Source organism: Pseudomonas sp. WPR_5_2 (assembly GCF_003634475.1).
Lineage (GTDB): Bacteria > Pseudomonadota > Gammaproteobacteria > Pseudomonadales > Pseudomonadaceae > Aquipseudomonas > Aquipseudomonas izuensis.
The window spans coordinates 859,030-916,700 of sequence record NZ_RBLA01000001.1; the positions used below are offsets into that span (position 1 = coordinate 859,030).

Here is a 57,671-nt window from a genome sequence, read left to right on the forward strand (position 1 = left end):
AATCACTGTGGGAGCTGGCTTGCCAGCGATGGGGCCGGTACATCCAACATCGCCGATACCTGATACACCGCTTTCGCTGGCAAGCCAGCTCCCACAGGGCCTGGGTTGGTCAGAATCATAGGCAAACACCCCCCCAAATCACCGTGGGTGTGGGCGGTGTGTTGGGGGGCGGTTACGTATCAAAGTGTGTACAGCCCCGCCCCTGACACAACAAACCTTCAAAGCCCCGCGCAAGGGACACATCGCAGATACACCCGCCTGATGAAATTCACCTGTCGATTGGCCAAGCCGATCCTTGCGCTAAGCGGGCCCACCGTTGCCCGACATCCCTGACTTGAAGGAGATCCTGTCCATGAGCACTTTGATTTCATCGGCCGTCAAAGGCCTGCACCTGAACCTTGACCGTGCCGGTAGCTGGATCGCGCCGTTGACGCTGCGGGTATTCCTGGCCTGGGAATTCTTCGAGTCGGGCCTGGAAAAATTCAATGGCGAGAACTGGTTTGCCGACATCCAGAACCGCTTTCCGTTTCCGTTCGACCACCTTCCGGCCACGCTGAACTGGGAGCTGTCGATGTGGGTGGAATTGATCTGCGCCCTCGCCCTGCTGGTGGGGCTGGCCACGCGGTTTTCGGCGATCAGCCTGATCGTCGTCACCGTTGTCGCGACCGCCGCCGTTCACTGGCCCGCCGACTGGTCGAGCTTGAGCGAACTGGCCCAGGGGTACTCCATCACCAACAAGGGTTACGGCAACTTCAAGCTGCCGCTGATCTACCTGGCCGCCTTGGTGCCCCTGGTGCTCTCGGGTCCTGGCAAGTTCAGTCTCGATGCGCTGCTGGCGCGGTTCTTCTGGCGTCGCAGTCACGCCTGAATGCCGGCCTGAAAAAACAGAACAAGGGCGGTGCGAATCCGATTCGCACCGCCCTTTTGTTTACTTCGCTACATCAATCGATACGATCGTCGCCGCCGCGCCCTCCTGTTGAAACTTGAAGTTCACTTGATCCCCCACTTTTACCGTTGCCAATTGCGCCTCCGTCGCCTGAAACCCCATCGTCATCGGTGGCCATTGCAGTGCAGGCACCGCCCCATGGGCGATGGTGACCTTGTGCCGGGCACTGTCGATCGCCTTGATCGTTCCCGAGGCACTGGCCACGGGTGTCGAGGCTGCCGGCTGTTTCATGGGCGTGCCCTCCATGGCGTCAGCGCCCATGTTCATACCGGGCATTTCTTCTGCACGGGCAAAAAATGACAGTGCCAACAGCGTGCCTGTTACCGCGAATCGAGTCAGTTTCATTGGATGTTTCCTTGTGGACATGAGGTGGGTTGGGATAACGGGCGACGGCGCATCAGGCGATACGCCGCCGGAATGACAAACAGCGAGAGCAGCGGCGCGGTGATCATGCCGCCGACCATGGGCGCAGCGATGCGGCTCATGACTTCGCTGCCGGTGCCGCTGCCCAGCAGGATCGGCAACAGACCGGCAATGATCACGGCGACCGTCATGGCTTTGGGGCGGACACGTTGCACGGCACCTTCGCGAATCGCCGCCATCAAGCCGTACTCGGTGCTATCACCCATATCGATTCGCTCGGCCCAGGCGTTTTTCAGATACAGCAGCATGATCACGCCAAACTCGGCGGACACACCCGCCAACGCGATGAACCCGACGCCCGTGGCGACCGACAGGTTGTAGCCCAGCCAATAGAGGAACCACACGCCACCGACGAGGGCCAATGGCAGCGTCGCCATGATCAGCAAGGCTTCGTCAAACCGGGCGAATGTCAGATAGAGCAGGACAAAGATGATCAGCAACGTGGCAGGCACCACCTGCTTGAGGCGCGCATTGGCCCGTTCCAGAAACTCGAACTGGCCGGAGTAGCTCAGGCTCATGCCGGGCTGCAGCTTGACCTGTTCGCTGACCACTCGGCGCAAATCGGCCACCACCGAAGCGATGTCCCGCCCCCGAACATCGATGTACACCCACCCGGACGGCCGCGCATTTTCGCTTTTGAGCATCGGTGGCCCCTCGGTGACCTTGACCTTCGCCACCGTGCCGAGCGTGATCTGACTTCCCAGCGGTGTGTAGATCGGCAACTGCTCCAGAGCGCCGAGGGAATCGCGCCACTCCCGCGGATAACGCACATTGATCGGGAACCGTGCCCGACCCTCGATGGTTTCCCCGACGTTTTCACCGCCGATGGCACCGGCCACGATCGACTGCACATCTGCGATGTTGAGCCCGTAGCGGGCCGCCGCCTGGCGGTCGATGTCCACATCAATGTAGCGCCCTCCGGTCAAGCGCTCGGCCAGCGCCGAGCTGACACCGGCTACACCTTTGGCCGCGTGTTCAATGCCCTGGGTGACGGCATCGATCTGTGCCAGATCGTTCCCGGCCACCTTCACCCCGATCGGACTCTTGATGCCCGTGGCGAGCATGTCGATGCGGTTGCGGATCGGCGGGATCCAGATGTTGGTCAACCCCGGTATCCGGACCACCCGGTCCAGCTCTTCCACAAGTTTTTCCGGGGTCATGCCCTGGCGCCATTGCTCACGGGGCTTGAACTGGAGGGTGGTTTCGAACATCTCCAGCGGTGCCGGGTCGGTCGCGGTTTCGGCGCGGCCGGCCTTGCCGAAAACGTGTTCGACTTCCGGCACCGTTTTGATCAGGCGATCGGTCTGCTGCAGCAACTGCGCCGCTTTCTGCGCCGACAACCCCGGCAATGCCGAGGGCATGTAGAGCAAATCGCCTTCGTCCAGTGGTGGTAGAAACTCACCCCCCAACCGCGACATCGGCCACCACGCGCTGGCGAACACCAGCAGTGCTGCCAACAGGGTGATTTTCGGCCACCGCAACACGGCGTCCAGCACCGGTTGATAGAGCCGGATCAACCCGCGGCTCAACGGGTTCTGTCGTTCATCGGGAATCCTTCCGCGAATCCAGTAGCCCATCAGCACCGGCACCAGCGTCACCGACAATCCGGCCGCAGCGGCCATGGCATAGGTTTTGGTGAAGGCCAGGGGACCGAACAACCGGCCTTCCTGCGCCTCGAGGGTAAACACCGGAATGAACGACAGCGTGATGATCAACAGACAAAAGAACAGCGCCGGCCCCACCTCCACCGCCGCGTCGATCATGACTTGCCAGTGTTTTTCACCTTTGAGCACTTCCCCGGGATGCGCGGCGTGCCAGGCCTCGATTTTCTTGTGCGCGTTTTCGATCATCACCACGGCGGCATCGACCATCGCACCGATCGCAATCGCGATTCCGCCCAGGGACATGATATTGGCGTTGATCCCTTGATGACGCATGACGATAAAGGCGATCAGGACCCCGACCGGCAGCGAGATGATCGCCACCAGCGCCGAACGCAGGTGCCAGAGGAAAATCCCGCAGACCAGCGCGACGACAATGAACTCTTCAATCAATTTGTGGCTGAGGTTTTCCACCGCACGATCGATCAATTTGCCGCGGTCGTAGGTAGTCACAATCTCCACACCGGCCGGCAGGCTGCTTTTGAGTTCATCGAGTCGGGCTTTCACCGCGGCGATGGTTTGCCGGGCATTCTTGCCGCTGCGCAGGATCACCACACCGCCCACGGCCTCACCTTCGCCGTCGAGTTCAACGAGACCGCGGCGCATCTCCGGTCCCTGTTGAATCGTCGCCACGTCGCCGAGGGTGACGGGCACGCCGCCGACGCCCAGTTTGAGCGGAATGGCACGCAAGTCATCGAGGGTCTTCAAATAGCCGGAAGCCCGCACGATGAACTCGGTTTCGGCCATTTCCAACACCGCGCCACCGGTTTCCTGATTGGCCTTGCCGATCGCCTCAATGACCTGTGCCTGGGTGATACCCAGACTGGCCAGTTTCAGCGGATCCGGTTGAACCTGATACTGCTTGACCATGCCCCCGACGGTGGCCACTTCCGCCACGTTGGGCAGCGTCTTGAGCTCGAACTTGAGGAACCAGTCCTGCAAGGCACGCAGTTGCGCCAGGTCATGCTGGCCACTGCGATCCACCAGTGCGTACTGGAAGATCCAGCCGACGCCAGTGGCATCCGGCCCCAATGCCGGTTTGGCGCTGGCCGGCAAGCGACTTTGAACCTGACTCAGGTATTCCAGCACCCGCGAACGCGCCCAATACAGATCGGTGCCGTCCTCGAACAGGACGTACACAAAGCTGTCACCGAAGAACGAGTAGCCACGCACGGTTTTCGCGCCGGGCACCGACAACAGGGTGGTCGCCAAGGGGTAGGTCACCTGGTTTTCGACAATCTGCGGTGCCTGGCCGGCATAAGGCGTGCGGATGATCACCTGCACATCGGACAGATCCGGTAGCGCATCGACCGGCGTCCCCTGGACCGACCAGATCCCCCAGGCCGTGACGAACAGCGTCGCCGGCAGCACCAGAAAGCGATTGCCCACAGACCAGCGAATCAATGCGGCAATCATGGCTGGCCTCCGGCGGTTTCCGCGGGCTGGGCCACGATGCCTTTGAGACTGGCTTCGGAGTCGAGCAGAAACTGCCCCGACGTGACCACTTGCTGCCCCTCCTGCAACCCCTTGAGGACTACGGTCTGCCCGGCGTTTTCCACCCCGGCCTGCACCTCGACCGGACGGTAACGCCCGCCTCCTTCGGCCAGCATCACCAGCACGCGCTTGCCGGTGCGGATCAAGGCTTCACTCGGCACCTGCAGTACGTTTTGTCCCGCACCGCTGTTCAGCCGCACCTGTGCCGTGAGACCGGGACGCAGGCGTCCATCGGGATTGGGCAGTTCAACCCGCACACTGAGCGTTCGGCTGTCGGCATTGGTCTGTGGCAGGATCGCACTGATCGTGCCTTGCAGAACGGCGTCAGGCACCGTCGCCAGCCTGGCCTCGACGGTTTGCCCGAGCCGGATCGACCCGGCGACCGCTTCCGGCACCGCCACCACCAGCCAGACAGTGGCCAGCCCATTGATCCGGGCCAGGGTCTCACCGGCGGCCAGGGTCATGCCCGCCCGCACATTCAAGGTTTGCAAGGCGCCGGCAATCGGTGTGGTGAGGGTCTGTGTGAGCTGCACCTTGCCGCTGCGTTCAACCTGGGCGATCAAGTCCCGGGGCATCCCCGTCAATCGCAGGCGTTGGCGCGCCGCTGCCAGCAATCCGGCGTCGCCCATGCGTTTGAGGGCCAGAAACTCTTCCTGGGCCGCCGCCCATTCGGGCACCAGAATATCCGCCAGGGGTGCACCGGCCTTCAGCACATCATCCGGTGCGCGAGCATAGACCCGCTCGACGAAACCGGCCGTACGCGCCTGGATCTGCGCAACATCCCGTTCGTTGAAAGCCAGCACGCCCGCTGCGTCGAGGCTCGATACCCAGGGGCCGCGCGTGACCGTGGCCAGCCTCAGGCCGATGTTCTGCGTCATACCCGGATCGATCTGAACCGTAGCGGGTTCTGCCGCCCCGTCGGCATAGCGCGGCACCAGTTCCATCTCCATGAAAGGCGACTTGCCGGGTTTGTCGAACTTCTGCTGCGGGACCATCGGGTCGTACCAGTACAGGACCTTGGGCTCATCCTTTGGCTGACTGCCTTGATCGACGGGTTGCGGGCCGCGAGCCAGCCAATAGCCCCCCAGACCGCCCAGCCCGATCAGGCAAGCGACTGATAACACACGTTGAACAACGTTCATTGGCCAGCCTCCCCGTAAGCGAAATACAGCCGGGCGCTGGTCAACGCTTTCTGTTCGTCGATATCGATCTGTTTCAAGCGCACTTCGATCCATTCGCGCCTGGCGGCGACGACTGCCGACAAATCACTTTTGCCCGCGCGGTAACTCGCCAGGGTCAACTCGGTTTTTTCCCTGGCGAGCGGCAAGAGACTCTCCTGTGTGCGGCGCGCCGCACGGTCCAGGCGCTGGTAGTCGGCCAATTGCGCTTCCAGTTGCTCGGTGTGTTCACGCACCAGCGCGTCGCGTTCGGCCTCCAGTTGATTCAGCTCGGCACGCCTGGCGGCGATCTTCGGGTTTTGCCGGGTCTCGGGGAACAATGGCAGGTCGAAGGTGAACTGCACGCTGACCATGTCGCCAAATTCACGCCCGCGCTTCTGGTAATCGAGCTCCCAACTCCAGTCGGATTTTTTATCGGCCTCGGCTTCACGGACTCTGGCCTGGGCTTCACGGGTCATGGGTGCAATCGCCGCCAGCTGCGGATGATGCGCGAGCGAATGGAGGTAACCCGGCCTGTCGATGGGCCATTGCGGCCAGTTACCGTCGGGTTGCTCATTGGCGGCCGGGCCGATCCAGCGCTTGAGTGCCGCACGGGCCTGGGCGCGTTGCTGGATCAATTGATCCTGCTGCTCGTCCAGTTGCGCCGCTTCCTGCTTCGGCGTGACCGCATCGGCTGGCTGGGCGCGACCGCTGGCGATCTGTGCGCGAACGGTCTCGGCCAGCAATCTGTTCTCGCGGTAAAACTCCTGGAACAGCGCCTGCTTGAGTGCCACCGCATAGCTGGCAATCCAGGCCAGCGCCGTGGATTGCCGCACATTCAAGCGCTCGATACGACCTTGCGCGGCGGCCACCTCGACGGCGGCGTCGGCCACGGCGCTTCGCGCCTGGCGTTTGTCGCCGTTGGGCATTTCCTGCATGACGCCGACCATCTGCATGGTCATGAAATCGTGATCGAGGGTCCCGCGATCGGGACCGCCCACCGGAAAGTTCTGCACACCCAACAAGAGCTTGGGGTCGGGCAACTCACCCGCCGGGATCGCGGCGCTCCTGGCCGCCTGGAGTTTGTTCGCCTGGGCAATCAACGACGGTGCATTGTCATCCGCCAGGCGCAAGGCTTCATCAAGGGTCAATGGGGCAGCAACGCACGGCAAGGCCAGTACGCTTGCCACCAGGGCAGCCGTCAGCGGCCACCCCGTGCGAAAGCACGTGGAGTTCATGGAAAAAATTCCTGTAATGATCCACTGCACGCTTTTCAAAGCGCACAGCAACGCCATTGCGCGCAGGCGCAACGGAGCTCAACGTGGAACAGGAATCAGGCGCGGGGGGGTCGCCATACCCCGGACGGGGTCGGGACGGGCAGCACGTCGACGAACAATGCGCTGACGACAGGACTGAACAGGGTGACGGGAGGTTTGACGATGGAGACCTGCAACATGCCGCCGGTCTTGCATTCCTGACCGGGTTTGCAGGGCTTGCCGTGGTCTGGCGCCGTGCTCATGTCCTGGCAGCAGTCCATGCCCATATCGCCCATCATCGACATGCCCATGGTTTTCATCGGGCAAGGATCTGCGGGTGCCTGAACGCCCGCCATCGCGCTGAAGGGAAGCGCGAGGCTGATCAGGAAGACAAGGCAAAACCGCAGATAACGTTTCATGGAGCAGGAGTCTAGCTGCGGGTAATGTTTCCTACAATTGCAATTATGCAACGCGGATCGGCTCTTGCGTCTTACCGGTACCTGTGGCGAGCGATCTTGTGAGTGCTACGCACTCAAACGGGAGCGGGCTCCCTCGCCACAGGTTTACTGCTCGGCTGAAGACTTCATTAAGCGAACGGCATTACGCCCTGACTTCTTCCACAAACGCCACTTCACCCAGCTTCGAATGCGCGCTGCGCTCGTGCACCTGCGAATGTGGTGTACGGTCGATCAGCAGGCTCAGCAGTTCCGGGCGGCTGTAGTGGCCCCGCGAATCCATCATGCGTTTGCGCTTGTCGATCAGGCCCATGTCGAGGTCGACGATCACCTCGCCCTCGCCTTCGGTCAACACGCCCAGCACCACGCCGTCGGGGCCGATGATCGCGGTGTAGCAGCCGCCGGAAATCGGGCCGATCGGGCAACCGGTGTCGGCCATGATCTGCGCCTGTTGTTCAGGGTTGAGCCAGGCGGTGGAGTTGACCACGAAGCAGGCCGCTTCCAGCGCATGCTGGCGGATATTGACTTCCATTTGCGAGGCGAACAGCGGGCCGGCGAACGAACCGGGGTACATCGCGGCGTGGATCTGTTCGCCATCGGCCATCAAGGCGTAACGGGCCAGCGGGTTGTAATGCTCCCAGCACGCCAGCTGACCGATGCGCCCTACCGCACTGTCGACGGCGCGCAGGCCCGAGCCATCGCCCATGCCCCAGATCATGCGCTCGTGATAGGTCGGGGTGATCTTGCGGCGACGCTGAATCAGGGTGCCATCGGCGTCGAACAGCAACTGCGTGTTGTACAGCGTGCCGCCGTCGCGTTCATTGACGCCGATGGACACCACCATGCCGGCCTCCCGGGCGGCGGCACCGATGGCGTCCGTGGCGGCCGACGGCACGGTGACGGCCTGGTCCAGCAGCTTGAGATGCTCCGCCGCCATTTGGAACGGTGCCTGGACGAAGGAGAAATACGGGTAGTACGGGACGATAGTTTCCGGGAACACGGCGAACTGCACGCCCTGTTCCCCGAGTTCGAGGATCTTCCCCACGACTTTATTCACGGTGCCTTCACGGCTATAGAGCACGGGGCTGATCTGGACGGCGGCGGCTTTTACGAGGGTCATGATGGTGATCTCATTCAAGGAGTGGGCTTTGGCGAGATCAAGATTACGACAATAATATTTAGGCTCAAATGTCGTATATACCACCTTTTAGGACATTGCATGACTTACCGGCGATAGCGTCTTCAATGCCGCCATCGCGAGCAAGCTTTGCTCCTACAGATCGTGTTATCCGTCTCGATTGGCGCGCTGAATCACTTGCGGAGGTTGGCCAAACGCCCGGATAAACGCCCGGCGCATGCGTTCGCGATCACCAAAACCGCTGTCCGTCGCCACTACGTCTATGGAATGCCGGCCGATTTCCATCATCAGCCGGGCAGACTCCACCCGCAGGCGTTCGATGGCCTTGGCCGGCGATTGACCGGTTTCGGCATGAAACACCCGGCTGAATTGGCGAGGGCTGAGATTGGCGGCATTGGCCAACTCCTCCACCGACAGCGCGGACTTGAGATTTTGCCTGGCATAGGTCAACGCGGCCTGGACGCGGTCGGTCTTGGGTTGCAGCTCCAGCATCACCGAAAACTGCGACTGCCCGCCGGCCCGGCGGTGGTACACCACCAGTTGCCGGGCTACCCGCCGCGCGACGTCGGCGCCCAGATCCATTTCCACCAGGGCCAGCGCCAGATCGACGCAGGCACTCATGCCGGCGGCGGTCCAAATGTGGCCATCGTTGATGAAGATGCGGTCCTCTTCGACCTTGACCTTCGGGTAGGTCCGTTGCAGCGAAGCGGCATGGCACCAGTGAGTGGTCGCCCTTCGGCCATCGAGCAATCCCGCCTCGGCCAGGGCGATGGCGCCGGTGCAGATCGAGCCCAGGCGTCGTGTGCGCTGGCCGGCTCGACGCAAAAACGCCACCAGACCCGCGGATACCGGGCGGATGACGTTATCGCCCATCACCAACAGCGTGTCGAAGGGACGCTGATCGAATGCCGTGGTTTCTACGGCGAATCCGGCGGAGGTCGCCACCAGGCCTCCGGTTTCGGAGAGCAGCTGGAGACTGTACACCGGCTCGTCGGCGGCGCTATTGGCCAGCTCGAAGGTGGCGCACATGGCCAGGCCGAGGACCTGGAAACCGGGGTAAACGATGAGGCCGATGGGGTGCATGGAGACTGACCTGAAATGACCGTAAAAATGGCATAACCAAATATTAGGTCAGGTGTGGCGTCAGGTCATAGCGTTCAACGTTGACTGCCAAATCGTCATCGCTGGCATGCCAGCTCCCACAGTGGGCTGGTGTCGTTCACACATTCTGCGTTTGACACCGATGCGAAGTTCCAGCTACTTGGCATCCCCGCCCTGGGGTTTGTAAAACTTGAACAAACCGATTTCCGCGGTTTTGACGTACTCCTTGGCCCACTCCGGCTTCACCGTGCGGTCATGGAAATACAGCGCCCCCCCGGTGCGATCCGGCAGTTGCTTGTTCAGCGCCTTGCGCGCGATTTCCTTGGCCATTGCATAAGGCACCTCCTCCTGCACCGAGTCGGATTTGCCGTCACACCACCAGGAAAACTGGCAACTCTTGGTTTCCGAGCCCTGCTTGACCACACGGCACACGGTATCCGGGAATCCCTCGTGGCCGAGGCGGTTCATCACCACATTGGCCACCGCCTCCATGTCGGCAGAATCCTTGCCCTTGGCCTCCCAATAGATCGAACGGGCCAGGCAAGTGATGGCGTCGTCCATCGGCGCGGTGCCCGCGGGGTCGACGGCCTGGACTTCGGACTGGGTAATGGCTTCGGATTTGGGCGCCGGTGCGGGGCTGCTATCTTCCGCCGCCTTTTTCTCCAGCACCTGGGCCTTGTCTTCGGCCACTTTTTGTTTTTGCTCCTGATCCGCAGCGAAGGTCGGAGCGGCTAGCATTGTCAATGCAAGACAGACAGCTATCCAGTCGAGGCGCATGGTCGGAATGACTCAGGTGGAGTGATCGCTTTAGTGTAGTAGTGAAATGATTGCACACGCGTCCCGAAATTCTGGAAAATCCGCTGCCTTAACAGGAACAACTTCGAGCATCATGGGCGCAGTCAGCCAAAGGGGATCTCCATGCGCTTCACACCGTCCGCCATGCGCTTTGCCGGTTTATCACTCGGTTTGCTGTTCGCTGCCAACGCCGTGGCAAGCGACGAATCGCAACTGATCGAATCGATCAACCTCTACCGCAGCCAGTTGCAGCGGTGTGGCGGTCAGGTCTCATCGGAACTGCCACCACTGGCCGCCGATCCGCGACTGGCGCTGACGGCCCCCAGCATCGGCAATCTGCAACAGGCCATGGCCACCGCCGGTTACCCGATGAAAAACGTGCAGGCGATCAGCCTGTCCGGCCCCCGTGATGCGCCGTCGGCGATGAAGGCGATCCAGGAAAGCTTTTGCCAGATCGTACTGGACCCGCAATTCGTCGACATCGGCGTCAGCCGCCAAGACCGCGAATGGCGCATCGTCGTCGCCCGCCCCCTGTTGAGTGCACGCCTGGGCGATTGGCAGACTGAAGGGCAGAAGCTGCTGATCGAACTCAACGTCGCCCGCAGCCGACCACGCCAATGCGGCGCACAATCCTTCGCCGCCACCACGCCACTGACCTGGAATGCCACCCTGGCGACCGCGGCCGAAACCCAATCGCGCAGCATGGCCAACAACAACTACTTCGATCACAAGGACCGCGACGGCCGCACGCCGGGTGACCGGGCGGAACTGGCCGGCTACGACTTCCAGCAGATAGGCGAAATCATCGCCGCCGGGCAGGACAGCGTGCGCAAGGTGGTCGATGGCTGGCTGACCAGCCCCGGTCACTGTGCCAACCTGATGAACCCGCAGTTCCGCGATATGGGCGCGGCGTATGCGGTTGATCCGAAGAGCGATGCGGGGATTTACTGGACGGTGATGTTCGGGGCGCAATAACCACAAGATGACACTATCCCTGTGGCGAGGGAGCAAGCTCCCTCGCCACAGTTTTTCGCCAAGCCTGGTATTTCCGGGTGACTGTCAGTGACTGCTCATCCCCGCCGCATGCATCAACATTCGCAACGCCCCCGCCACCACACCCAACGCAACCACACTGCCCAACCAGATCACGACCAGCCAACCCAGCCGCTTATACCAACGCGTGGATGCCGGTTGCCGCGTATCAATGGTAGCCATCGCCAATCCTCACTTTGCCGCGGAATACGTAGTAGCTCCAGACCGTGTACATCAGGATGATCGGCAGGATGAACAGTGCGCCGATCAGGATGAACAACTGGCTGGTGGCCGGTGATGCCGCGGCCCACAGGCTGATGGACGGCGGCACGATGTTTGGCCAGAGGCTGAAGGCCAGGCCGATGTAGCCCAGAAACACCAGCATCAAGGTGAAGGCGAACGGCCAATGGGTGTGGCGTTGGCGCAGGGTCTTGAGCAACCCGAACAGCGCCAGCAAGGCCAGTAGCGCCAATGTGCCGAACACCGCCAGGTGCGCATGGCCGAACCAGCGCGTGGCGATGTCCGGGTGCAGGATGGGTGTCCAGACGCAGATCACGCCGATCACCGCCAGCAACAGCCAGGCCAGGGGCCGCGTGAACAGGCGCATCCGCGATTCCAGCATGCCTTCGGTCTTGACCAGCAACCAGGTACTGCCCAACAGCGCGTAAGCGACGATCAGCCCGACACCGCAGAACAATGGAAACGGCGCCAGCCAGTCCAGCGAACCACCGGCGAACTGCCGGTCGATCACCGGGATGCCGGCAATGTAGGTGCCGATCACCACCCCCTGGGAGAACGTCGCCAGCAGCGAGCCGCCGATGAACGCCATGTCCCAGATATGGCGTTTTTCCGGGCTGGCCTTGAAGCGAAACTCGAAGGCCACACCACGGAAAATCAGGCCGCACAACATCAGGATCAGTGGCAGGTACAACGCTTCGAGAATCACCGAATAAGCCAGCGGAAACGCGCCATACAGCGCCGCGCCACCCAGCACCAGCCAGGTCTCGTTGCCGTCCCAGACCGGTGCGACGGTGTTCATCATCACATCCCGCTCCCTGGCATCCGGAATCAATGGAAACAGGATGCCCAGCCCCAGATCGAAGCCGTCCATGATCACGTACATCATCACGCCGAAGGCGATGATCACGCCCCAGATCAGCGATAAATCGATACCTTGAATACCCATGTCTCAACTCCCCTTGTTCAATTGACGCTGGCGTCGGCTTTGAGGATTTCGGCGTCCGCCGACAGGGGCCGGCGCGGCGTAATCACCTGATCGGAATGAACCGCCGGCGAATGCTCGTGATGGGGTTTCGGGCCTTTAGCGACCAGTTTCATCATGTAGCCGATGCCCACCGTGAACACCGAGAAATAGATCACCACGAACAGTGCCAACGAGATGCTCAGTTGCGTGACGCTGTGGTTGGACGCGGCATTCACGGTGCGTTGCAGGCCATACACCACCCACGGCTGACGCCCCACTTCGGTCGTGATCCAGCCGGCCAGCATGGCGACCAGGCCGCTGGGCCCCATCCACAGCATCAGGCGCAAGAACCAGCGGTTACGGTAGATCGCGCCGCTGCGACGCAAGGCCAGGCCCAGCACGCCGGCCAGCACCATCAACATGCCCAGCCCCGCCATGACCCGGAAGCTCCAGAAGATGATGGTCGCGTTGGGCCGGTCCTCTTTCGGGAAGCTTTTGAGCGCCGGGATTTGTTTGTCGAGGCTGTGGGTCAGGATCAGACTGCCCAGGTACGGAATCTCGATGGCATATTTGGTTTTCTCGGCCTGCATGTCGGGAATGCCGAACAGCACCAGCGGCGTCGCTTCGTTGCCGTGGTTTTTCCAGTGCCCTTCGATGGCGGCGATTTTCGCCGGCTGATGCTCCAGGGTGTTCAAGCCATGGGCGTCACCGACCACCGCCTGGATCGGGCAGACGATCAAGGCCATCCACAACGCCATCGACAGCATCTTGCGCACTTGCCGGGTGTCGTTGCCGCGCAGCAGATGCCAGGCCGCTGAAGAGCCGACAAAAAACGCGGTGGCCACGAACGCGGCAATCGCCATGTGTGCCAGGCGGTACGGGAACGACGGGTTGAACACGATCGCCAGCCAATCCAGCGGCATGACGCGGCCATCGACGATCTCGAAGCCCTGGGGCGTTTGCATCCAGCTGTTGGAAGCCAGAATCCAGAAGGTCGAGATCAAGGTGCCGATGGCGACCATGACCGTCGAGAAAAAGTGCAAGCCGCGCCCTACCCGGTTCCAGCCAAACAGCATGACGCCGAGGAACCCGGCTTCGAGGAAGAACGCGGTCAGCACTTCATAGGTCAGCAGCGGTCCGGTGATGCTGCCGGCAAAGTCGGAAAAACGGCTCCAGTTGGTGCCGAATTCGTAGGCCATGACCAGCCCCGAAACCACGCCCATGCCAAAGTTGACGGCAAAGATTTTCGACCAGAAATGGTAGAGATCACGGTAGGTGTCGTTGCGGGTTTTCAGCCAGAGTCCTTCAAGCACCGCCAGGAAACTGGCCAGGCCGATGGTGATGGCGGGAAAGATAATGTGGAACGAAACCGTGAACGCGAATTGCATCCGCGCCAGGTCCAGTGCCTGCAGGTTAAACATGTCGAAATCCTCATTGAGGCTTTAAAACTGTGGGAGCGAGCCTGCTCGCGATGGCAGGGTGTCAGGCACCATGGATGTTGAAGGTGCCGGCCTCCTCGTCGGAACGCCGCCCGGAGCAGGCTCGCTCCCACAAAGATTGCTACGGCACTACGCCGCGGTAGTGGAAATCAGGCCGCTGACTTTCGCCTGCTCCAGCCGGATGGCGACGAACTTGGAGGTCGGTGTGTAGGTGCGATCACCGTAACTTTCCAGCGGCACCAGCGGGTTGGTCTCCGGGTAGTACGCGGCGGCCTGCCCGGCCGGAATGTCGTAGGCGATCAGGGTGAAACCGCTGACCCTGCGCTCGCGGTCATCGTCCCACAGCGCCACCAGATCAACTTTTTGCCCCGGTTCGAAACCGAGCCGGCGGATGTCCTGCTCGTTGGCGAACACCACATCGCGCATGCCGTAGACCCCGCGATAACGATCGTCCAGACCGTACAGCGTGGTGTTGTACTGATCGTGGGAACGCATGGTCTGCAAGATCAGATGGGGCTTGACCGCCAGGTTGCGCACGCCTTCGCTGATCAGGTGCTCGGGCAACACACTCGGGGTGAATTGCGCCTTGCCGCTCGCGGTTTTCCAGATGCGGTCCGCCGCATTGTTACCCATGTGGAAACCGCCCGGATGCAGCAACTTGCGGTTGAAGTCTTCGAAGCCGGGAATGGTGTCGGCAATCAGGTTTCGGATGCGACCGTAGTCGCCGATGGCCCAGTTCCAGTCGATCGGGTGATTACCCAGGGTCGCGGCAGCAATGCCGGCGATGATCGCCGGTTCGGAGCGCAAGTGCTTCGATTTGGGTTTGAGCTGACCGTGGGAGATATGGATCATGCTGAAGGTGTCTTCCACGGTGACGCCCTGCGGACCTTCGGCCTGCATGTCGATGTCGGTACGGCCCAGGCACGGCAGGATCAGCGCTTCACGGCCGGTCACCAGGTGGCTGCGATTGAGCTTGGTGGCGATGTGCACGGTCAGCTCGCAGTTGCGCAATGCAGCATGGGTGCGCGGGGTGTCAGGGGTGGCCTGGGCGAAGTTGCCACCCAGACCAATGAACACCTTCGCACGCCCCTGCTCCATCGCCGAAATCGCCATCACCGTGTTGTGGCCATGCTCCCGTGGCGGCTTGAAGGAAAAGCGTTTTTCCAGGGCATCGAGCAACTCGGTGGGCGCCAGTTCGTTGATGCCCATGGTCCGGTCGCCTTGCACGTTACTGTGACCACGCACCGGTGACAGGCCCGCACCGGGACGACCGACATTGCCGCGCAGCAGCATCAGGTTGATGACTTCCTGCAACGTCGGCACCGAGTGTGTGTGCTGGGTCAGGCCCATCGCCCAACACATGATGACGCGCTTGGCCCGGGCGTACATGCGCGCGGCCAGTTCGATGTCGGCCAGGGTCATGCCGGACTGCTGCTCGATATGCTCCCAGGCGGTGGCATCGACTTGCGCCAGGTAGGCATCCATTCCCGAGGTGTGTTCGGCGATGAATTCATGGTCGAACACCGGCTCGCCACCGGTGGCCTGGGCTTCGCGCTCCCACTGCAGAAGGAACTTGGCCATGCCGCGCATGATCGCCATGTCGCCACCCAGGGCCGGACGGAAGTAGGCGGTGTTGGTGGGCTCGGAGCCGTTGAGCAGCATCTCGATAGGGTGCTGCGGATGCTGGAAACGCTCCAGCCCGCGCTCCTTGAGCGGGTTGATGCAAATCACCTGCGCCCCGCGCTTGACCGCTTCGCGCAGCGGTTCGAGCATCCGTGGGTGGTTGGTGCCGGGGTTCTGCCCGATGACGAAAATCGCGTCGGCATGCTCCAGATCATCGAACACCACCGTGCCTTTGCCCACGCCCAGGCTTTCGATCATCGCGACGGCGCTGGCTTCGTGGCACATGTTGGAGCAGTCAGGAAAATTGTTGGTGCCATAGGCGCGGACGAACAATTGGTAGAGAAACGCGGCTTCATTGCTGGCCCGGCCCGAGGTGTAGAACTCGGCCTGATCAGGCGACTCCAGCGCATTGAGATGCCTGGCGATCAACGCGAAGGCTTCATCCCAGGTGGTTTCCACGTAACGGTCAGTGGTGGCGTCATAGCGCATGGGATGGGTCAGCCGGCCCTGATACTCCAGCCAGTAATCACTTTGTTCCGACAGCGTTGCGACGCTGTATTTGTTGAAGAAGGCCGGGTTGACCAGGCGGCCGGTGGCTTCCCAGTTGACGGCCTTGGCGCCGTTTTCACAGAACTTGACCATACCGTTTTCCGGCGACTCGCCCCAGGCGCAGCCCGGGCAGTCGAAGCCGCCGTTCTGGTTGGTCTTGAGCATTGCACGGATGTTCTTCAGGGCGTTTTCACTGCCCAACCAGTTCCTGGTAACGGCGATCAGCGCGCCCCAACCAGCGGCGGCACCTTTGTAGGGTTTATAACGGTCGACTTGAGACATGCTGCTTCTCCGTGACGATGCACACAGGCTTGGACCCGATTCAGGTCATTGATCGGTTGACGGAGAAAGCATATGAATGGCGGCTAAATTCTGTCTAATCGCTATTTATGACCATGTGATCGAGGATATTTATCATTGTTTTTTATCGTTATTATTCAAATAGTTATGAAACTTAAACAGCTTTTTACGCAGCAACTAAATCCATCATAGATGCACTCGATCAATCGGTTATTAATAGTGATTGGACGACCTCACAAGTTGCACTTAGCCTGCGTTCAACAAACCCATAATCAATGAAATTCCTCTAGGAGCGAGCCCTGCTCGCGATGGACTCAAGAACGCCGCGTGTACCCGGTAAGCACGCGTCATCGTTAACGACCATCGCGAGCAGAGCTCGCTCCTGCAAAGGACCACACAGGCTTAAGCGAGGTTGTCATGTCGGAACAAGTCTTGATCGATGGGTTCGCCAGGCGCGTGGACTACCTGCGGATGTCGGTCACCGATCGCTGCGATTTCCGTTGCGTGTATTGCATGGCCGAAGACATGCAGTTCCTGCCACGCCAACGGGTGCTGACCCTGGAAGAGATCTACCAAGTGGCGCAAAGCTTCGTCGCCCTGGGCACCCGCAAGATTCGCCTGACCGGGGGCGAACCACTGATCCGTCCGGGCGTGGTGCAACTGTGCGAGAAGATCGCCGCCCTGCCCGGCCTGCGCGAATTGTGCATGACCACCAACGGCTCGCAGCTGGCCAGGCTTGCGCAGCCCCTGTTCGATGCCGGAGTCAAGCGTCTGAACATCAGCCTCGACTGCCTGGACCCGCAACGCTTTCGCGAACTGACCCGCACCGGCGATCTGGCACAGGTGATCAAGGGCATCGACGCTGCCAACCAGGCCGGCTTTCGCAACACCAAGCTCAACTGCGTGGTGATGAAGGGCCGCAACGATCACGAGATCAACGACCTGGTGAGCTTCGCCATCGACCGTAACCTCGACATCTCCTTCATCGAAGAAATGCCCTTGGGCACCATCCATGAACACAGCCGCGCAGAGTCGTTTTATTCCAGCGCCCAGGTCCGTGAGCGAATTGCCGAACGCTACACTTTGATTGATTCCGCCGAGTCGACCCAGGGTCCTTCGCGCTACTGGCGGCTGGCCGAGTCGCCGCAGATACGCCTGGGGTTCATTTCACCCCACAGTCACAACTTTTGCGGCACCTGCAATCGGGTGCGGCTGACCGTGGAAGGTCGTCTGCTGCTGTGCCTGGGCAACGAACACTCCGTCGATCTGAAGGCGGTTTTGCGCAGCCATCCCGGTCAGCCCGAACGCCTGGAACAAGCCATTATCGAGGCGATGAAACTCAAGCCTTATCGACATAATTTTCAAGTGAACGACGATGTCCAGGTCGTTCGCTTCATGAACATGACAGGCGGCTGAAACCATGATCGTCAGACCCAAACCCAACCTGATCGGCGTGCTGACTTCGCTCAAGGGCTCGATTGCCAAACGTATTGCCAGGCGCAGCCTGATGGTGACCTTGCTCGCTTCGGCCATCGTGTTCATCGAAACCTTGCACCCAAGCTACTTTTCCAAGGTCAGCGCCACGCCGTTCACCTTGCTCGGTTTGTCGTTGTCGATCTTCATGAGCTTTCGCAACAACGCCTGCTATGACCGCTGGTATGAAGCACGCAAGGCGTGGGGCGATGTGATTGTCGGGATCCGTTCGATGATTCGCGAAACCCAGATCATCAAGGACGCGAGTGAACGACACGCCATCCTCAGCAACCTGTGCGGGTTCGCCCATGCGCTCAACGCCCGGTTGCGCAAGGAAAACGAACTGGCTGCCAGCGGTGACTGGTTGCAGCCATTACCCACAAGCAGCGCAATGGACATCAGCGGACAAGTGCTGCTGCAGGTCGGTCAACAGTGCTCGGCACTCAACGAGTCCGGGACGATCAGCGAATGGCGCTACACGCTCATGGCCAACCATCTGACCGGCCTGACCCATGCCCAGGCAGTCTGCGAACGGATCAAAAATACCCCGCTACCCTTCCCTTACACCCTGTTGCTGCACCGGACCATTTACCTGTTCTGCATCCTGTTGCCGTTCGCCATGGCCGAACCCCTGGGCTGGCTGACGCCGGTGTTCACCGCGATTGTCAGCTACACCTTCTTCGGTCTCGATGCGATCGCCGATGAACTCGAAGACCCCTTCGGCCGCGACGAAAACGACCTGCCCACCGACGCTATCGTGCGCAACATCGAGCGCGATGTCCTGGAGGCATTGGGGGTGACGGAACTGCCTCCGCAACTGGAACCGGTGGATTTCGTGCTGAACTGACACTCTCAAGAACAACACAATCCCTGTGGGAGCGGGTTTACCCGCGATGGCGTCAGGTCGGTCAACATTGATGTTGAATGGGCTGGCCTCATCGCGGGCAAGCCCGCTCCCACAGTTTTTTGTGTCGATGGCGATTGTTGTGGACGACACAAACCCTGTGGGAGCGTGGCTTGCCCGCGATGGCGTCAGGTCAGTCGACACGAGTGTTGAATGTGCCGGCCCCTTCGCGGGCAAGCCCGCTCCCACAGTTTTTTGTGCCGATGGCGATTGTTGTGGACGACACAAACCCTGTGGGAGCGTGGCTTGCCCGCGATGGCGTCAGGTCGGTCAACATCGATGTTGGATGTGCCGGCCCCTTCGCGGGCAAGCCTCGCTCCTACAACGATTGCGCGGTGTCAGAACAATTCGCTGAACGGGATAAACCGTGCCGTTTCGCCGGCCTGCAACGTGCGGCCTTCAAGCACTTCCACCAACCCATCCGCCCAGGATGCCCCCAGCAACACGCCTGAGCTCTGGTTCGGATAGAGCACGGCACGTCCTCCCTCCAGTCGGGCCCGCAGGTATTCCCGTCGGCTTCCCGGTTTAGGCCAGGCAAAGTCGACGGTGACCGCGAAGCTCAAGGGCTCGACGTCTTCGACACCCTGAATCCGCAACAGGTAAACCCGTGCTAACAGGCCGAAAGTGACCAACGCCGAGGTCGGATTACCCGGCAGGCCAATCACCGGCACCTTGCCGAACTGGCCGACGGTCAGGGGTTTGCCGGGTTTGATCGAGAGTTTCCAGAGCAGCGGTTTACCGCATTCACGCAACACCTGGCCAAGGCAATCGGCGTCACCGGCGGACACCCCACCGGTGGTCAGGATCAGGTCCGTCCCGTGCTGCAATTGGTCGAGCCTGAGCCGCGTCTGCCGTGCATCGTCAGGAAGAATACCCGCATCAATGACCTCGCACCCCAAGGCACTCAACCAGTGGTTCAACAAAGTGCGATTGCTGTTGTAGAGGCTGCCGGGCCTGAGCGGAATGCCCGGCTCGACCAGTTCATTGCCAGTGGACAGCAACGCCACCCGTGGCCGACGCACCACCTGCACATGGGGGCAGCCCTGCGCCGCCGCGACCGCCAACTCGAATGGCCCCAGGCGCTTGCCGGCGTGCAGCAACACATCACCGGCGCGGTTCTCCTGGCCTTGCGCGCGGATGTTGCAGCCAGGGATCAAAGGTTGCTTGAAACGGATGCGCCCGTCGTCCAGCACTTTGGTGTTTTCCTGCATCTCCACAGCATTGGCCCCCTTGGGTACGGGAGCGCCGGTGAAGATTCGTGCGCAAGTTCCTGGCGTCAGTGCTTCGGGAACTTGTCCGGCGAACGCTTGCTGCGACACGGGCAGCGGCTGACCATCCCACCCCTCAAGATTGAGCGCATAACCGTCCATGGCGCTGTTCGGCCACGGCGGCAGGTCCAGGGTCGCCACCAGGTCATTGGCCAACACCCGTTGCCGGGCGACACTGAGCGGCACCGTTTCGCTGTCTTGAAACCGCTGCGTTTCAGCCATCGCCAACAACCGACTGATGGCTTCTTCCAACGGCAACAGCGGCGAGCCGCTCATCCCCTAGGCCCGCAAGCCTGCACAGGTTTCAGGTGCGGGACGAAATTGCACGGACGATGGCGGGCGTCCAGTTGCTCGGCGAGGATGCCTTCCCACGCGGTGCGACAGGCACCGGTAGATCCGGGCAAGCAGCAGACCAGCGTGCCGTTGGCCAATCCGGCCAGGGCCCGGCTTTGCACAGTCGAGGTGCCGATGTCGAGGATGGAGATCGCCCGGAACAACTCGCCAAAACCATCGATCTGTTTATCCAGCAAACAGGCCACTGCTTCGGGAGTGCTGTCGCGTCCGGTGAAGCCGGTGCCGCCGGTGATCAGCACCACTTGAATGCCGTCATCGGCAATCCAGGTCGCCACCTGCGCGCGGATCTTGTACAGGTCATCCTTGAGCAGGTTGCGCTCGCGGAGGGTGTGGCCGGCCTCCAGCAGGCGACTGACCAGCAGTTGCCCGGAAGTGTCATTGGCATATTCACGGGTATCACTCACCGTCAGCACGGCAATATTCAACGGTATAAACAATGCATCCGGTTTAACGCTCATGGGACTCTCCGGCCGATATCAATTAAATAACTTCCAGAGACTAAAGCGCAGAAACGAGCACTGTCTAATCACTCTAACCAACTGCACTATCGAGCGCATCTATCGATAATTAACAAATCTAAAAATACCTATTGAACCCCTGTGGGAGCGAGCCTGCTCGCGAAGGCGATGTGTCAGGTACCGGCCATTTCGACTGACACTCACTCTTCGCGAGCAGGCTCGCTCCCACAGGGGAATCGACTCTGCAATAGAGCTGATCGATAACCTCGTAAACACCAGTGATTGGACGCTCGCCTACAACAATGAGATCGTCTACACACCTTGTGTCTTGCACACCCGCGTCAATACTTACCTCTCCATTTATCCATCAGCAGGTGCCGTCATGGACATCAAACAACTCAAGTTCCTGATCGCCCTGGAGCAGACCCGCCACTTCGGCCAGGCCGCCGCGCGCTGCCACATCACCCAGCCGACCCTGTCGATGCGCCTGCGCAATCTGGAGGATGAACTGGACCTGGAACTGGTTACCCGTGGCCAGCGCTTCGAAGGATTCACCCAGGCCGGTGAACGTGTGTTGGCGTGGGCCAAAACCCTGCTGGCCGCACACGACGGGCTGTTCGCCGAAGCCGCCGCGTGCCGTGGTCAACTGGTGGGTAACTTGCGCATGGGCCTGGTGCCCCTGAGCAGCTTCAACCCCGTCACCTACATCAAAGGGTTGTCCCAGCGCTTTCCGGAGCTCAAGTTCAGCCTGTCTTCCCTGAGTTCCGATCAGATCATCGAAAGCCTGGGCAATAACCAACTGGACTTGGGCGTGTGCTACCTCGATCACGTCAACCCGAACTACTTCGAGTTTTTCGAGATCGGCGAGACCCGCGTCGGGCTGCTGTATGACACCCGGCACTTCCATTTCGAGGGCACGCAAATGAGCTGGGAAGACGCTGCCGAACTGCCGTTGGGGATGATCAGCAACGGCATGCACTACCGCAAATCCATTGACCTCAGTTTCCGCAGCCGTGGGCTCAACCCGCAGCCGATCCTGGAAAGCGACTCGACTTACCAATTGCTCCAGGCGATCCACGAAGGTTTTTGTTGCGCGATCATGCCGCTGAACAGCGGGCTGGAAGAGCCCATCGAACATCTGGCGTTCATCGACCTGCCGGATGCCAGTGTGCTCGCCCCCTTGGGGCTGGTCATGCGCAAGACCGAACCACGCTCGGCGATTGCCGAAAAGTGTTTCGCCGAAGCGCGACTGTTATTTCCATCGAAGAACTGAACGCTAATTAACCGGAATATAAATACAACGTTGAACGGAGCGATAGACATCACCAATCGGCGCATCGGAACAAGCGATTGGACGCACTAAGAAGTTACCCGTAGCCTGAACTCAATTCAGCGCTTCGAGGTTCTTTACATGTTGTGCCAAGTTGAACAAAGCATTGATCGAAGTGACACCAACGCCCCCGCCCCAACACCGTTGAATGTGAACTTTCGCGAATACGATAGCGGCGCGGCAATGGGCCAGACGGCGCTGGCAGCGGAGATTGCCCTGGCGATCACTTACAACGGTTTAAACCAGGCGGTGATGATGGTGTCGCCCGGCAACCTCGAAGACTTCATTCGCGGTTTCAGCGTCAGCAACGCCATCGTCCAGGACCAGAGCGAAATCTACGACCTGCGCCTGAGCTATTTTGACCAGGCGGTGCAAGCCGACGTGCAGATTTCCAGCCGCGCCTTCTGGGCCTTGAAGCACCACCGCCGGCAAATGGCCGGCACCAGTGGTTGCGGACTCTGCGGCGTCGAAGCGCTGGAGCAGGCCTTGCCGAAACTGGACATTCTCGACCCGGTGGCCCTGCCCCCGGCACAACATTTCATCGGCATCCGCGAGCGAATTGAACACGCGCAGCAGATGGCCCGCAGCAGCGGTGCGCTGCATGCGGCGCTGTACTTCGATAACCAGGGTTCAGCACTGATCTGCCGCGAAGACATCGGTCGCCACAACGCGCTGGATAAATTGATCGGCGCCCTGCAACACGCGGGCATCGACAGCCGCTGCGGGTTCACGGTGGTGACCAGTCGCTGCAGCCTGGAACTGATTCACAAAGCGGTCAGGGCGAAACTCGGCACGCTGGTCAGCCTGTCCGCGCCCACCGCACTGACCGTGCAATGGGCGATCAAGCATCGCCTCAACCTGATCCACGTGCCCCATCGCAACGCGCCTCGCCTCTACAGCCCGGCTTGATACCGACCAATGATCATCGCGCTGACCGGCGCAGGAGTGACCCGTGACACCCCCTTCAGATTCCTTGCCCAATGGCTTGACCCACCTCGACAGCCAGGGCCGCGCCAACATGGTCGATGTCAGCGACAAGCGTTCGACCCAGCGCGAGGCCCAAGCCCAAGCCTGGGTGCGAATGCGCCCCGAAACCTTGAGGCTGATCCAGAGCGATGGCCATCCCAAAGGCGATGTGTTCGCCGTGGCGCGGATCGCCGGGATCATGGCGGCGAAGAAAACCAGTGAACTGATCCCGCTGTGCCACACCTTGCTGCTCAGCTCGATCAACATCGAACTCAAGGCTTGCGCGCCGGACAGTGTGAAAATTGTCGGCACCTGCCGCGTCGAGGGCCAGACCGGCGTCGAGCTGGAAGCGCTGACCGCCGTCAGCGTCGCCGCGCTGACCCTTTATGACATGTGCAAGGCAGTGGATCGTGGCATGGTCATCGACGATGTCCGCCTGCTCAGCAAACACGGTGGCCGCTCGGGTCACTTCAAATACGAGGATGCCCAATGATCCTGATCAACTACTTCGCCCGCTACCGCGAACAGCTCGATCTGGGCGGTGAAAAACTGCCCCTGACCGCCGATCTCAAAACCATCGAAGACGTGCGCCGACTACTGATGGCTCGCGGTGAGTCGTGGCGCGAAGTCCTCGGCGAAAGCAACCTGATGTGCGCGTTGAACCAAGAGCTGTGTCAGACCGATCAGGTGATCGAAGACTTCGACGAGATCGCCTTCTTCCCACCGGTCACCGGGGGCTGAAGATGAGCGTTAGCGTCCAATACAAAGCGTTCGACATCGCTCAGTTGATCGACAGCCTGCGCACGAACGACCCGGGTATCGGCGCCGTGGTCAATTTTGTCGGCTACGTGCGTGACATCAACGACGGCCAAGCGGTCGCCGGTTTGTTCCTGGAGCACTACCCGGGCATGACCGAGCGCTCGCTGCAGACGATCATCGACAGTGCCATGGCTCGATGGCCGCTGAAGAAGGTCGTGATCGTGCACCGGATCGGCCAATTGTCGGTGACTGATCCCATTGTGTTCGTCGGCGTGAGCAGTCAGCACCGTCAAGCGGCCTTCGAGGCCTGCGCGTTCATCATGGATTTTCTGAAAACCGACGCGCCGTTCTGGAAGCGTGAAGACGGGGTCTCTGGCTCGCATTGGGTTGATGCCCGTGACAGCGACCGATCAGCGGTCCAGCGCTGGAGGGTGGCGGAGCAATAACCCTTTTCCAGAATCGCGGCGTTGAAACAGAAGTTTACAGGCGTCCCGTTCACCCCTAGTATCCAGTCACCCCCGGATGGCCTGTCATCGGCCACCGACGTTTTCCCTTGCTGGAAAAGATGCATGAGCAAATTGCCGTCAGAGCAACATGTCTCGATTCACGCCACCTCGCTGCTGGCCGTGGACGGCATTGCCTCATGAAACGCATCGTCAACCTGCCCATGGCCCTGCGCCGCTCAAAACTGCGTCACTCCGCACGTCCGCCGGATAGCCCCCTGCTCGCCTGATCGCGCCCCCAACGCGTAGAGCCCTCCCTCTTTTCGCTATCGCTGCCAGCACACACCGGGCTTGTACCCGTCGTTGTGCCCTGGCCTGAATCCGTGCGCCTGCGTGGCGCCAACGTGAGTGACGAACAATGAAATTCGCAGCCCTTGAAGACGCCCGAACCTTTCTGGCGAACAATCCCGATATCGACATGATCGAGCTGTTCATTCTCGACGCCAACGGCGTGCCGCGCGGCAAGCTGTTGCACCGCGAAGAACTGTTGGCGGTGTATGAAAGCGGGCGTCCGCTGCCCAGCACCATCCTCGGCCTGACGTTGCAGGGCGACGACGTCGAAAACTCCGGGCTGGTGTGGGATGTCGGCGATATCGACTGCCGCGCCTACCCGCTGGAAGGCAGCCTGGTGCGCTTGCCCTGGCGGCAGATTCCAACGGCGGCAGTGCAAGTCAGCATGCACCCGCAAGAAGGCATGCCCGCCAGCATCGCCGACCCGCGTCACCTGCTGATCAAGGTGATCGAGCGCCTGAAAGCCGAGGGTTACCACCCGGTGATGGCGTGCGAGCTGGAGTTTTATTTGCTGGATGCCAAGCGCGATCACCACGGCCGCCCGCAACCGGCGCTGGATGCCGACGGCGGCCGACCGAGGCACACCCAGGTCTATGGCCTGCGCGAACTGGAGCAGATCGAGCCGTTCCTCGCCGACCTCTATGCGGCCTGCAAACTCCACGATATTCCGGCGCGCACGGCGATTTCCGAGTACGCCCCGGGTCAGGTGGAAATCACCCTGGAACACGGCGATGCCTTGCAGGCAATGGATCAGGCCGTGCGCTACAAGCGACTGGTGAAAGCCATCGCGCACAAGCACGGCATGCAAGCCACCTTCATGGCCAAACCCTTCGATCATCTGGCGGGCACCGGCATGCACATGCATGTCAGCATTGCCGATGCCGAGGGCCGCAACCTGTTCGCCTCCGAAGACCCGGCGGGCACACCGCTGCTGCGCACAGCCGTCGGCGGCATGCTCGCCTCGCTGCTCGATTCGTTGCTGCTGTTCTGCCCCAACGCCAACTCCTACCGGCGTTTCCAGGCCAACAGTTATGCGCCGCTGGCACCGACCTGGGGCGTCGATAACCGTACCGTCAGCCTGCGGGTTCCCGGTGGTCCGGCCAACAGTCGACACATCGAACACCGCATTTGTGGCGCGGACGCCAACCCCTATCTGGCGGCGGCAGCGATTCTGGCCGGCATCCATCGAGGCATCAGCGAAAACCTCGATCCGGGCGAGCCGGTTGAAGGCAACGGCTATGCACAAGCCACCCAACTGCTGCCGACCGACTGGCTGACGTCGCTGACGGCGCTGGAAAATTCGGGGTGGGCGCGGGATGCATTGGGGCAGGAATTTCTTGGGGTGTATCTGGCGGTCAAGCGTGCCGAGTACCGGCAGTTCATGGCGCAAGTGGGTGAGCAGGATTGGCGTTGGTATCTGACTGAGGCGTGACGCGCCCGGTCATCCACCCCAAAACCTGTGGGAGCAAAGCTTGCTCCCACAGGGTACGTCTCTGCCTTCTTTTTCCTGGACACAGTCATGACTCAACGAACTAACTCCTACTACACCGCCACCCTCAACCAGGACACCGATTACCCGACCCTGCAAGGCCAACACCGGGTTGATGTGGTAATCATCGGCGGCGGTTTCACCGGCGTCGCCACGGCCGTCGAGCTGGCGGAAAAAGGCCTGAAAGTCGCCATCGTCGAAAGCCACAAGATCGGTTGGGGCGCCACCGGGCGTAACGGTGGCCAGGTATTATCCGACCAAAGAGCGTTCTGTTGACTATTGATGTATTTCCCACCTCCAACAGCACCGATGGGATAGTGAGTCAACAAAACATGAAAAAATGCATAGTCAACATTACAATTATTAGGAATATACAACGTGTTGATTACTGCTTTAATTATCCGACTCACGAACTCACTGTTGCATCAGTCTAGGTTTTGTGCATAATTAGCCGAAGTAGCAGACCCAGCGAAGGTCTGCTTAGTCCATCAGCTAGTTCGGCTTGATACACTTCAGCCAATCAATAATTCGGCCGTGTACGGGTGATCAGCGTTGACTTTGATGTTTCTTAATCAAGGAAATCGTTGATATGCCTAATGCACCCGTTCCCCCTGTGAGTTATCGCTCGCTTATCCCGCTAAAAAAAACTGCAGCCAGACGATTAGTTTTTTGGGACAAACTTAACCAGCTCAAACCACAAAGATTTTTTTCAAAATCATGCTTTCCCTCAACATATATATTGAGGAAAGCAGTATGAAAGTCCGTGAGTTTAAAACTAATGACGGAATACCCACAGCACTAATCTTCGACGACAACAAACCTGTGTTTTGGGCCAACTATTGGCTTATAAATTTAAAAAGACAAGTCAGACCAAAATCATTAATCACATATAGCTACGACATATGCATAGTAATGTTGTTTTTTAGATATAAAAAAATTAACTACATAAAAAGATTTAGAGAAGGAAAATTTCTTACCAACGGAGAGTTGTCAAAATTACGTAACTGCTTGATGGAAACCAAGAACACTATCGAACGCCGAATTTCAGGATTAGGTTTCATCTATCAAAACAAGGTATGTAACTCAGCGTACGATAGAAGATGTAGACTCGCAAAACCCTTTTTACTATTTTTGGCCGAAGAATTATTGGTTGACACCAGGGCAGAGAAAGGAACGGCAATTGTTGAATTTTCAAATCGACTTGAGAAGCAATTGAGAAGCAGTAACTCTAGTGATGATAATTGTGTAGAGCCTTGGACACAAGATGATTACACGATGATGGATCGTGCCATTAAACACAACTTTAATCGAAAATCTAAATTTTTATTGCATAGGGACCTAGTATTATTTCATCTACTACGAGAACTGGGAGTCAGAAATAGTGAACTACTTGGTATAACCACTGATTGCTTTGATCGAAAAAAGCACGGATATGTAACAGTAAAGATAGAGTCAAATTCAGATCTGAGCACGGACCCTAGATCTTCGCCTGCCACCGTAAAAACATTAAACAGAGAATTAAAAATCTCTGACGCCTTATGGACCCTTATCGAAAGATATATTATCGAAAGAAACAAAATAAAATCATGCATAAAGCATATTTTTTGATAATTGGAATATCTGGCGCTCCATTATCGAATGATGCTGTTAGTAAAATATTCAATCTATTGAGCAACAAAACCAAAAGAAAAATAAATCCGCACAGTCTTCGGCATTCGTGGGCATGCAACTTTATACTTCGAGAATATGAAAAGGCCGATGGATACACGGGACGCGATAGAGAGAGAATTATTTCCAACGCTCTAAGTATTCTACGAGTTCAGATGGGGTGGAGCTTGCGTTCAAAGATGCCAGATCACTATGCCAGATACGCATTTCAAAAAATCGGGAACGACCGTCTATTTACAGAGGATAACATATTAAATACAAAACTAATGATGAATATTCCTCATGAAAACATCTAATAAACATGACTGCAAAAGCGAAACTTTCGAAGAAATAACCGTTTACCACCAGAAAACTCAACTCACTTTTAATGTTGGGCCTACATTCACTGTTATACACGAGTCTCTTCGTAGAAAAGTACATGTTGAATTCGAGCCGATGCGAAAGTACTTGGATTTCGAAATTATAGAATCATTTCGCAACGAACTGTGCTCAAGGATTGCAGAAAGCTATTCCCTTTCGTCGATTGAATCTTACTGCACCAAACTAAACGAACTTTGTAGAAAGCTTGAAGAATTCTGCTTACCGCAAAACAAAATCATACAAAAAATAAGTCAAACTAACGAACTATGGTCAATCTTCATAGAATGGTTAAATAAAAACCAGAACTTAAAAGGTTTTTTATCTTCATGCAATGGTGAGGATGGAGTGTTATGGAGCGAATAGTACAACTTAGCAATTGATATGATCAGCAGCGCAAATTACAAAAAATTAAGTCCTGTTAGAGCGGCAGACCCAACTAATGGCGCCCTGACTGAGCTTGAAGTTAGAGATGTCACATTTGCGATCTGCAGTGGATACGAAAGAGGCCTGCTCCAACTTGAGCATCTAGCGATATTCTTTCTTGCCTTAGTACTTGGATATAGGCAAAGTCAAATTCTCAAGATTAAGCTAGACGACCTGACTTACAGTCAAGCTCAAAAAAGCTGGATATTAAAAATCGAGATCATCAAACAAAAATTTAAAAGCAAATCTATTTATAGAAGTATAAGACTCCCACCCTTAGTAAACACTCTTATCAATTATATGATACCAATCTGCCGCAGCAGAAATAGAACTTACTTAATTCACAAATCCGTGGGTGCTGCTGGACTTGTGATTCCCGAAGAAAAAATCAAAGAACTACCTGATATCCCATGCAATGCTTCTGTAATAATGACAAGATTGAAAGATGTTGTTTACGATCTTGGCGTTAGGAGCGACAGAGTTACTGACGGAAAAATTAACTTAAACTTCATCAGATTCAAACATACACTACTCACGCGTGCAGCTGTCCACGGAGCAAGTATACATGAGTTGATGTTTTTAGGATTACACAGCGATGCTTCGTCAGCCAGTTCATACATTGACTCCATTCCAGAATCTCAGGCCCGAATCAAAGAGGAGTTAGGCTCCGCGCTCGCATCTATCGCGAATTTATTTCTTGGCGGACCCTATGAGGGTGGATATGAACGGGCAATTATGGAAATGCCCGACTCAATACAGCGCCATTACGGAATTGCTCAAGCTAAACCAATAGGCGTTTGTGGCAGTATGAAAAACTGTACGGATCATGCACCAATTGCATGCCTACTTTGTTCTAAATTTGAACCTTTCCGTGATGCGCCATTTGGGGAATACAAACAGTATCTAGTTCAAGAACACCAAAATCAACCTGACATTAAAGTAAAAAAAACTGTTATGGAATATATCGATGCTTGCGATATGTGGATTACCAAACTTAGCATTAAATAGGAGCATGTTTCATGAACAAAGAAAACCCCCAACTAAATTTTGCGTGGTTCAAAGACACCTTCACCCCCCAATTCAGAGAACAGATCATCAAAAACAACAATATTAATATGTCATTAAAATATAAACTACCCCACAAAATGCTGTTAAAAGCCGACCCATGTGATTTTACGCATGCGCTCCCTTCTACTTACGAAAAAAAGACTCCTATATTCGAACAAGTCTGCACTGATGAAGACTGGATTATCGCCCTCAAATTATTTCACCTAATACGGTCACTCGAGAACAAAAAAAAATGTCGTGACGTCGCTACTGGGTTTTATTTTCTCATTGACACGCTCCCAAAATTCAAAAAACCTTGGGAATTAGTTAATTCAGACTTTGCCAGAGCATCAAACAGAACTGATTTATCACCTGGACTTACCTATCGATTAGGAGCCGGCTTGGCGTGTATAGGCAGGACGTTAAAAAAATATAATCTCTCACCGGAGAAAATAAGATATCTTCAAAACCCTCACATTAGGCCTCAACGCTCAGCCAAAATTCCTCTACCAAACCTTGAGGCATGTAAAATTCTCGCCGAATCTTTTCAATCTCCAGTGAACGGTTTCGAAACATTAGTTTCATCGGCATTTGCGCTGTTGAACTATGCACCGTCCAGAGGATCAGAAATACTGACGTTAGATGTCGATTGTATAACTACACTTAATGGTTTTGGACTGTGTTTTCCTAGGCCGGCAAAGAACGGAAAATCGACGGTTAAAAGAGCGCCATGTATCGAATTTGAGAAAGTGGTAACGGAGGCATGTCGAAAACTTAACAAATTTGGTGAATCGGCAAGAAATGCTTCAGCGTGGTACAAAAAAAATAAAAGCATCTATATACCTGAAGACCTCGAATATTTGAAAGGCAAGGAGGAATACAGTATTCAGGAAGCGTTAGCAATAATAGGCTATATAAGGAATGACAATAATTACTCACAACCGTTGTATTTTAACAGGCCCAAATCTCCACCTGCTGCAATGATGCCGCCGGGACTAAATCGGTTATTTCAATCAAAAAGCGGGGTTTACTACCGAGATACTAAAATACGACTGGATGACGAATGCTTCATAAGCGCCTCTAATCTTTATAAATGGGCAACAAACAATCTATCACCCACATTTCCTTTTATTGACGGTGTCTCTCAGGTTGAGTACGAAGATTGTTTATTTGTACATCCATATGCTTCTCGAACTCCCTACACAAAAACATACTGGCAATGTGACAACGTACCATGTTTTTTTACGACTACGAAACTTCAGCAATGGTTTGGCAGACTTTTTTTCCGCGGTCGTAACAGAGAGGACCTTTCATTAGGCACTCACGCAATGCGACATTTACTCAATACCTTGGCGCAAAGCAAACATATAGATCAACGCTTAATTGCCATATGGTCTGGCAGGAGCTCCGTAGACCAAAACATCTCTTACGATCATCGTACGCCCACAGATAAAATCGACCTCATCGATGAGAATGCGAACGGATCAGGATTTGAGTTTGGAGGCTTTCTCGATGAGTTATATGAAGATGAGTACAAGCCGACGGGAGTGTCAACGGAGGATTTTTTCAAGAATGTCATTGGATCTCTTCATGTCACCGAGCTAGGTCTATGCCGGCACGATTACAATTCTGGACCCTGCCCCAATATATTTCAGTGCATAGATTGCTCAGAACACTGTTTTAAAAAAGGAGATGAGAGATCATTGGCAGTTGCGCACAGAATGATCGAAAAATTAACGCCTGTTATTGAAGCCGCTCAAATAGCAGTAAATATTGGAGAACCAGGTGCGGAAAAATTTCTTAACTCTCATAAAAGAAAGATTTCCAGATACGAAAAGCAAATAGATATTTGTTCTGATCCAACAATCTCCAGTGAAGCGCTAAACAACACAAAGCAACTGAGACAAAACTTGTATGAAAGGGGCAGAATTGGTCATTGCGACATTGACAGCGAAACTGTGAATTTGTTCAATTCATTAATGACGTCTTGGACGGTGGATAGAGGGCTTCCTACTTGGGATAATGTTTGTGAGATCTTCAGGGATGAACACGAAATACAGATAAAGCATAGCTTTATTAAGTGCAATAAGGAAATGGCACGATCCTACGAAATCATGAGCAAACAACTACTAGAGAGCAACTTAGCAAAGCGAGACTCTTCTTCAAGATGGTTTTGGAATATTGAATACATAGTTTCACAAATTTTGGACAACTGGCACTTTGAATCTCTTGGCTCGCCCTCTCTTTCTAAAGTTACACGGTGCATACAAGAGAAATATCCATTTGCAAAAACAGCCCCTACGGCTCTTCAAAAAAATCTCAAAACACGAAAGCTTCTTTCAGACAAGTTAATGGATTTACATGCCAAGGGAATAATATATCTTTCTACCAATGGTCGGGTAATTTGTGAGCGCAAACCGACTTCACAAAATAGTACAGACTTGAACATTTATGAATCTTTCGCTATTTTTGCGGAAGACTGGGGAGTCAAGGATGGACTCCCTTCCGTGGACATTATTTTAAAGAAATTTTCGGAGAAAACTGGATTTACGTTTAGAAAATCATATCTTTTTTCTGATAAAAAACTTCTTGAAACCCTCAACAAAATTAAAGAAAGCGCTCTAAATACGGGCTACGTAAACTACGGTAGATCAAATGTACCCTCTTGGAATGTAGACCATATAGTTTTCTTACTCTGTCAATACTAATGAATCCTTAGAAGCCAATCACATCAATAAAATGTATAACAACATTATATTTCTCTTCCCGGGTATTAAGCTCAGCGAACGCGATTTCCTGAAAAAATTGAAAACTCGCTTGCATGAGGGTTCTAAATGAAGCGCAGAAGAATCACCGACGCCGATGCCACGACATTTATTAGCATCCTCAAAAATTGGGATATCAATAAAGACGGCGAACTAAACTGGAATAGTTTTATCGCCAGCATTCAGGTAATAACGGGCTACTTATATGAAAGAACCTCACTATACAAAACAAAAGAAGGAGCGGTTTACAGAGAGTTTGAGACTGCTAAAACCCAAATAAGAACAGAAACAAAGCCGAAGGGAAATTCGATGTCTAGAAAGAATTTACTACTAGCACATTCCAAATTGAAGGGTGAGATTGACACATTACGCGCCGAAAACCTCAGCTTACTTCAATTACACGCTATGTATCTAAAATTATTGTATGAAAACGATATAGTACCGGAGCTCGATGAATCGTGAGGTTTATCACCTGCACTGGACACCATTCAAATGGCGAGATATTGCGAGACCAATTTATTCCTCGAACTCATCGCCGGACGAGGCTCCCTTGGTCATTTTCTCGCGAAACCAATTTGACATCATCGTTGGCTAGAAACATATCTATTGGAGGACATTGCATTCTGGCGACGGCAAAGACTACTTCTTGATTTGGAAAAACCCATTACAAAACTGCTAGCAGTTGCTGGCGATAGCTTTTCGAAAAATATATTCGATAGGTCGATTCGGAGGTCAGATCGGAAAACTCTAAGTTCTGCTTCACTGAGGCGGTGGGAGCTTGGCTGATTGGCTTATTTAGTTCTCCGTTCACCGAGCTATCCAAATGGCCGTCTGTTGAGCTGGCATCAGGTGCACGTACACTTACTTCGTACACGACAGCGAAATGCTCCGGCAGATCATCGGCGATACGCTGTGAGAACCGCTTCAGCGTCGGCTCCGCCAGGACAAACAACCATGCTTGATCGTCAATGTCGCCTACTCGGCGAAGGACCCTCCCTAGGACCTGACGATAATGCAGTTCAGTTCGAATTCGATTGAGATAGCAGCAAACCTGTAGCCTTGGTATATCTGTTCCCTCGCTGATCATTCCCACAGCAACTATCCAACGGCAATCGCTCATTTTAAAACTGTTGATTACCTGCTGTGAATCTGGTGTTCTCGTAGTTACGACTTGATAGCTTTCACCCTTGCTCTTTAGCGCCAACGATACTTGTTGGGCATGTTCGATATTAGTAGCTACAATCAAACCTGCAGCATTGGGCTTGAGCATCCGCAACTCATCCAGTTTCCTGCTTCCCAAATCGAGCAATTGGTTGAGCGCGTCTTCATGATAAACCAGATCCTGGTAAGAGACCGGAGATTCACGTAGCAGTTTAGCAATGCTGGGAAAAAGTTTGATGGTGCTATCATTGGCGGAACCCTCTTGGAATCTCACCATCTGGTTATCTAGCAAAACTATGCGAGGTGTCCGGCACACGCCATCGGAAATGGCTTCCTTGAGCCCGTAACGATAGTCGCAAATCAATCGGCCTTCCGGATTGGAGTAGCGAGCCAGAGCAATGCTATTGTCATCGGAACGCCATGGCGTGCCCGATAGCGCCAAGGTAAAAGCGGCACGGTCCTGCATTTTCAAAAGAATTTGTTGCCCCCAAGCATTGCTCAAAAGTGGATCGTTTCCTGAGCAGTGATGAATCTCGTCGAAGACTGCAAACACGCGGTAGTCATCGAAAAGCCTCCAGAAAGCTTCATCCTGATGCTCCATCGATTGATAGGTACTTGCGGCTCCTACGGCACCGATAAGCCCATCCAGACGCTTCCCAAGTACAGCAGAGAAAGTCGAGCGAAAGCCGTCGACGACTTGGCATGACGGAGCAAAACAAAGCACGAGATCAATCTTGCCTAGCTCCAACAGTTGTCTCGCAAGCTCTGCTGCCATTCGTGTCTTCCCGGCCCCTGGAGTTGCTTGACAGAAGAAGTGCGGCGTTGTGGTGTAGTGCTCCAGCGCTATTTCAATGCATTGGCTCTGCCATTTTCTCAGCGACGCATTCATCGTGCGGACATAACTGTCTTGAGTGTCTTTTCGACCGCCCGGAGATGCCCTAGAAGACGAGAGCTTCGGTCTCGAGCTTCAAGATAATCACCTTCGACCTGGTCTTTCAGATGCGGCATTTCGTCGAGCAGTTGCTTATAGCGCTCCGTCTCTCCCATGGAGGAAAGGAAGTCAAGCCGAATCTCTTTGAGTATAGATTCCAAGTGTTCGACCACATCCGGCCCAGGCTGCACTGAGTCGATACTTTGTGCGGACTGTTGCAGCGGTTTATTCACCGACTTGAGACTGTTCTCGTACCCATTATCGATGAGCTCCACCTGTAGATTCGCTGGGATACACTGCCAGTGATAGATCTGACCACGCTTTTGTCGTTTTTCATCCTGAATGACCCATCCGGTACGCAGCATCCGTCTTATTTGCTCATAGACATATCTGCGCAGGTCGCTGCTGTTGAACGAAATACCCCCCAGCTGACTGGCGTAAGCGTTACGTAAGTCGTTGGTCGTAAATTGGCGTAGGTGCTCCTGCTGAAACAGGTCGTACAACCGCCTGTCGAAGATGAATGAATCGGGTTTCATGCAGGCACCTGGAAGGGAAATTCGCGGAACGGTCAAAATGCGGATTATAGTCCGTGGCCGATTCATCCGCAAACGCAAGATAGTGCCGCCTCAGTGGAGACCGAGGCGGATATGCATCAGCTTGCAAAGGCATTGGGCGAAAGAATACGGGCACAACGGAAAGCCAAAGGGTTTTCCCAAGATGCCTTGGCGCACTCCTGCACTGTCGATCGTAGCTATATGGGGCGTATTGAGCGCGGCGAAGTGAATATCACCGTAGAAAAGCTATACCGCATAGCCAACGTTCTGGAATGCGAGCCTCAGTACCTCTTGCCTGAAACGCTTTCTCTCCATGAGTTGGCTTCTGATCTGGCAGCAAGCGACTGAACCAAAATTAGTCGGTACTCGATGACCAGAACGGACAAATTACTGATTCAATTGCGCAGCGTCCTTTGGCAAGGGCGGCATGGTCCCTACCGGGCATGCGAACCAGCCATGACTTTTCACTTCGATTGGAATTCTTTTCATTAAGAATGGAATTAGCCAGAGCCATAGCGAGTCGTGTCCCTTGAGCGACGTGGCATTTGTGGGGCACCTGCCGGTCGAAAAGCTGCAAGCGAAGGCCGTCAAATATCACTAACGGCCAACTCTTTGGATGAACGTTTCGGCTCCTGCTTCGACAACTAGAAGGAGCGAAAGCGGCAATGGCCCTGGCGGTGATCGCCTAGCTGTAACTCAATATTCGTTGGCCGAGCGCTTTAATCGATAGTCCCAACGCGCTGAACTACCGGTGTAGTCATTGCCGAGGCTTCCAAAGAAAACGCTCTGCTTCCCGATCCTCGTTAGTGCCCCCTCCTCCTCGCCAACTAAAAAGGGCCTCCGAAGGGCCCTTTTGTATTCAAACCAAAATCACTTGGTCAGCCAGGACTCAACGGTCGCGGCGCCGTGCTGTGCTTTCCACTCCTTCAGCGTCTTGTGATTGCCGCCTTTCGTTTCGACTACTTCGCCGGTGTGTGGGTTTTTATAAACCTTCACCTGGCGCGGCTTGCGGCTGCCAGCTTTGGACTCAACAGCTGGAGCGCGACGGCCCGCCTGCGGATCAAGCAGGTTGATCACGTTCGGCAGGCTGTAACCGTATTCGGCAAGCAATGCACGCAGCTTCGTTTCAAATTCGATTTCTTTCTTGAGGCCAGCATCGTCTTTGAGAGCTTCGAGAGCCTGAAGCTGCTCGGCCAGATGTTTTTCGAGCTGACGGAATTCTGCAAGCTTGGACATGATAGATCTCTATGTAGTTAGTCTCCTAACAATACACCAAAAACAGCAGTTTTAATTTAGGATAAGTGTCTTGAGTCATCTTTCGACCAATAATTTGAGTCACGGAGATGGCACGTTCTCACCTACTTAGGGGCAGTAAGACGAGAAGCAGAACCCAGTTCACTTAAACGCTGACATTAGTCAGAAGGCGAGCATCGCATGAAACTCCCAACACCCGGCGCTCATACTGAATCAGTTCGCTGTCAACACCTTTGCTCGTTGTGATGTGCACTCCAGCGGCGACATGTCTCATCGCCAGCTTCGGTCTTCCTTCAAAAGAAACTGCTGTTTGAGGCGTTAATCAATACAGTAAGAAACCACAACCTGAGTCTATTCTGTCTAGATTCTAAAACGCGCTACTCTCTCGTGCAGTGCTCCTGCCATCTGCGCCAGCTCCAGACCTGCTGCATGGGTATGCTGGGCCCCCACTAAGACCTGTTCGGAGACGTTACGAATCCCCACCAGGTTGCGATCCACCTCTCGCGCTACCAAGGCCTGCTCCTCCGTGGCGCTGGCGATCAGCAGGTTGCGCTCATTGATCTGCGAGATCGACCGGGCGATCTCTTCCAGTGCATCGCCGGAGCGTTGCGCGACTTCCAGGGTCGAGTGCACCAGGTGACTACTGCTTTGCATGGCGTTAACAGCGTGCACGGTATCGAGACGAATAGTGCCAATCATCTGTTCGATTTCCTGGGTCGACACCTGAGTGCGATGGGCCAACGCCCGCACCTCGTCGGCGACCACCGCAAAACCCCGTCCGGCATCGCCAGCACGCGCGGCTTCGATCGCCGCGTTGAGGGCCAACAAATTGGTTTGCTCCGCAATGTTGCGAATCACGTCCAGCACCGTGCTGATATCTTGCACCCCCCTGGCCAATTGCTGGATACGCTCCGAGGTATCCGTCATGCCGTCCGCCAGCGCGCCTATCGAGGACACCGTTTCCTGAACCTGCTCACGGCCGCGTTGCGCGGTTTGCTCGGACACTTGGGACGCCTCGCTGGTGCTGACCGCGTTGCGTGCGACCTCGTCGACGGCCGCCGTCATTTGATTGACCGCCGCAGCAGCCTGTTCGATCTCCAGCCCCTGCAACTGCAAACTGCTACTGGTTTGGCGCTTGAAGTCATCGGCTTTGGCACGTAGGCAGTGATGTCCCCGTCGTGACAGGCAAGGATTTCTTCACTCTTGAAGTAACCTCGGTCAGCTACCACCGCCAGCGTTTCGGACGCCATGGCATCGCGAGCCTGCTTCGCCATCGAGCTGAGTTGATCGCGGTCGGAACCGAAGTTGGTGACCTCATGAGCAACGATCAAATGGTTCTGGGTATCAACCGCTGTTTGCACGTTGTAGCCGACGATTCCCGTGCCGCGCGTCATCATGGAGCGGGCGTCTGGATCGGTTAGTGAGACCTGTTTATCCGGCGATTCGTTGAGCTGGATTTCGATCGCCTGAAGCTCTTTCATTTGCGTCTTCAGCTTGGCAATTTTCTCCTCCAGCCGCACAGCGCTGGGCTCGGAGGCTGTTGGTTCTTGCCGATCGGCAGCATCGAGTGCCGTCAGGTAACGGTTGATGCTCGATTCAATTTCTTCCATTCGCCGCTTCAGTTTGGCGCTGGTGAAATTGCGGTCGCGGTTGTTGACTGCTTTGAATTTACTGCCATCGATGGCGACCAGATTTTCTCCGAACAGTCCCAACTGCTGACAGAGCACAACGAACTGGCGACAGACGCCTCGGATGGCCTTGCTGTTGTCTTTTCGGAAGTTGGCGATGGTCTTGAAGTCCGGCATCAAACGCCCGGTTAGCCACATCAGTTCGACGTTGCGTTGGGCTTCTCGCTCCAAACGTCGGCTCGATTGGATGCGCTTGAGATAACCGTAGATGTAGATCTTCAGCAGGATCGCGGGGTGGTAAGCAGGCCGGCCAGTATCGGCTGGAATGGCACCTTCAAATCCTAGTGTGACCAGGTCGAGTTCGTCGACGAAGACGTCGACTACGCGCACTGGATTGGTATCGCTGACGTAGTCGTCGAGGCTCTCGGGAAGTAAGGTGCCTTGGCCTCGATGTTCACCTTGGATGAAGCGCTTCATGGGCGATCCCTGCGATGAAATCCTCAGAAATCATAGCAAGGGTTCGCGGAGGCGTTTTTACACACTCTGGGCCAGGAGCAGTCATTCGACACTCCCCGTGCCAACCGTTAAATTGACCCATTTAGTTACGACAAAGCGCACGCGCTCAACGGTCAACCCCAACCTGTGAGAATGCTGCCTCCTCGGGCTTCGCAACTTGTGTAGCGAACGTTCAGGCAGTTGAATAACAAATTCGCGAGGAGCCGCCACATTGGAATTGAGACAACTGCGCTATTTCGTAAAAATCATCGAGCTTGGCAGCCTGGGGAGGGCGGCACTTGAACTGGACGTGGGTGTGTCAGCCCTCAGTCAGCAAATCTCCAAGCTGGAAAGCGAGCTGTGCACCCGCCTCCTGAATCGAACCTCTACCGGCGTGACGCCCACTAGCGCCGGATTTGCGTTCTTACACCATGCCCAATTGACGCTACGCCAGGCGGAAAACGCAATCATGGCTGCCCATCGCGGGCGAATGAGCGGTTATGTCAGCGTCGGCTTACCGCCGACTACCGCAACGGTGCTCGCGTTGCCGTTGATCAACGCAATGCGTGCGCGTTATCCGGACATACAACTGCATTTGGTGGAAATGCTTTCCGGCCACTTGGCGGCGCAGCTCAACGCACGGCAAATTGATCTGGCCATCCTGTTCCAGCTCGAAGGGGGTAAACGCTGGAGCGTGACTCCGCTGCTGGATGAAAAGCTGTTTGTCATTGCCTCGCCCAGTCTGCCTCAAGCGCCTTCTGGTGATAGCGTGCAGTTAGCAGACCTCGGCGGCCTGCCGCTGGTGATGCCCAGCGCGCAACATGGATTGCGCTCGGCATTGATGAGTGCGTTCGAGCGGGTCGGGCTAACACCCAATGTCATTATGGAGGTCGACGGTCTCGCTGTTTTGATGAACGCCGTTCGGGCAGGTCATGCGGCAACGATACAACCGGGGGCGGCCGCTGCATTGAAAGACGGGTCCGGACTCTCACTGATCAGGATTGCTGATCCCCATGTAGGCCGGCGTAATCTTCTGGCGACGCTGGCCGACGACGAACTCTCTCCGGCGGCGCTGGCAACGCGGTTGGTCATCGTCGATGTGGCGCGCCAGCTGGTCGTCGACAAACAGTGGCCTGGAGCTACATGGATAGAAGGTGTAGACGCGTAATCCTCCTTCACCCGGACACATTAGACTCTCTTGACGACAAAGCCTTTAGAAAAACTAAACACCCCGCGTCAAACGCAGCCTTTCGGCCACTCCTTCCTCACCCTATCGTTCTCCCTACTCGCAAGGAGCACTTCGTTCCCGCTTCCTTGCAAATCGAGGAGCGATGATGATCGATGTTTTAATCATAGGGGGTGGCAACGCTGCCTTGTGCGCCGCTCTGATGGCGCGAGAAGCGGGCGCCAGCGTGATGCTGCTGGAAGCCTCTCCGAAAATCTGGCGCGGTGGCAACTCCCAACACACCCGTAACCTGCGGTGCATGCACGAAGAACCGCAGGACGTGCTGATCGATGCCTATCCGGAAGAAGAATACTGGCAAGATCTGCTGAAGGTCACCGGTGGCCTTACGAATGAAAAGCTTGCACGCATAGCCATTCGGGCATCGTCCTCATGCCGCGATTGGATGCGTTCACACGGCGTGCATTTTCAGCCACCGCTGTCCGGCGCACTACACGTGGCGCGGACCAATGCATTTTTTATGGGCGGCGGCAAAGCGCTGGTCAATGCGTATTTTCGCAGCGCCGAGCGACTGGGTGTAAAAGTTCGCTACAACACGCAAGTGACCAACATCGAGTTGGACGAGGGTAAATTTGTCGCCGCCCATGTGGGCGAACATGAGGTCGATGGTCAGCGTTTCGCCGCAGAACGCATTGAAGCCCGGGCCTGCGTGTTGGCGGCCGGCGGCTTCGAATCCAACCGTGAATGGCTGCGCGAAGCCTGGGGTCAGAACGAGCGCGGTGAATGGCCATCGGACAATTTCCTGATCCGGGGCACCCGATTCAACACCGGAATTTTGCTACGGCGCATGCTCGACCTTGGCGCAGATGTGATCGGCGATCCGACGCAAGCACACATGGTCGCGATTGATGCCCGCGCGCCACTTTACGACGGCGGAATCTGCACCCGAATCGACTGCGTATCTCTCGGTGTGGTGGTCAATCGTGATGGCGAACGCTTCTACGACGAAGGTGAGGATTTCTGGCCAAAACGTTATGCGATTTGGGGGCGTCTGGTGGCCGGACAACCCGGTCAGCAGGCGTATTCGATCATCGATCAACAAGCCATCGGCCGCTTCATGCCGCCGGTGTTTCCCGGAACTACCGCCAATACTCTGCAAGACCTTGCCCGTCAGTTGAAGCTGCCTGAAGAAAAATTCGTCAAGACTGTCGAGGACTACAACAGCGCTTGCCGCGTTGGCACGTTCAATCACACGGCGTTGGACGACTGCCACACCCAAGGACTGTTGCCCGCCAAAACCCATTGGGCGCGGCCATTGGTGAAACCACCTTTCTACGCCTACCCGCTGAAACCGGGTGTCACGTTCACCTACCTCGGCCTCGCCACCGACGAAACCGCTGCCGTGCATTTCAACGGCAAAGCGAGCCCCAACCTGTTCGTCGCGGGAGAAATGATGGCCGGCAATGTTCTGGGCAAGGGCTACACCGCCGGCATCGGCATGGCCATCGGTACCGCGTTTGGCCGCATCGCCGGTGTGCAGGCGGCCGCTGCGGTGGGCTTTGGCGTTTCATCTGCAAACACGGAGTCTCGATATGCAACTGTTTGATCCCCAAGCGTCGGGCGGGTTGATCCCGGTGCTGAATCTTGACGAAAGAGAAGTCCAGCGGCAGATGACCATCTGCAATGCCTGCCGTTATTGCGAAGGCTTTTGCGCGGTATTTCCGGCGATGACCCGGCGTTTGGAATTCACTCAGGCCGACATCCATTACCTGGCGAACTTGTGCCATAACTGCGGCGCGTGCCTGCACGCCTGTCAGTACGCCGCCCCACACGAATTCGATGTAAACATACCCAATGCCATGGCCAAAGTGCGCCTGGATACTTACGCCGAATACGCCTGGCCGCAAGCCATGGGCAAGTTGTATCAGCGCAACGGCCTGACCCTGGCACTGGCTTCCGGTGGGGGACTGGCGTTGTTTTTATGCCTGACCCTGATGCTCATGGGCAACCTGTTCACGGCCATTCCCGGGGGTAACTTCTACAAGATTTTCCCGCATAACACCCTGGCGCTGATGTTCGGCTCAGTGTTCGGCTTTGCGGTACTTGCCCTGACCATGGGTGTACGGCGCTTCTGGCGCAACGTTTCACCGGTCGCAGTGCCACTGCCGTTGAAAACGTCCGCTGCATTGGAGGCAACGGCCAACGTCGCGAAGCTCAAATACCTGGACGGCGGCCATGGCGAAGGCTGCAACAACGCCGACGATCAATTCACCTTGTGGCGACGCCGATTCCACCACCTCACCTTTTACGGTTTCATGCTGTGCTTCGCCGCCACCGGCGTCGCCACGCTCTTTCACTATCTGCTGAAGTGGTCGGCGCCTTATCCGATCTTCAGCTTGCCGGTGATGTTGGGTATTGCCGGCGGCATCGGCCTGCTGATCGGCCCGGCGGGTCTTCTTTGGCTGAACCTGCGTCGCAACCCTGCGCACGGCGATGAGAACCAAAAACCCATGGATCGCGGCTTCATCGCACTGCTGTTTCTGGTCAGCGCAAGCGGCCTGGCGCTACTGGCTTTCCGTGAAACCCGCGCCTTGGGTTTGATGTTGGCTATTCATCTCGGCCTGGTCATGGCGTTTTTCTTGACCATGCCCTACAGCAAATTCGCCCATGGAATATTCCGCAGCGCAGCGCTGCTCAAGCACGCCATCGAGAAGCGTCAACCCAACCCGATCAACGCCGGCAGCGACTGACGTTTAAAGCACTCATTCCAAAAACAATAGTGAGCATAACGGTAGCCATGATGAAAACGACAACGGCAACACCCCGAGCCAAGGGGTCCAAATTGGGCGCCATTTTGCGGGTCACCAGCGGTAACTTTCTCGAGCAGTTCGACTTCTTTCTGTTCGGGTTCTACGCGACCTACATCTCTCAGACCTTCTTTCCAGCCACTAGCGAGTTTGCCTCGCTGATGATGACCTTCGCGGTATTCGGCTCCGGATTCCTGATGCGTCCGTTAGGCGCCATTGTGTTGGGGGCGTACATCGACAAGGTGGGCCGTCGCAAGGGCCTGATCGTGACGCTGTCGATCATGGCCGCCGGTACCGTATTGATCGCCTTGGTGCCGGGTTATGCCGCCATCGGCGTGGCGGCACCGATTCTGGTGTTATTGGGCAGGCTGCTACAGGGCTTCTCCGCCGGCGCGGAAATGGGCGGTGTTTCGGTGTACCTGGCGGAAATTTCCACCCCCGGTCACACCGGTTTCTACACCAGTTGGCAATCGGCCAGCCAACAGGTGGCAATCGTCGTCGCGGCCGCGTTGGGCTACACGATCAATGCCACGATGCAAGCCGCAGAAATCGCCGATTGGGGATGGCGTATTCCGTTCTTCATTGGCTGCGTGATCATCCCGTTCATTTTCATTATTCGCCGCTCACTGGAAGAAACCGCTGCCTTCACTGCTCGCAGCCATCGCCCAACCACTAGCGAAGTTTTTCGCTCGATGCGTGACAACTGGCGCACCGTACTGGCGGGCGGCTTGCTGGCGTCCATGACCACCACCACGTTCTACCTGATTACGGTCTACACACCGACGTTTGGCAGGACAGTACTGAACTTAAGTACCACCGACAGCCTGGCGGTCACACTGCTGGTCGGCATCAGCAACTTTATCTGGCTGCCTATCGGCGGCGCCCTCTCCGACCGTATTGGCCGGCGGCCGTTGTTGCTGGCGATATCGTTGCTGTGCATCTTCACCGCCTATCCCGCAATGCACTGGCTAGCAGAGGCGGCGAGTTTCGAACGACTACTCGCTGTTCTGCTGTACTTCTCATTCTTCTTTGGTATTTACAACGGCGCCATGGTCGCGGCACTGACCGAAGTCATGCCACAGAACGTGCGGGTAGTCGGGTTTTCACTGGCCTTCAGTTTGGCCACCGCGGTGTTCGGCGGTTTTACCCCGGCAATCTCGACGCTGCTTGTACAGGCCACGGGCGACAAGGCATCACCGGCCTACTGGCTCATGTTCGCGGCGGTGTGCGGGTTCACGGCGACGACAATTCTGTATCGTCGGCAAAAAGCTTCGGCAGTCAGAACCGTTTAGTTCCCTAATCGCAGATCGCTTACAGCGCGTCGATCAACGGCGGGAACCGAATTAGAGTCGCATGAGGCCGATTACAGCCTTTCGTCAGGGCAGTAATCGGCCTAAAGACCCCATTCACTGGGCAGAGAAAGATATTTCGAATGATTTATCAATATGTGGCCCTTGATCCCACTCGATCAGGGGCTCCGAAGCAGGGGTGCGGCTTTTCCAAAAGCGCCCGAGACGGTCGTTTTATCATCATCGCAGTACGAGATCTGCCCGTCGCGACAGGCAGAAATCGGCCAAGAACTGCCGGTAGCGGTCTATTTCCCGGTGAGTTCATGAGGAGTCTCCCTCAAGCCGGACATTCCGGCACGCTGTAAGCAGCGCCAAATCGTAGATGATCTTGAGCACACCGCATGCGAGCAGCGGCGCCGTGAGCCAACCCAGCCCGATCAATACGCTGGCGATAGTCGGGGCAATAGCGGCGGCGAGACTTCGCGGCACCGCTGTCAGGCTCGCGGCAGCCGCTCGCTCCGCCGGCGTTACAACGGCCATGACGTAGGCGCTGCGCGTGGGCACGTCGAGCTGCGACAGCGCGCTGCGGAGCAACAGCATGAGCAATGCGAGCGGCAATGACGGCATGAAGGCCGCTGCGATCAGGCACAAGCTTGATGGGATGTGCGTGAAGACCATCGTGTTCAGCAGTCCAATCCTGCGCGCAAGTGGCGCCGCTGCCAGTTGAGACCCTGCGCTCAGCAAGCCCGTGCAGAAAAAGTACTGTCCGGCAGCGCCGATTGAGAGGTCAAACCGCGCCATGAGCCAAAGCGTCAGCAACGCGTTGACGACCAGTCCGCCAGCGAATGCATCAATGCTGAAGAGCAGCGCAAGGCGAACGACAATCCACCGCGACGGCCCGAGCGACGCGCGCGCCATGGTCGACGCGGGCTGATGCGTAGGCATTCTCCGGTATAGCGCCAGGATCGCCAGCCCCGACAGTGCATAGAGGGCGAACATGGCACGCATGGCCGAGAGCGAGGCGACGCCTAGATGAGCAGCGATCCAATCAGGTGCTCCAGCCAGCAGAGCCCCAAGAGCACCTGAGAGTGCTCCGACGAGGCTGTAGCGCGCAAAAAGTGACGTACGTGCCTGCGCTTCAGACGCTTGGGCCAGGCACGCGTGCTCGATAGGGAGGAACATGCTGACATCGCCCGCACTGGGGTTCATCGTGCCGAGGAACGCCACTACGAGCAGGGGCCATAGCGTCGAGAAGCTGGAAAAACCAATGCCCGTTGCCGTCATCATCAAGGCAGCGATCAGCAGCAGTGACCGGTGTGAAAAGCGATTGCCCAGCATTCCGATCAGCATCGTGGCGATCGCGGAACCGAGAAGCGTTGATGTGCTGATCAGCCCGACGGATAGGGTCGACATGCCAAGTGCGAGAAGATAGGCCGGAAGCAGCACCGCAATGTAACCATCACAAAAGCCTCGCAGACTCCTCGCCACAAGCAGCCGCCACACGCCAGCCTCGACGCCCACTAGAGCGAGTGTTGATGAGAGGCGTTTGGGGAGGAGAGTCATTGCGAAACCTCCAACGTGCATTAGTAACTTGAATACTGGTTACAGTATGTAACTGCTTCTGGTGCTCGGCCTCCCAACCGCCAACGCGACCGAGCGTATGCGCGCCTGGAGAGCGCTCAAGTCTTGCGGCGGGGGCAGTGCTACGCGACGGTATTTATCTGTTGCCCGAGCAAGTCGCTGGCCGGGAAGCCTAACGCAAAGGCGCGGATCTTTGAGCTAACTGCGATCGCGCTAAACGAGGCAAACGCCGATCTGAGTCCATCGGATCAGACTGTCCGGTTCGACTCTGAGGAGGAGTGCCAACGTATTCATGGTGGCGATTGGCAAAAACGCTTGGCGCAATCACGCTGAACCAAGGTGATTGACGATGGCTACCTATCGAGTGATCGATGTTCCAGATAGCGCCCACCCATACTTACGATCAGGTACAGAAGCAACATACCTCCTGCGATACCAAGAGTCGCAGGCGCTCCAGATCGCGAAGCGACCAACCCCGCCAGCATCCCGCCTATCGCCTCAAATCCGAATCGCATGGCGATATAGAATGCGACTACACGACCACGTAGCGCGCTTGGTGCGCCGCTTTGCAACTGCATATTTGTGCTCACGTTGCTCATCGTGATGCCGAAGCCAAGCAGCACCAATCCAAATAATGCCATCGGCAAGCTTCCGGCGAGGAACACTCCCAGCAGCGCGAAGCCGCAGACGAGCGCTCCGCCATCGGTGAAATATCGCAAACGAGACAGCGATCCACTGAAGGCTAAAATCAGGGTTGCCATGAAGGCACCAGCACCGGCAGCGCCCCACAACCAGCCGAGAATCCTCGCATCACCCGCATACACAGTCTTTGCGAGAATTGGCAAAAGCGCTGCATAGCAAGACGCCAGCAGGTTCACCATGATCACGCTGATCATTAACTGCCGAACACTCACTGTCCGCCAGAGATAAGCCACCCCTTCCCGAAAAACTTGAGAAGTCGAACCGGTTGCTTTTGGTGATGCTGTCGCCTTGACCTTAACCAATCCCAACATAAGACCCATGTAGGCAAATGCAGTCAGAAGGAAACAACCCGCCTCGCTCGTCACCGCTATCAAGGTGCCCGCCAGGGGTGGCCCGACAAACCTCGCAGCGTTGATCAACATTGCGTTTAGCACTAACGCATTCGGCAGATCCTCAGGGTCGTCGACGAAACTACCGATAAGCGCCTGGCGTAACGGTGTCTCCACGGCATTCAGCAGCCCTAGCAGGAGCGCCATGCCGGCAATCGACGCACCATCAATCCAGCCGAGCTGAGTGATGACGGCAAGCGTAAGTGATTGGAAAACCAGCACCACTTGCACACCGATCAACAACCGTCGTTTGTCATGACGATCTATCCAGGCACCCGCGAGCGGCCCGATGAGAAGTTGCGGTGCAAGTGAAAGAAACGTGATGAGACCAAGCAGAACGGCTGAGCCAGTCAAATGATAGGCCAGCCAAGCCAAGGCGACCTGTTGAACCCATTTGCCTAGAGTAGAGATGCCCTGGCCGACGAAATAGATTTGGAAGTTTCGATTGGCAAGTGCCCGAACTGGAGCAGGCCAATGTGTGGGACGAGAGGAGTATGGATTGGGCAAGAATGAGATTCCTTAAAAGGCCACGCCATTCCTGATCGATCCATTATCTACCGCGCACCGTAAAGTTTGATGCGCGGTAGTGTCCTGGATCAGAGTGGCAGCAGGCAGCCTTTCGTCTTCAAAGATTCCAACACCCAAGAACGATCGTTTTTGCCCTGGGCGATGAGCTCCATCTGTTTTTGCTCGGCGGTATATTTGGCCGTCGCACGATCATAGACTTCAGCGACATGGTCAAACGGCACGCACAGCAAGCCATCATCATCGCCAATGACCAGATCACCTGGTTCGATAACCATACCATCAATAGCAATCGGTACGTTGATCTCGCCTGGCCCATCCTTGTAAGGGCCCCGGTGCGATACACCGGCGGCAAACAGTGGGAAGTCACCACCGCCAATATTAGCGGCATCACGAATTGCGCCATTGATGACGATTCCGGCTACGCCGCGCTTCACCGCGTAGGCAACCATCATTTCACCGATCAGCGCGTTGGTTAGATCACCACCCGCATCAACCACAATGACGTCTCCAGGCTCAGCGATGTCGATAGCGTAGTGCAGCATCAGATTGTCACCCGGACGAGCCTTGACCGTCACTGCCGGGCCAGCGAGTACACCTTCACTGTGCATAGGACGCAGGCGAGAGCCCCCTGCGGTCATGCGATTCATGGAGTCGCTGACGTTGGCTACCGGAAGTTCACGATAACGTGCGACCCATTCTGCGCTGACTTTGCGTGCGCGCTCTAGCACCTGAAATCCAATGCTCATGTGACATACCTCTGTTTGGTTTTATTCGATCATATCGACTGTCGTCGAAGCCTGTTTTTAGAATTGCATTTCATTTATTGAAACGCAACGGGGATTTTTCCGGAGAAGACCTCGACCCGACGAGCGTTACAAGTATGTTTTTGCAACGCCGTTTCATTATGGTAGGGTTATGCCATCGCAGTCGCTGCATGCGCCAGCGTTTATCTCCACGATAAAAACAAGGTACCTACGATGTCCCTAACCATTCTGCTAACAGGCCCTGAACTAGCTGCGGATGCCATGAACCTGGCCGCCGCAGAGGGCGTCAGAGTCATTCCAACGACTCCCTATCTGCCCGCTGAGGAATTGGAAGCCATCATTCGTGCGGAGCAGCCTGACGCGATCATCGTTCGCCAAGGCCAACTGACCGGATCGATGATCAAGGCCTCGAAAAATTTGAAAGCGATCGCTAAACATGGCGTTGGCTACAACACCATCGACATCGAGACCGCCGCCGCTTGCGGCATTCCAGTAAGCATTGCCGTAGGCGCGAATGCTCAATCCGTAGCCGAGCACGCCTTCGCCTTGATGTTCAGTGTTGCGAGACAAACCGCCCTGCTGGACGCACGTATGCGCGACGGTCATTGGGATAAGTCCGAGGCGAACGGAATAGAGTTGTTTGGCAAGACGCTCGGTCTGGTAGGACTAGGGTCGATCGGCAGCATCCTGATGGACCTGGTCGCCCCACTGCGGATGAAAGTGAAGGTCTATGACCCCTATCTCCAACAGCTACCGGAGCGCGATCATGTGGAACGCGAACAGGACTTCAATCGTCTACTGGCTGAGAGCGATATCATTAGCCTGCACTGCCCGCTGACCGAGTCCAACCACAACCTGATCGGCGCTGCACAACTCGAACTCATGCGCCCAGGCAGCATCTTGATTAATACCGCTCGTGGCGAACTGATTGATACCCAGGCACTGGTACAAGCACTGAGCGAACGTAAAATCGCCGGCGCTGGATTGGATACGTTCAATCCCGAGCCTCCACCAGCTGACAGCCCTTTGTGGGGCCTTCCGACGCTCGTGGCGACTCCTCATGTCGGCGCCAATACCACCGAGGCACGTGATCGCGTAGGTGTTGTCGCGTTGCGACAGATCCTGGATGTCTGGGCAGGCCAGCCACTGGATCCACGCTGCGTGGTCAACAGGCACTTGCTCGACTGCTGATCGCATGATTGCGCGCTCCTTCCGCTATGAGAAGGAGCGCTTCCGTAACGCGACACTCCAGAAAAAAAACAATTGGAGAGCCTTATGACTTCACCAACTTCCACCGTAAGTGAACTCGAACGCAGCACTATGCACCGGGTCGCTTGGCGCTTACTGCCATTCCTGATCATCTGCTATCTGATCGCGATCATTGATCGCGGCAACATCGGGATGGCCTCACTGCAGATGAACGCAGACCTGGGCTTAACTGCAAAAGTATTCGGATTTGCCAGCAGCCTGTTTTTCTTTTCTTACTTCCTTGTGGAAGTACCCAGCAACCTGGCCATGCAAAAGTTTGGTGCTCGGATCTGGATCGCAAGGATTATGATCACGTGGGGCATCATTTCAGCGGGAACCGCCTTCGTTCAGGGGGCAAACTCTCTGTACGTGATGCGCTTCCTGCTTGGTGCTGCCGAGGCTGGTTTCTTCCCAGGCGTGCTTCTGTACCTCACCTACTGGTTGCCATCGGCCTATCGTGCCCGCATGGTCGCAATTTTCATGGTTGCCATTCCTGCCGCCAACTTCATCGGTTCGCCTTTGTCCGGGCTTCTTCTCAGCCTTGATGGGTGGATGGGAATGCGCGGCTGGCACTGGCTTTTCATCATCGAAGGTATCCCGGCAGTACTGTTAGGCATTGCTTGCCTGTTTGTACTCACAGACCGTCCCGAGCATGCCAAATGGCTTACCGATGAACAGCGTAACTGGCTGACTCAGCGCCTGGCTGAGGAATCATCGAAGAAAACCGCTATCGGCCATATCTCGTTGTGGAAACTGCTACGCCATAAGGATATTTGGGTGCTTGCACTCATCTACTCGGGAGCATCTGCCGCCGGTAGCACCATGAGCGTCTGGGCTCCTCAGTTGCTCAAAACCTTTGGCCTGACCTCCTTGGAGATTGGCCTGGTTAATGCCATTCCCTATGGCGTCGCTTCGGTGTTGATGATTCTCTGGGGCCGCAGCTCCGACCGCACTGGGGAACGTCGTTGGCATACAGCAATGACCTTGTTGCTCATTGCCGCAGGTCTGCTCATGACGCTGTTCACCTCATCTTTGCCTGCCACTATCGTGATGCTGACCATGGTTTTGGTCGGAGCGTATTCGATGAAAGGGCCATTCTGGGCCCTGGTATCCGGCTGGTTGTCGTCCTCTACTGCTGCAGCGGGACTGGCAGCGATTGGCGCCATGGCCAACCTGATCGGTGGAGGCCTGATGGTGAATGCGTACGGCGCAATTCACGATGCAACGGGCAGCTATGCACTGGCATTGATGCCGCTGGCAACACTCTGCACGGTTGCCGGGCTCATGGTTCTGGTCATCGGTCGCAAACGCCAGCTTGAACAAGCGGGTCTTGTCGAGACAGTCACCGCCAAGTAGAAACTGCCTCACTCAACGTTCGATGCCCATTTTCCCTTGGCGGAACATGGGCATCGTTGTTTTGGTATTACCAAAAGAGAGGGCTCTGTTGCGTGGCGACAACCCGGTATTACTTTACGGCTTCCAGCTCGTTGCTGGCGGGCGTACTGTCCGCTGGTTTAAAGCCCAAGCTTCGCATCAGATCACGAGCCGTATCGAAAAAGATGGCTCTAATGCTGTCTGCGGCCTCTTCAGTCAATCGGCTTGCAGGCCCTGAAATGACCAGCGCTCCCATCAGTTCTTGCTGAGCGCCATAGATAGGCAGGGCCATCGAGGCCGCGTGAGGATCCGTTGCACCGCGCGAGTAATAAGGTTTTGCCAGTGCAATGCCTACCTGGAAAGGTGCACGCAGCGCCTGGGCACCGGCCGCTTCGTCCATGGGACGCATATCACCCGGCTGCAGGTTGAGCCGCAGGCTGTGGAAGGAATTCACCCGGTACTGGCACATCCGATAGGCGCCATGGCGAACGTAGAACGATGCGGTTTCGCCGGACTGTTCGGAAAGGTATTGCAGCCTGGGCATCACATGCCGCTCAAGATCCAGGGCCTCCTGGTAAACAGCATTGAGCCTCATGACTTCGCTAGCCAACTGATAGCGACCATCCGCCATTCGATTGATCAGACCATGATTTTCCAGGGAGACCATTAAGCGCATGACCGTGCTTTTGATTAGCCCGGTACGCTCAACCAGATCTACCAGGCTCAACGCCGTATCGCCGATTCGAAAAGCCGTGAGCACGGTCAAGACACGGTCAGCCGAAGCCACACCATTTACCGCTGGACGCGGCCGCGCATTCGCCATCAGAAAAACCTCACCTATTGGGCCCGTTAACAAATCATTGTAAGGGCCGGAACGTCGATTATCCGACAAGGACGATATCCTCGCCATCCTTGCGGTAATTGAACTCGCCACAAGCATTTGGCATAACCACTTTCAACCCAAAAAAACGCGACAGGAATGGAAACTACTGCTCCAGATTTTACGGTGCTCGAAAAGCAAAAAACCAGTGAGGTGCGCCATCGCACCACACTGGCAGAGGTTAAAGCCGCGACTCACGATCAGCGCACTGATGCGCAAATACCTGATGGCGAGATAGCCCTCCATCCCGTACCTTGAGCCCTCACGGCCAGGGCCCGAAGCCTTTGAATGAAATTACGACAGGTATTCGGTTGCCCGACATACCTCAAATGGCCGCGCTGCGCTGGCGCAACTCCATGTTCAGGATGCGATCGTTTTCACTGTAATCGACAGGACAGTCGATCACGTGTACGCCCGGCGTTTTGATGCAGTGCTCCAGCAGCGGCAAGAAGCCCTCGGCGCTCTCCACGCGGTGACCATTGGCGCCATATGCCTCTGCGTACTTAACGAAGTCCGGGTTACCGTAGTCCAGACCGAAGTCGGTGAAGCCCATGTTGGCCTGCTTCCAACGGATCATGCCGTAGCCATCGTCACGCAGGATTACCACGGTCAAGTTCATATTCAAGCGAACAGCTGTCTCCAGTTCCTGGCTGTTCATCATGAATCCGCCGTCGCCACACACTGAAATCACCGGGCGATCCGGGTACACCAAATGCGCGGCCATAGCTGACGGCAGCCCTGCCCCCATAGTTGCCAGCGCGTTGTCCAGCAGCACGGTGTTGGGTTTGTGAGCCTTGTAATTTCGCGCGAACCAGATCTTGTAGATTCCGTTGTCCAGAGCAACGATGCCTTCGGATGGCAATACGCGACGAATGTCGGCAACCAAACGCTGTGGGTAGACCGGGAACCTGTTGTCGTCCGCACCTTCAATGATTTGGGCTTCGTTCGCCTCACGAATCGCCATCAAACGTGTGAAGTCCCAATGACTGGTGTCATTCAGTGCTTCGCCGATCTGCCAGACGGCGTTGGCGATGTCACCAACTACTTCAATCTGCGGGAAATACACGGCATCGACTTCAGCGGAACGGAAGTTAATGTGTATGACTTCGGTGCCGCCACGAACCATGAAGAAAGGTGGCTTCTCGATCACATCGTGACCGATATTGACAATCAGGTCGGCAGCCTCGACGGCGCGGTGAACAAAGTCTCCCGACGACAGGGCGGCGTTGCCGAGGAAACGCGGGTGGCGTTCATCAACAACGCCCTTGCCCATCTGGGTAGTGATAAATGGGATGCCGGTATCGTCAATCAGTTGCTTCAGAACCTTGGCGGTCATCTTGCGGTTGGCACCTGCACCAATCACCAGGATTGGGCTGCGAGCGTTCTGAAGTTTCTCGACAGCGGCCTCGACTGCCTTGTGCTCGGCCAATGGACGGCGGTGCAGACTCGGCGGGATCGGCATGCTATCGGTTTGCTCGGCGGCGATATCTTCCGGCAGTTCCAGGTGAACGGCTCCGGGCTTCTCTTCTTCAGCGAGACGGAACGCTTCACGCATCCGCGCCGGGATGTTGTCTGCCGAGGCGAACTGATGTGTGTACTTGGTGATGGGGGCCATCATGCCGCACACGTCAATGATCTGAAAACGGCCTTGCTTGGACTTCTTGATCGGCTTCTGGCCCGTAATCATCATCATCGGCATGCCGCCCAGATAGGCGTATGCGCTAGCAGTTACCAAGTTGGTCGCGCCTGGGCCGAGCGTTGAAAGGCTAACGCCGGTCTTACCCGTGAGGCGGCCATAGGTGGCGGCCATGAAGCCGGCGGATTGCTCGTGACGAGTCAGCACAAGCTTGATGTTCGACTTGCGTAGAGATTCAAGCAGGTCGAGGTTTTCCTCACCGGGAATGCCGAACACATACTCGACACCTTCATTTTCCAAGCATTGCACAACTACATCGGCAGCTTTGGCCATTTTCTTGTCTCACCTACGCTTAGCGGAAATCCGATAATTTTTTAAATTTGTATTGCGCTCAATTCCATGAAGCCGTTTGAATCAGTGCACCAGCCCATGACTCAAGACAGGGCGCGGAACATACAGTGCCTTCACCACAACAAAAATGCAACGACGTTCTATTTTTACAGACAACCGGTTTGAGGCCGCGAACAATCTCAACCATTTCCAAGATTTGCTGCACCTCGATCGAAGCCAACGACCGGGTTCTGATGCACTTTAGAATGGTAGTCGGGAGTTCGAGCACGCTGATGGCTCAATCGATGCTGAAAAGTACCGCTGAGCAGAAAAAGAGAGGATGGCAGTCGGCAAGCAACCTCAAAGCGACGGTCGCATGCCTTGCCCTTGAAGGGATAAGTCTTTACGGAGTGTGAGTTAGAACAGCGGCAATGTGTAATTGACGATCAGACGGTTCTGATCACCGTTGCGCGTCGCCTCGCTGCGCGACATTCCATTGCGCCAAGTAAAGCCCAGATTCTTGAAAGTGCCGCTTTGGATTACGTAATCCAGGGAGATGTCCCGCTCCCATTCCGACTGCTCCATGCCACTCTTTGTCTGAATGTGATCCCCCTTCAGATACATCACAGTAGCTTTGAGCCCAGGCACACCAAGAGGGGCGAAGTCATAAGCGTATTGCGCAAACCCAGTGCGCTCCCCAGCACGTGTAAAGTTAAGCAGCATCTTGTCCGTCAATAGATAAAGACTGCTACCACCAGCCCCCTTATCGATTGAGCCCTGGTTGATCTGCACAAAGTTGCTGTCATCGGATACGTCTTGATAACCCAGGGTCAGCGCATGGCCGCCGAAGCGATAGGTGAAGGCAGCGCTCCAGAGATTATTGTCGATCTCACCGTCTCCATCCGAGGTAAATCCACTGGCCACAAATCCCTGACTACGACCGGAGGTGGTGCCATTGGCGCCGTCGGAACGGGTTCTGAAATACCTGAGGTCGGTAGTTAAAGAGCCTTCTTCACCAAGATTCCAGTTGTGGTTGAGTCCTAAGAAATGTTGCGTGTAGTAGTCCTCCAGCTGTCCTCCATAGTACTGAAGCAACAAGGAGCGACTCACGCGGTAGTCGACGCCACCATAGTAAAAACGGTTACTTTCCTGGGTTCCGCCGTTTACCGCCAGGCCTGTGCGATCGGTCGAGGCTCGCCCCTTCGCACGGTTCAGCGCACCACCCATGAACGTGAAATTATCCAGTTCCCTGGATAGCAGCTGCACGCCCTGGAACGTCTGCGGCAGCAATCGACCATCAGACGCTACCAGCACCGGTATCTTTGGCATTAATTGACCATATCGCAGCTCGGTCTGGCTCAACCTTGCCTTTGCAGTCGCGCCGAAACTGCTCCACTCACTCGCCGCGCTGTCGCCATCGGAAGGGATCATCGTGCTACCGAGGTGCCGGCCTTTTCCGCTGTCCAACGTAACGCCAAGCATGCCCATGGCATCGACACCGACTCCGATAAGCCCGGGTGTGTAGCCGGAGCGGTAATCGAGGATGAAACCCTGAGCCCACTCCTCCGTTTTTGAAGGATTGGCAGCACCATCACGGTTGTCGCTGTTGAAGTACAAATTGCGCATCGACAGATCGGCATGGCTGTCCTTCAAAAAATCAGCCTGAGCAACGGTGCCTGCGAGCCCACAACCAACCGCTGTGGCAATGCGATACATGGAGGTAATTTTCAAACAAACGCTCCCCGCGAGCGCCCGTTGGCGGACGCCCGTTTTTCATTGTTGTGGAAAATATTTGCGATTCAGCACTGCAAGCAAAGCCGCAATTGAGCTCAATCCTGCGCCATGCGTTCAGCAAACCGACCCTGGGGGAGCACAAGCAGCAAAGCGCCTCCGGCCATGATCGCGAAATCGCAGAGCACCTCAGGGAGGCAGGGTGTGCGCCATTGAAAGTTGAACATGCAAAGAACTCCGCTTTTATTATTTTTGAAACGCCATTTCTTTTTATAGATATTCAGAAAACACCACACCCCGTCAAGACCCCAATTTATCCCCATAAAATCTTTCCTTCGCGAGAAAAAATAGAGTCGCCTTTCGTCGCATGATGATTTATTTTGAAACGACGTTGCATTACAACAGCACAAAAATAATTATCGGGCCAAAACCCCCGACTCCCAGCCAGGAGCAGACATGAGCTTTTTTGCCGCCCCACCGACCCTCGAAACGACCGTCTTTACCCGCCTGCCGGATCATTTCCGAAACGCCCGACCCACGGCTTGGGCGAATGCCAACCGCCAGGGACGCGCGATCGACTCGTTTTTGGAAGGCCCATCGTTTGATCGCGAAGGCCGTCTGTACGTAACGGACATCCCGAATGGACGGATTTTTAGAATCTCGCCTCAAGGTGAATGGGAACTGGTTTGTACCTATGACGGCTGGCCGAACGGCCTGAAAATTCACCAAGACGGGCGAATTTTCATCACGGACTACAAGCGGGGAATCATGGTGCTCGATCCGGAACGTGGCGATATTCAGCCGTTTCTGGAATCAGCGGGCTCCGAGGGATTCAAGGGAGTGAACGACCTCGTCTTTGCGCCCAACGGCGATCTGTACTTCACCGATCAGGGCCAGACCGGTCTACAAGACGCGAGTGGTCGGGTTTACAAGCTCGATACCCACGGCAACCTGACTTGCCTGCTCAACACTATTCCTAGCCCCAACGGGATCGTCTTCGACCCTAAGCAGAATCACCTCCTTATCGCCGTCACTCGTGCTCAGCAGATCTGGCGAATCCCGCTGGGCAACAGCTCGATCGTCAGCAAAGTCGGGGTGTTCGCGCAGTTACACGGCGGCCTCGGTGGCCCGGATGGTCTTGCCCTCGATGCCGATAGCAATCTCTACATTGCCCATACCGGTTTCGGCTCAGTCTGGAAGCTTTCGAAAGTCGCAGAACCCCTGCAGCGCATCGTCTCCTGTGCCGGCATCAGCAATACCAACCTGGCGTTCGGTGGCGAGGATGGCCGAACACTGTTCATCACCGAGTCCGAGACAGGAAGCATTCTGCAAGTACGCACCTCAACACCGGGATTAACGATGTACTCCCACAGCTGAAACCAATTGCAGCTCACACAACAACTACAAAAGACGTGACGACATGACTAACGACAATTCGACTGGCTTAGCGCCACTCAGCGAAGCCGAGGGCGAACGCTTGATGCGCCGCATACTGTGGCGAATCATCCCTTTCATCTTTCTTTGCTATGTAATCAGCTATCTCGATCGAACAAACATCGGTTTTGCCGCGATCAGCATGAACCAGGACTTGGGGCTGACTGCGACGATGTTTGGATGGGCCGCCGGCTTGTTCTTTTTTGGGTATTTCATGTTCGAAATACCCAGCAATCTCCTGATGCAACGCTTCGGCGCTCGCGTCTGGATAGCCCGCATCATGATCACTTGGGGACTCATCTCCATGGCCACGGCTTTCGCCACTGGCCCGATCAGTTTCAGCATCGTGCGCTTCCTGCTCGGGCTCGCTGAAGCCGGATTCACCCCAGGCGTGTACTTGTACTTTACCTATTGGTTCCCAGGTAAATGGCGAGCCAAAGCGACTGCCGCTTTCCTGCTCGGAATACCGGCCGCCAATATTGTAGGTTCGCCTCTATCGGGCTGGTTACTCGAATTGCATGGGGTGATGGGCCTGAAAAACTGGCAGCTGCTTCTAGTTACCGAAGCGATACCCGCCGTATTCCTTGGCATTGCTTGCCTCTTCTTACTCATCGACTCCCCGGCAAAGGCCAGGTGGCTGTCCGCTCGGGAAAAAGCATGGCTGAACAATCGTTTGTCTCAAGAACAAAAGGACATCAGTGCTTCCCACGGCAATACCCTGCGTGCTGCATTGACAAATCCAAAGGTCTTCACGCTTGCAGCGGTTAATTTCTGCTGCATCGTAGGCTCCGTTGGTATCGGTATCTGGCTCCCGCAAATCATCAAAAGCCTCGGTATCGCCAGCAGCATGGTAGGACTGGTCGTGGCCCTCCCCTATCTGCTAGGTGCGATTGCCATGACTCTATGGGCTCGCTTGGCCAATCAAAGCCGACTACGCTTACCTTATGTTGTGGGCGCTTTGTCGATGGCTGCCGCGGGGCTTGTCGCTGCGGCATTCATTGAGCATCCCGTTTTGAAGATTGCCTGCCTCTCTTTAACTGTCGCAAGCATCCTTTCCTTCCAGGCGACGTTCTGGGCAATCCCATCAACCTTCCTCACTGGTCGGGCCGCCGCTGGTGGCCTTGCAATGATTGTCTCCATC

General features: G+C 56.1%; 48 protein-coding genes and 3 pseudogenes (1 of these 51 running past the window's edge). 26 read left to right on the forward strand and 25 right to left on the reverse strand.

Going from position 1 to position 57,671, the window contains the following annotated elements:
- The first annotated feature begins 352 nt into the window (after window positions 1-352).
- Window positions 353-868, forward strand: coding sequence for a DoxX family protein (locus tag BJ917_RS03780; protein ID WP_096510819.1), 516 nt, complete (start codon window positions 353-355; stop codon window positions 866-868).
- A 60-nt stretch (window positions 869-928) separates the two neighbouring features.
- Here BJ917_RS03780 and BJ917_RS03785 read toward each other — a convergent pair whose 3' ends face one another.
- The 8 genes from BJ917_RS03785 to BJ917_RS03820 form a co-directional block, all read right to left on the reverse strand.
- Window positions 929-1,291, reverse strand: coding sequence for a copper-binding protein (locus tag BJ917_RS03785; protein WP_121101987.1), 363 nt, complete (start codon window positions 1,289-1,291; stop codon window positions 929-931).
- Window positions 1,288-4,446: an efflux RND transporter permease subunit gene (locus BJ917_RS03790; protein ID WP_121101990.1), complete on the reverse strand. Its 3,159-nt coding sequence runs from the start codon at window positions 4,444-4,446 to the stop codon at window positions 1,288-1,290. Before BJ917_RS03790 ends, BJ917_RS03785 begins: the two co-directional genes overlap by 4 nt.
- A complete protein-coding gene (locus BJ917_RS03795; RefSeq protein ID WP_121101993.1) occupies window positions 4,443-5,666 on the reverse strand; it encodes an efflux RND transporter periplasmic adaptor subunit in 1,224 nt (407 codons plus the stop codon). Before BJ917_RS03795 ends, BJ917_RS03790 begins: the two co-directional genes overlap by 4 nt.
- The gene (locus BJ917_RS03800; protein ID WP_121101996.1) at window positions 5,663-6,919 is read right to left on the reverse strand and encodes a TolC family protein; all 1,257 of its coding nucleotides are present in this window, start codon (window positions 6,917-6,919) and stop codon (window positions 5,663-5,665) included. Before BJ917_RS03800 ends, BJ917_RS03795 begins: the two co-directional genes overlap by 4 nt.
- Window positions 6,920-7,014: 95 nt before the next feature.
- On the reverse strand, window positions 7,015-7,356 hold the full coding sequence (locus tag BJ917_RS03805; RefSeq protein ID WP_096510811.1) for a hypothetical protein: 342 nt from the start codon (window positions 7,354-7,356) through the stop codon (window positions 7,015-7,017).
- A gap of 181 nt (window positions 7,357-7,537) precedes the next feature.
- Complete coding sequence (locus BJ917_RS03810) at window positions 7,538-8,512, reverse strand: nitrilase-related carbon-nitrogen hydrolase (protein ID WP_121101999.1); 975 nt, start codon at window positions 8,510-8,512, stop codon at window positions 7,538-7,540.
- Between the two features lie 165 nt (window positions 8,513-8,677).
- Window positions 8,678-9,613 carry a GlxA family transcriptional regulator gene (locus BJ917_RS03815; protein WP_121102002.1) on the reverse strand — a complete coding sequence of 312 codons (936 nt, stop codon included), beginning with the start codon at window positions 9,611-9,613 and terminating at the stop codon, window positions 8,678-8,680.
- Between the two features lie 174 nt (window positions 9,614-9,787).
- On the reverse strand, window positions 9,788-10,408 hold the full coding sequence (locus tag BJ917_RS03820) for a cell wall hydrolase (protein ID WP_096510805.1): 621 nt from the start codon (window positions 10,406-10,408) through the stop codon (window positions 9,788-9,790).
- Between the two features lie 141 nt (window positions 10,409-10,549).
- Here BJ917_RS03820 and BJ917_RS03825 point away from each other — a divergent pair, with 141 nt between their 5' ends.
- Window positions 10,550-11,401: a CAP domain-containing protein gene (locus BJ917_RS03825; protein ID WP_096510803.1), complete on the forward strand. Its 852-nt coding sequence runs from the start codon at window positions 10,550-10,552 to the stop codon at window positions 11,399-11,401.
- Between the two features lie 84 nt (window positions 11,402-11,485).
- Here the strand turns inward: BJ917_RS03825 and BJ917_RS03830 are convergent, their stop codons facing one another.
- The 4 genes from BJ917_RS03830 to BJ917_RS03845 all read right to left on the reverse strand — a co-directional run bounded on the left by BJ917_RS03830 (window position 11,486) and on the right by BJ917_RS03845 (window position 16,555).
- On the reverse strand, window positions 11,486-11,641 hold the full coding sequence (locus BJ917_RS03830; protein WP_096510801.1) for a DUF2474 domain-containing protein: 156 nt from the start codon (window positions 11,639-11,641) through the stop codon (window positions 11,486-11,488).
- Complete coding sequence (gene cydB, locus BJ917_RS03835; RefSeq protein WP_121102005.1) at window positions 11,628-12,644, reverse strand: cytochrome d ubiquinol oxidase subunit II; 1,017 nt, start codon at window positions 12,642-12,644, stop codon at window positions 11,628-11,630. The genes BJ917_RS03830 and cydB overlap by 14 nt, the downstream gene beginning before the upstream one ends.
- Window positions 12,645-12,661: 17 nt before the next feature.
- Complete coding sequence (locus BJ917_RS03840) at window positions 12,662-14,083, reverse strand: cytochrome ubiquinol oxidase subunit I (RefSeq protein ID WP_121102008.1); 1,422 nt, start codon at window positions 14,081-14,083, stop codon at window positions 12,662-12,664.
- A 147-nt stretch (window positions 14,084-14,230) separates the two neighbouring features.
- Complete coding sequence (locus BJ917_RS03845) at window positions 14,231-16,555, reverse strand: FdhF/YdeP family oxidoreductase (RefSeq protein ID WP_096510795.1); 2,325 nt, start codon at window positions 16,553-16,555, stop codon at window positions 14,231-14,233.
- Between the two features lie 435 nt (window positions 16,556-16,990).
- Between BJ917_RS03845 and moaA the strand changes: the two genes are divergently transcribed.
- Window positions 16,991-17,989 (forward strand): GTP 3',8-cyclase MoaA, encoded by a 999-nt coding sequence (gene moaA, locus BJ917_RS03850; protein ID WP_121102011.1) that lies wholly within the window; start codon window positions 16,991-16,993, stop codon window positions 17,987-17,989.
- A 4-nt stretch (window positions 17,990-17,993) separates the two neighbouring features.
- On the forward strand, window positions 17,994-18,893 hold the full coding sequence (locus BJ917_RS03855) for a bestrophin family protein (RefSeq protein WP_096510791.1): 900 nt from the start codon (window positions 17,994-17,996) through the stop codon (window positions 18,891-18,893).
- 395 nt (window positions 18,894-19,288) lie between these two features.
- Here the strand turns inward: BJ917_RS03855 and glp are convergent, their stop codons facing one another.
- Together glp and moaB are read right to left on the reverse strand one after the other, a co-directional pair.
- Window positions 19,289-20,494 (reverse strand): gephyrin-like molybdotransferase Glp, encoded by a 1,206-nt coding sequence (gene glp, locus BJ917_RS03870; RefSeq protein WP_121102014.1) that lies wholly within the window; start codon window positions 20,492-20,494, stop codon window positions 19,289-19,291.
- The gene (gene moaB, locus BJ917_RS03875) at window positions 20,491-21,030 is read right to left on the reverse strand and encodes a molybdenum cofactor biosynthesis protein B (RefSeq protein WP_096510787.1); all 540 of its coding nucleotides are present in this window, start codon (window positions 21,028-21,030) and stop codon (window positions 20,491-20,493) included. The genes glp and moaB overlap by 4 nt, the downstream gene beginning before the upstream one ends.
- 382 nt (window positions 21,031-21,412) lie before the next feature.
- Here moaB and BJ917_RS03880 point away from each other — a divergent pair, with 382 nt between their 5' ends.
- From BJ917_RS03880 to BJ917_RS03925, 11 genes and pseudogenes are all read left to right on the forward strand, one after another.
- A complete protein-coding gene (locus BJ917_RS03880; protein WP_096510785.1) occupies window positions 21,413-22,303 on the forward strand; it encodes a LysR family transcriptional regulator in 891 nt (296 codons plus the stop codon).
- A 138-nt stretch (window positions 22,304-22,441) separates the two neighbouring features.
- Window positions 22,442-23,269 carry a formate dehydrogenase accessory sulfurtransferase FdhD gene (gene fdhD / locus BJ917_RS03885; protein ID WP_121102017.1) on the forward strand — a complete coding sequence of 276 codons (828 nt, stop codon included), beginning with the start codon at window positions 22,442-22,444 and terminating at the stop codon, window positions 23,267-23,269.
- Window positions 23,270-23,333: 64 nt separating this feature from the next.
- Window positions 23,334-23,819, forward strand: coding sequence for a cyclic pyranopterin monophosphate synthase MoaC (gene moaC, locus BJ917_RS03890; protein ID WP_096510782.1), 486 nt, complete (start codon window positions 23,334-23,336; stop codon window positions 23,817-23,819).
- The gene (locus BJ917_RS03895) at window positions 23,816-24,067 is read left to right on the forward strand and encodes a MoaD/ThiS family protein (protein ID WP_121102020.1); all 252 of its coding nucleotides are present in this window, start codon (window positions 23,816-23,818) and stop codon (window positions 24,065-24,067) included. The genes moaC and BJ917_RS03895 overlap by 4 nt, the downstream gene beginning before the upstream one ends.
- A 2-nt stretch (window positions 24,068-24,069) precedes the next feature.
- Window positions 24,070-24,531, forward strand: a complete 462-nt coding sequence (moaE, locus tag BJ917_RS03900; RefSeq protein WP_121102023.1) for a molybdopterin synthase catalytic subunit MoaE — start codon at window positions 24,070-24,072, stop codon at window positions 24,529-24,531.
- Between the two features lie 415 nt (window positions 24,532-24,946).
- The gene (locus BJ917_RS03905) at window positions 24,947-26,311 is read left to right on the forward strand and encodes a glutamine synthetase family protein (RefSeq protein ID WP_096510777.1); all 1,365 of its coding nucleotides are present in this window, start codon (window positions 24,947-24,949) and stop codon (window positions 26,309-26,311) included.
- An 87-nt stretch (window positions 26,312-26,398) separates the two neighbouring features.
- Window positions 26,399-26,617, forward strand: a pseudogene (locus BJ917_RS03910) (NAD(P)/FAD-dependent oxidoreductase); the annotation flags it as partial.
- Window positions 26,618-27,121: 504 nt separating this feature from the next.
- Window positions 27,122-27,976: a site-specific integrase gene (locus BJ917_RS31680; RefSeq protein WP_147432538.1), complete on the forward strand. Its 855-nt coding sequence runs from the start codon at window positions 27,122-27,124 to the stop codon at window positions 27,974-27,976.
- Between the two features lie 801 nt (window positions 27,977-28,777).
- Complete coding sequence (locus tag BJ917_RS03915; RefSeq protein ID WP_121102026.1) at window positions 28,778-29,827, forward strand: site-specific integrase; 1,050 nt, start codon at window positions 28,778-28,780, stop codon at window positions 29,825-29,827.
- An 11-nt stretch (window positions 29,828-29,838) separates the two neighbouring features.
- On the forward strand, window positions 29,839-32,574 hold the full coding sequence (locus tag BJ917_RS31685; RefSeq protein WP_147432539.1) for a hypothetical protein: 2,736 nt from the start codon (window positions 29,839-29,841) through the stop codon (window positions 32,572-32,574).
- Between the two features lie 126 nt (window positions 32,575-32,700).
- Window positions 32,701-33,093, forward strand: coding sequence for a hypothetical protein (locus BJ917_RS03925; protein ID WP_121102032.1), 393 nt, complete (start codon window positions 32,701-32,703; stop codon window positions 33,091-33,093).
- Between the two features lie 202 nt (window positions 33,094-33,295).
- Here BJ917_RS03925 and BJ917_RS03930 read toward each other — a convergent pair whose 3' ends face one another.
- Both BJ917_RS03930 and BJ917_RS03935 read right to left on the reverse strand, forming a co-directional pair.
- Entirely contained in the window at window positions 33,296-34,681 is a 1,386-nt protein-coding gene (locus tag BJ917_RS03930) for a DEAD/DEAH box helicase (protein WP_121102034.1), read from the reverse strand.
- Entirely contained in the window at window positions 34,678-35,259 is a 582-nt protein-coding gene (locus tag BJ917_RS03935; protein ID WP_121102037.1) for a hypothetical protein, read from the reverse strand. Before BJ917_RS03935 ends, BJ917_RS03930 begins: the two co-directional genes overlap by 4 nt.
- Window positions 35,260-35,370: 111 nt before the next feature.
- Here BJ917_RS03935 and BJ917_RS03940 point away from each other — a divergent pair, with 111 nt between their 5' ends.
- Complete coding sequence (locus BJ917_RS03940; RefSeq protein ID WP_121102040.1) at window positions 35,371-35,625, forward strand: helix-turn-helix domain-containing protein; 255 nt, start codon at window positions 35,371-35,373, stop codon at window positions 35,623-35,625.
- A 522-nt stretch (window positions 35,626-36,147) separates the two neighbouring features.
- On the opposite strand, the gene BJ917_RS03945 is transcribed toward BJ917_RS03940, so the two are convergent.
- From BJ917_RS03945 to BJ917_RS03955, 3 genes and pseudogenes are all read right to left on the reverse strand, one after another.
- Complete coding sequence (locus tag BJ917_RS03945) at window positions 36,148-36,513, reverse strand: histone-like nucleoid-structuring protein, MvaT/MvaU family (protein ID WP_121102043.1); 366 nt, start codon at window positions 36,511-36,513, stop codon at window positions 36,148-36,150.
- A 378-nt stretch (window positions 36,514-36,891) separates the two neighbouring features.
- Window positions 36,892-37,659, reverse strand: a pseudogene (locus BJ917_RS03950) (methyl-accepting chemotaxis protein); the annotation flags it as partial.
- Window positions 37,659-38,636, reverse strand: a pseudogene (locus BJ917_RS03955) (IS1182 family transposase); the annotation flags it as partial. The pseudogenes BJ917_RS03950 and BJ917_RS03955, both read right to left, overlap by 1 nt.
- A gap of 250 nt (window positions 38,637-38,886) precedes the next feature.
- Between BJ917_RS03955 and BJ917_RS03960 the strand changes: the two are divergent.
- The 4 genes from BJ917_RS03960 (at window position 38,887) to BJ917_RS03975 (ending at window position 43,936) form a co-directional block, all read left to right on the forward strand.
- Entirely contained in the window at window positions 38,887-39,822 is a 936-nt protein-coding gene (locus BJ917_RS03960; RefSeq protein ID WP_121102046.1) for a LysR substrate-binding domain-containing protein, read from the forward strand.
- Window positions 39,823-39,988: 166 nt separating this feature from the next.
- Entirely contained in the window at window positions 39,989-41,443 is a 1,455-nt protein-coding gene (gene tcuA / locus BJ917_RS03965) for an FAD-dependent tricarballylate dehydrogenase TcuA (RefSeq protein WP_121102050.1), read from the forward strand.
- On the forward strand, window positions 41,430-42,587 hold the full coding sequence (tcuB, locus tag BJ917_RS03970; protein WP_121102053.1) for a tricarballylate utilization 4Fe-4S protein TcuB: 1,158 nt from the start codon (window positions 41,430-41,432) through the stop codon (window positions 42,585-42,587). The genes tcuA and tcuB overlap by 14 nt, the downstream gene beginning before the upstream one ends.
- Before the next feature lie 47 nt (window positions 42,588-42,634).
- Window positions 42,635-43,936 carry an MFS transporter gene (locus BJ917_RS03975; protein ID WP_121102056.1) on the forward strand — a complete coding sequence of 434 codons (1,302 nt, stop codon included), beginning with the start codon at window positions 42,635-42,637 and terminating at the stop codon, window positions 43,934-43,936.
- 318 nt (window positions 43,937-44,254) lie between these two features.
- Here the strand turns inward: BJ917_RS03975 and BJ917_RS03980 are convergent, their stop codons facing one another.
- The 3 genes from BJ917_RS03980 to BJ917_RS04000 all read right to left on the reverse strand — a co-directional run bounded on the left by BJ917_RS03980 (window position 44,255) and on the right by BJ917_RS04000 (window position 47,879).
- A complete protein-coding gene (locus BJ917_RS03980) occupies window positions 44,255-45,496 on the reverse strand; it encodes an MFS transporter (RefSeq protein ID WP_218570191.1) in 1,242 nt (413 codons plus the stop codon).
- Between the two features lie 371 nt (window positions 45,497-45,867).
- Window positions 45,868-47,112, reverse strand: a complete 1,245-nt coding sequence (locus tag BJ917_RS03995) for an MFS transporter (RefSeq protein ID WP_121102062.1) — start codon at window positions 47,110-47,112, stop codon at window positions 45,868-45,870.
- Between the two features lie 89 nt (window positions 47,113-47,201).
- The gene (locus tag BJ917_RS04000; protein WP_121102065.1) at window positions 47,202-47,879 is read right to left on the reverse strand and encodes an RraA family protein; all 678 of its coding nucleotides are present in this window, start codon (window positions 47,877-47,879) and stop codon (window positions 47,202-47,204) included.
- Between the two features lie 231 nt (window positions 47,880-48,110).
- Between BJ917_RS04000 and BJ917_RS04005 the strand changes: the two genes are divergently transcribed.
- Both BJ917_RS04005 and BJ917_RS04010 read left to right on the forward strand, forming a co-directional pair.
- Window positions 48,111-49,088: a hydroxyacid dehydrogenase gene (locus BJ917_RS04005; RefSeq protein ID WP_121102068.1), complete on the forward strand. Its 978-nt coding sequence runs from the start codon at window positions 48,111-48,113 to the stop codon at window positions 49,086-49,088.
- A gap of 84 nt (window positions 49,089-49,172) precedes the next feature.
- Window positions 49,173-50,501, forward strand: coding sequence for an MFS transporter (locus tag BJ917_RS04010; RefSeq protein WP_121102071.1), 1,329 nt, complete (start codon window positions 49,173-49,175; stop codon window positions 50,499-50,501).
- 109 nt (window positions 50,502-50,610) lie between these two features.
- On the opposite strand, the gene BJ917_RS04015 is transcribed toward BJ917_RS04010, so the two are convergent.
- On the reverse strand, window positions 50,611-51,342 hold the full coding sequence (locus BJ917_RS04015; RefSeq protein WP_121102074.1) for an IclR family transcriptional regulator: 732 nt from the start codon (window positions 51,340-51,342) through the stop codon (window positions 50,611-50,613).
- 156 nt (window positions 51,343-51,498) lie between these two features.
- Between BJ917_RS04015 and BJ917_RS31850 the strand changes: the two genes are divergently transcribed.
- Window positions 51,499-51,657 carry a hypothetical protein gene (locus tag BJ917_RS31850; protein WP_158602465.1) on the forward strand — a complete coding sequence of 53 codons (159 nt, stop codon included), beginning with the start codon at window positions 51,499-51,501 and terminating at the stop codon, window positions 51,655-51,657.
- Between the two features lie 67 nt (window positions 51,658-51,724).
- Here the strand turns inward: BJ917_RS31850 and BJ917_RS04020 are convergent, their stop codons facing one another.
- Window positions 51,725-53,368, reverse strand: coding sequence for an acetolactate synthase large subunit (locus tag BJ917_RS04020; RefSeq protein WP_121102077.1), 1,644 nt, complete (start codon window positions 53,366-53,368; stop codon window positions 51,725-51,727).
- A gap of 414 nt (window positions 53,369-53,782) precedes the next feature.
- Window positions 53,783-55,081 carry an OprD family porin gene (locus tag BJ917_RS04025; protein ID WP_121102080.1) on the reverse strand — a complete coding sequence of 433 codons (1,299 nt, stop codon included), beginning with the start codon at window positions 55,079-55,081 and terminating at the stop codon, window positions 53,783-53,785.
- Between the two features lie 107 nt (window positions 55,082-55,188).
- On the opposite strand from BJ917_RS04025, the gene BJ917_RS31690 reads away from it, so the two are divergent.
- From BJ917_RS31690 to BJ917_RS04040, 3 genes are all read left to right on the forward strand, one after another.
- The gene (locus BJ917_RS31690; protein ID WP_147432540.1) at window positions 55,189-55,467 is read left to right on the forward strand and encodes a hypothetical protein; all 279 of its coding nucleotides are present in this window, start codon (window positions 55,189-55,191) and stop codon (window positions 55,465-55,467) included.
- An 85-nt stretch (window positions 55,468-55,552) separates the two neighbouring features.
- Complete coding sequence (locus BJ917_RS04035) at window positions 55,553-56,473, forward strand: SMP-30/gluconolactonase/LRE family protein (protein ID WP_121102086.1); 921 nt, start codon at window positions 55,553-55,555, stop codon at window positions 56,471-56,473.
- Between the two features lie 43 nt (window positions 56,474-56,516).
- Window positions 56,517-57,671 carry the 5' portion of an MFS transporter gene (locus BJ917_RS04040; RefSeq protein WP_121102089.1) on the forward strand. The gene runs 186 nt beyond the window's last position, so the window shows 1,155 of its 1,341 coding nt (coding positions 1-1,155); its start codon is at window positions 56,517-56,519; its stop codon lies beyond the right edge, outside the window.

Coding starts and splice junctions, on each gene's coding strand:
- BJ917_RS03790 (WP_121101990.1), bottom strand. CDS start 4,446: ATGATTGCCGCATTGATTCGCTGGTCTGTGGGCAATCGCTTTCTGGTG.
- BJ917_RS04035 (WP_121102086.1), top strand. CDS start 55,553: ATGAGCTTTTTTGCCGCCCCACCGACCCTCGAAACGACCGTCTTTACC.
- BJ917_RS03820 (WP_096510805.1), bottom strand. CDS start 10,408: ATGCGCCTCGACTGGATAGCTGTCTGTCTTGCATTGACAATGCTAGCC.
- BJ917_RS03980 (WP_218570191.1), bottom strand. CDS start 45,496: ATGACTCTCCTCCCCAAACGCCTCTCATCAACACTCGCTCTAGTGGGC.
- BJ917_RS04005 (WP_121102068.1), top strand. CDS start 48,111: ATGTCCCTAACCATTCTGCTAACAGGCCCTGAACTAGCTGCGGATGCC.
- BJ917_RS03935 (WP_121102037.1), bottom strand. CDS start 35,259: ATGAAACCCGATTCATTCATCTTCGACAGGCGGTTGTACGACCTGTTT.
- BJ917_RS03825 (WP_096510803.1), top strand. CDS start 10,550: ATGCGCTTCACACCGTCCGCCATGCGCTTTGCCGGTTTATCACTCGGT.
- moaE (WP_121102023.1), top strand. CDS start 24,070: ATGAGCGTTAGCGTCCAATACAAAGCGTTCGACATCGCTCAGTTGATC.
- BJ917_RS03855 (WP_096510791.1), top strand. CDS start 17,994: ATGATCGTCAGACCCAAACCCAACCTGATCGGCGTGCTGACTTCGCTC.
- BJ917_RS03915 (WP_121102026.1), top strand. CDS start 28,778: ATGATCAGCAGCGCAAATTACAAAAAATTAAGTCCTGTTAGAGCGGCA.
- BJ917_RS03810 (WP_121101999.1), bottom strand. CDS start 8,512: ATGACCCTCGTAAAAGCCGCCGCCGTCCAGATCAGCCCCGTGCTCTAT.
- BJ917_RS04000 (WP_121102065.1), bottom strand. CDS start 47,879: ATGAGCATTGGATTTCAGGTGCTAGAGCGCGCACGCAAAGTCAGCGCA.
- BJ917_RS03805 (WP_096510811.1), bottom strand. CDS start 7,356: ATGAAACGTTATCTGCGGTTTTGCCTTGTCTTCCTGATCAGCCTCGCG.
- BJ917_RS03945 (WP_121102043.1), bottom strand. CDS start 36,513: ATGTCCAAGCTTGCAGAATTCCGTCAGCTCGAAAAACATCTGGCCGAG.
- fdhD (WP_121102017.1), top strand. CDS start 22,442: ATGTTGTGCCAAGTTGAACAAAGCATTGATCGAAGTGACACCAACGCC.
- BJ917_RS31685 (WP_147432539.1), top strand. CDS start 29,839: ATGAACAAAGAAAACCCCCAACTAAATTTTGCGTGGTTCAAAGACACC.
- BJ917_RS03840 (WP_121102008.1), bottom strand. CDS start 14,083: ATGTTTAACCTGCAGGCACTGGACCTGGCGCGGATGCAATTCGCGTTC.
- BJ917_RS03940 (WP_121102040.1), top strand. CDS start 35,371: ATGCATCAGCTTGCAAAGGCATTGGGCGAAAGAATACGGGCACAACGG.
- BJ917_RS03845 (WP_096510795.1), bottom strand. CDS start 16,555: ATGTCTCAAGTCGACCGTTATAAACCCTACAAAGGTGCCGCCGCTGGT.
- moaA (WP_121102011.1), top strand. CDS start 16,991: ATGTCGGAACAAGTCTTGATCGATGGGTTCGCCAGGCGCGTGGACTAC.
- cydB (WP_121102005.1), bottom strand. CDS start 12,644: ATGGGTATTCAAGGTATCGATTTATCGCTGATCTGGGGCGTGATCATC.
- tcuA (WP_121102050.1), top strand. CDS start 39,989: ATGATCGATGTTTTAATCATAGGGGGTGGCAACGCTGCCTTGTGCGCC.
- BJ917_RS03930 (WP_121102034.1), bottom strand. CDS start 34,681: ATGAATGCGTCGCTGAGAAAATGGCAGAGCCAATGCATTGAAATAGCG.
- BJ917_RS03780 (WP_096510819.1), top strand. CDS start 353: ATGAGCACTTTGATTTCATCGGCCGTCAAAGGCCTGCACCTGAACCTT.
- BJ917_RS03800 (WP_121101996.1), bottom strand. CDS start 6,919: ATGAACTCCACGTGCTTTCGCACGGGGTGGCCGCTGACGGCTGCCCTG.
- BJ917_RS03815 (WP_121102002.1), bottom strand. CDS start 9,613: ATGCACCCCATCGGCCTCATCGTTTACCCCGGTTTCCAGGTCCTCGGC.
- BJ917_RS03785 (WP_121101987.1), bottom strand. CDS start 1,291: ATGAAACTGACTCGATTCGCGGTAACAGGCACGCTGTTGGCACTGTCA.
- BJ917_RS04020 (WP_121102077.1), bottom strand. CDS start 53,368: ATGGCCAAAGCTGCCGATGTAGTTGTGCAATGCTTGGAAAATGAAGGT.
- moaB (WP_096510787.1), bottom strand. CDS start 21,030: ATGAGCGTTAAACCGGATGCATTGTTTATACCGTTGAATATTGCCGTG.
- BJ917_RS03880 (WP_096510785.1), top strand. CDS start 21,413: ATGGACATCAAACAACTCAAGTTCCTGATCGCCCTGGAGCAGACCCGC.
- BJ917_RS03905 (WP_096510777.1), top strand. CDS start 24,947: ATGAAATTCGCAGCCCTTGAAGACGCCCGAACCTTTCTGGCGAACAAT.
- tcuB (WP_121102053.1), top strand. CDS start 41,430: ATGCAACTGTTTGATCCCCAAGCGTCGGGCGGGTTGATCCCGGTGCTG.
- BJ917_RS04015 (WP_121102074.1), bottom strand. CDS start 51,342: ATGGCGAATGCGCGGCCGCGTCCAGCGGTAAATGGTGTGGCTTCGGCT.
- BJ917_RS03830 (WP_096510801.1), bottom strand. CDS start 11,641: ATGGCTACCATTGATACGCGGCAACCGGCATCCACGCGTTGGTATAAG.
- BJ917_RS03975 (WP_121102056.1), top strand. CDS start 42,635: ATGATGAAAACGACAACGGCAACACCCCGAGCCAAGGGGTCCAAATTG.
- glp (WP_121102014.1), bottom strand. CDS start 20,494: ATGAGCGGCTCGCCGCTGTTGCCGTTGGAAGAAGCCATCAGTCGGTTG.
- BJ917_RS31850 (WP_158602465.1), top strand. CDS start 51,499: ATGGAAACTACTGCTCCAGATTTTACGGTGCTCGAAAAGCAAAAAACC.
- BJ917_RS04025 (WP_121102080.1), bottom strand. CDS start 55,081: ATGTATCGCATTGCCACAGCGGTTGGTTGTGGGCTCGCAGGCACCGTT.
- BJ917_RS03895 (WP_121102020.1), top strand. CDS start 23,816: ATGATCCTGATCAACTACTTCGCCCGCTACCGCGAACAGCTCGATCTG.
- BJ917_RS03795 (WP_121101993.1), bottom strand. CDS start 5,666: ATGAACGTTGTTCAACGTGTGTTATCAGTCGCTTGCCTGATCGGGCTG.
- BJ917_RS03925 (WP_121102032.1), top strand. CDS start 32,701: ATGAAGCGCAGAAGAATCACCGACGCCGATGCCACGACATTTATTAGC.
- BJ917_RS04010 (WP_121102071.1), top strand. CDS start 49,173: ATGACTTCACCAACTTCCACCGTAAGTGAACTCGAACGCAGCACTATG.
- BJ917_RS31680 (WP_147432538.1), top strand. CDS start 27,122: ATGAAAGTCCGTGAGTTTAAAACTAATGACGGAATACCCACAGCACTA.